Origin of the sequence: Alteromonas sp. MmMcT2-5, assembly GCF_022348315.1 — a bacterium.
GTDB classification, from domain to species: domain Bacteria; phylum Pseudomonadota; class Gammaproteobacteria; order Enterobacterales; family Alteromonadaceae; genus Alteromonas; species Alteromonas macleodii.
Map to the genome: position 1 here is coordinate 1 of NZ_JAKRFB010000001.1, position 57,671 is coordinate 57,671.

Below are 57,671 nucleotides of genomic sequence, written 5' to 3' on the forward strand. Positions count from 1 at the left end.
AACTGTACTAAATAAATCCGGAATCAGTGTTCAAATAATTCCAGAATGAGTGTTCAAGTATTTCCGGAATCGCTGTTCAGATCCGGCCGGAATATGCAGTAATGGTTACATCACAGAAATAATCACCAGTGAAGTGAACACTTATTTACAGGGTTATAAATCCGACATCGATTACCCTGTCGATTTGATCATGCGAGCCCGATTTAATCCAGCGCTAGAAGGTTTTTGGTTTGGTTCTGTGATGGAGCTCATTAATGCGGTAACAATGATCGCCATAATTTTGTCTGGGGCTGCGCTTATTAGAGAAAAAGAGCGAGGCACTATAGAGCACCTGCTGGCTATGCCAGTTTCAGACAGTGAAATTATGCTGTCTAAAATATTAGCCTCGGGAGTAGTGGTTTGGGTTACTACTTTGTTTTCTGTTTATTTTATTATTCAGTGGGTACTATCCGTCCCCATTAATGGCGAAATATGGCTTTTCATGGTGGCTGTTGCTCTACAATTATTTGCCGTTTCGAGTATGGGTATTTTCATGGCTACCATTGCGCGATCTATGCCACAGTTCGGATTGTTACTTATCTTAGTTTTACTGCCCCTACAGTTGCTATCTGGAGGGGTAACACCAAGAGAAAGCATGCCTGGGTTCATTCAAAGCGCAATGCTGCTAATGCCCAATACCCATTTCGTGGAGGCTTCCCAGGGCGTGTTGTATAGAGGAGCAGGCATTAGTGTTGTTTATCCTCAGTTGTTAGCGCTTTTAGCTATTGGCTGTGCGTTTTATCTTATAGCGCTTAAAAGGTTTAAAAGCACCGTCGGCAGCATGACTTGAGTTCTAGTATATATTTCGGGGTTGAATTCGCGGTACCCAATATGTAGATCATTCTATCATTTGTAATCTCTGGTTGAGTCTTCACCTGATTCTGAAGTAGTTGTTGCAGACAAAGGCTACGGCAGTCAAGCTTTTCGAGACTTAGTGAGCAGTCGTAACGCTAACCATGTCATCCCAAGAAAAAGCAACAGTAAAACGGGTAATGATGATATTGATTGGCGATGTATCGCTATCGCCATTTAGTCGAAAATGCCTTTTTGAAAATTAAGAGGTTTCGAGCCGTAGCGACTCGATATGATAAGTTAGCCAGAAACGACCATAGTTTGGTGGCACTGGCTTTTGCGATTATGTGGCTACCAATGTGAATTGACTCGAATATGTACAGCAAAGATCAACACGCTCTAATATCCTTTTGACAATAATTACTCCCAACCACTTCGGGAGCCTCATCGTTACGGGGATGGATTTTAGAAATCAAATGGACAACACGACTCGATTTTCACTATTCGACACCTTAAGTGTTGTACGTTTTATCATTACAACGGCATTGCCATACAAGAGCTTAGTTAATTCCTCTTCAGTGTTGTAAAGATGAGGATACTTGCAACGCTTAAGCCGCAAGAGGACAAACAAAAAGAAATGATAGGTTCTAGGGAAATTAAGGTCACCGCGTAAGCGCCTATTGCTGCCCCTGTTAGATGAAAAAAGCCGGTTAGCGCCGCTAAAAAACCTGCGGATTTATCAGAGTAGCCAAGCATGATAGTTACGCTGCAGGGCATTGCAATGCCAATAAAAAAAAAGGTGATATAGCAATAAGTCAAAATACCCATTAACCCTTTTATTGCGAAGGGGGAAATAAGTAACCAAAAAAGCACAGAAAGCACAGCGATAAACAAGCTTGAATACTTGAATTTAAACAATGGTGAAACAGAGGCTAGTCGAATATTGATTATGCTTCCCATCACAAAAGACAGCGTGGCTAGAAGCGAATATAACGAGAACACAGTTTTGGTGAGTCCGAATTGTTGCATTATCATTGACGGCGAGATGGTAATGAAGTTAAACACAATGCCATAAAGTAGTCCGCTGGCCATACCCACTGAGACGATTTTCACCATTGTGCTTTTAATAAGCGCTAAAGTATCGCTAAAGACGTTCTCTGAGGTTGTCGGCATATACTGTTTGAGGGTGGTGGAAACTGAAAGCAGTAAAAGTAAGGCGAATACTCCCATTACTAGTACAAAATAAAAGATAGATGAAACTCCGAAAGACTCGCCAATTTGTGTACCTACTAGTGGCGCTATTGCTGGCGCGATAGCGAATGCAATGTTGATAAACGAAAGTGAAGCATTCAGCTGCTTTTCGCTAAATATCTGACGCGACAGTCCGCGCGATACTGAAACGCCAACCCCACCGCCTAAGCCTTGAATGACTCTTCCTACAAGAAAGGTATTTTCTTCGGTGGCAAGTGCCACCATAAGCGTACCTGCGATGAATACCAAGACTCCATACAGTAGAAACTTTTGTTTGTTTAGGTAGTCGCAGGCGACACCAGACACTAACTGCGAAAGTGAGAACGCGATAAGAAACACGGCCACGCTTTTTTCAATTATTCCCACATAGCTGTCGTATATAGCAGCCAAATCAAAAAAGAAGGGGCTATAAATGCTGGTAGAGAGTTGGCCAAGAATAGACAAAATGGTGAAGGTTACCGTCAGCGAATAAAACGTATGGCGTGACATGGTGTGCTTCATCTACGGAGAACCAAACTATGGGTAAAGAGACAGTGCAGTTAGGCTACAGATTTGGTGTTACAGTTTTAATAAAGACGCTTTTTTTAAGTTTAAGAAAAGCTGATAACGTCATGATATAAGCGAGTGGTGATTGGTAATTCTAGAAAAAATGGTGGCCCCACCCTGACTTGAACAGGGGACCTGCCGATTATGAGGCCCCGTTGCTAGTTTGTAATCCCTTTATAAGTGCGTGTTTTAACGTGGTCATGACCACCATCTTTCCGATATTGTTACCACCTATGAATTGTATGGTGTAACTCAAATTGACTCTTACCAGTTCTGAACTAAACTTTATTGTGGTAGTATAAAGTAGGATTATATCCTTACGAAATTTCTCTCATTGGAGGTAAATTATGGCAATGGTAAAGAAAAGTATCACAGTAACTGATCAACAAGAACAATGGATGCAAGCTCAACTTGCAACTGGTAATTATGCTAGTGACAGCGAGTTATTACGAGATTTGATCAGAAAAGAGCAAATGCGTACTAGCGAAGTTGAAGTTATTAGGCAAGAACTGATCAAAGCAGAGCAAAGCGGTTTTAGCTCTCGTTCTCCAGAAGATATTGTTAATGCGGTGATTGCTAGAAAACAAACTAATGGCGAAGTATAGATTAAGTAGTGCTGCCGATCAGGATTTCGAGCAGCTATTTGAATATGGCATTGATAACTTTGGGTTAGCTCAGGCTAAATCATACGTTGATGGGGTGATTATTCAGTTTCAAAGCATTGCGGAAAACCCGTTGCATTATCAGGCTGTTGATCACATTCGTAAGGGGTATAGACGAAGCGTGTATGGAAAACATGCTATTTACTATGTCGTTTCTAATGACTGCGTTGATGTCATGCGAATACTAAGAGCAGAAAACCTTAAAACTGCTTTTGAGTAATTAATGTGTCCAGTTCGTTATTGACGTGGCTTCATACTAACACTCAATTTCATTCAAAAACTATGTTTTGAGCTTTCATGAAAGAGGTAAGTGTCTGCTTAGTTGTGAGTTCGCTTGATAGATGCAGCACATTGGAATAATCGTTTAGTTGGAGCTCTCTTTCGTAACTCACCGTACGGAGGACAACTCTGAATGGTATGCAGCTAGTTTAGGGGAGGTTTAAATCAGTAATAAAAGAAAGCTTTCACTAAAAACTAGCGATGTCACCCATGAACCGATGCACAGATCTTAAAAAAGATTGATTCAAAATATCTGGGTTCTTTATCTTATCTTGCGTGCTAAAGTAATAAGTAGCACAGAGGTAGCACCAACCAAAACAGGTTAGTAGTTACTATCGACGAAGAGTAGAAAAATGGTGGCCCCACCCTGACTTGAACAGGGGACCTGCCGATTATGAGTCGGATGCTCTAACCAACTGAGCTATGGGGCCATTTTGAGATGTGCTGTGCAGTTTTTTATTGCAATTTGCTATGCATAACAACCACAAGCGAGCGCAAGTATAAGCAGTTTTATCTGCCTTGTCACGCCTCGCTGGTAGCTTTAAGATCTGTTTGCTTTATTTTTGTTCACTAAGCTGTAGTTTACTGTAACAGTAACGGTGTCGCTGGTGCTGTTAAAAGTAGGGTAGGTGTCGAAAAAGCCAGCTTCTACAGGTGCGGTAGGATCTGAAATGTCTAATACCGTTAAGCCACGCTCATAGTTAGACATATAGTAGCGTCTACCTCTTACGTAGCCGTTGTGATCGATAGTGCCGTTGTCACTGGTCCAAATGCTGGCAAGCATAGGTGTTGTGAGTGATGGAATATCAAAAATCATAACCCGGGTATTTAAGCTGAAGTGTCGCTCGTCCAACTCATCGTGAACAAAGGCATATTACTGCATGGGAAGCCGGCAGCCGTTCCATCTGTGGAAGCTTCATTTGCACTGACTTCGGTACTAAGGACCATGTGCGATGATGCCTGTGCTTGAAGGGAAGAAGCGGCTTTTCCGTCAGTTATACTGTCGAACCCTTTTTCATAAAGGGCTTCTGATAAATAGGTAGGCACATTAACTAGTGTAGTTTTGTGCAAGGCAGGCTTCTGTGCCTGGTAATGATCTTCACGAGAAAAGCCTCCTAATACGGGTAAAAGACTGTCGTTTAGAACTTGTGCATGCTGAGCGTTGTCGAAATAATATTGGCCTTCAGCAACAAAAATTTTGTCGCCTTCATTGGCCTGTCGCACGGCATAGCTTAACGTTTTACAGGGCCTGAAACGGTTGTCACACTTGCCCGCGTCCACGCCGTCTTCGGCAACAAAACGCGCTTTGTCATGGTCGGTGTGTGCTTGTGCACCTTGACTCACAAATGCTAAAAGCACCACTATTAGCGTTAATGGGAATGCATTCATCTTGTCGTCCGCGCAAGTGTGTAATTAGAAAAAGGTAGTTTGTATAAAAACTACCAGATATCCAAAGGAAGTACATACGTAAATGAAAATGCCTTTTCGCATGAGTTTCATGCCTTCGTTACTCTTTGCGGCGCTCGTGTCGTTAACCGGCTGTGATGTCATTAACCTCAAAGGAAGAGAGCCTGGTGAAATCCCGTTTAAGTTGGTGGGAGTCGATACGGGGGCATGTCCAATGATCATGAGTATTGGACAACAGCGATGGAATATAGATTACTTCGGTTTTTACCTTAGCAAGCCAGAAGTGCGCATTGATGGTAAGTGGCAGCGAGTTAAGTTTAAACAAACCCAATGGCAGACGCCGAATATAGCATTGCTAAAGTTTCACAATAAGTGCAACAACCCTGATGATGCCAATAGCAAAATTGTATTAGATGTATCGGAAGAGCTTTTAAAGCTGTCCACAAACTTGCGCTTCACTATGGGTCTTCCCTTCGACGATAATCACGCTAACCCGCTTACACAGCCTTCGCCATTGAATGACAGTACAATGTTTTGGAGTTGGCAAAACGGTCATAAGTTTTTGCGACTGGATGTGTCTAAAGGCTCAGAGGAAACACGCAAATGGTCTTATCATTTAGGTAGCGTGGGTTGCGATTCTGAATCAGCAGTCAGGCCACCTGAAAAATCGTGTGCTTTCACAAACCGGGTGGAGTTTATTCTGCCGATGACCCAGCTCGATACTGATTTAGATTTGGAAGTATCGGTGTCTAACATTGTCGCGCAAGTTGATATAAACGAAGCGCCAAGCTGTATGTTCGAGTCTCCTGAAACTGAGCCTTGTAAAAAGCTTATTAAGAATTTAGTGCACAGGCCTTGGATTAAGTGGCAGTAGCGGCACTCTTAATTGGCACTAGAAGGCGAGCTTTGCTCCCTTCCAAGGCGGCAATTATCGCTCTTGTTGCAATGATTTTAGGAGCGTGCAGTAAATCGCCCACGCCCTACACTTGGAATTTGCCTCATAATATTCCACCGCCTCCCGTTCCCGCAGACAATCCTGTGACCGAAGAAAGCGTAATTTTGGGAGAGAAGCTTTTCTTTGATAAGGGCTTAAGTGCTAACAACACGGTTTCATGCAGCAGCTGCCATGAACCAGAGCATGCTTTCTCTGAACCTAAGACGGTTTCAGTGGGCGCGAACGGAGACGCGCTAAACCGTAACGCATTAGCGCTAGTAAACGTGGCTTATAATGCATCCTTCACTTGGGCGCATAACAATTTAGAAAGTATAGAAAAGCAGCTGATGATCCCGCTTTTTAATGAACATCCTGTGGAAATGGGCGTTACGGGAAATGAAAAGCGTATATTAAAGCGCCTTGAGGGCAGCGAATATCGAGCGCTTTTTGAAGCGGCTTATGGTGATGACACACCCAATTTAAACAATATTGTAAAGGCGCTTGCTAGCTACGTAAGAAGTTTAGTGTCGTTTAACAGTGCTTTTGATAACTACGCTTACGCTCAAGAAGACGATGCACTAACCGCCCAGCAGCTTGAAGGTTTGAATCTGTTTTTTTCAGAGCGCACTGAGTGCTTTCACTGCCACGGAGGTCTGAACTTTACTCAATCGTCTAAGCATAGTTTTCAACCTTTTGCGGCTCAGCCTTTCCACAACACAGGCCTGTATAACGAAGATGGGAAGGGCAGTTATCCAGAATCGGACATGGGACTTTACAGCGTTACCCACAATAAACAAGACATGGGGAGGTTTAGAGCACCTACTTTGCGCAATATTGCCCTTACTGCGCCCTACATGCATGATGGCAGCATTGCCACCCTTGATGAAGTCATTGAGTTTTATGCTCGTGGGGGAAATCTGGCTGAAAGCCCCAACCCTTATCGCAGTCCGTTCATAAAAGGCTTTACGATTTCTGAAGATGAACAGGCGGCGTTGGTTGCATTTTTGCGCAGTTTAACCGACGAGCAATTTGTAAAAACACACACTACACGCAAAAATTAGCGATTTATTGCTCATTTTGTGTAATTTATGTTTATACTTTGCACACATATATCAACCAAATGCTTATGTGCTGATTGTTAACATCGTGATAAACTCAATCACTTACATTCTTTGTTAATAACTATAAAGCAGGTGAGCGGTCGCGGAGATGAGAATGACTGAAAAACCCTTCATTACAAGTGGTCGAAATACCATCATTCATAAAATAAGAAAATTAGATCTATTGGTGATCAATGGTGATGAACATCCGCCAATTCTTGTTACTTATAAAGGTATTAAGCAGTACGAAGGCAAAGTGCCTGAAAACAAGCGCGATGCTAAGATGATGGACATGGAACTAGTAGATGTAACTACTAGCGATGTGTTTGGCGACGAAAAAATATTATTGTTCGTACAAACCCTAAATGGGAAAGAGTATAAAATCGATTACTCTAAAATTGGGACGAGCATGTTTATTAAGATTCACCAAGACAGCATTTTCTAAAACACACTTTACCCCATATTGGGGTAGATGTGTTTTTAATTGATGGGGTTAGGCAATCTGGCCCCAGTTATCTGCCTTAAGTGAATTGAACCCTCCAATTACCCTTCCTTTTCCCTTAAGTTGTACGTAACGCTTTTTGAAAATATTAAACCGGCAGATGTCCACTGGCGTGACTTCCGATGCATTTACGCCACTTACAACACCTGCAGTCTCCAACCCCTCAGCAATAAACTCTGAACAGAACCAGCTATTAAAGTCTTCTTGATTGTAGCTTATGCTGCCGAACAAGGGATGTTCATCAATCACGTCCACTGCTGAGCCGAATAGCTGTACCATTTTTATGAACGGGACTTTCAATTCAATATGCTGGTAAAGGGACTTTGTGCACAATATGGGGTGTCTGAACCTGCGCTTCTAGCTATATTGCGCCAGCATTGAACAAAAGTGTTCAGCCAAATGTTGTAGGGATACGCGCTGAAAACGGGTGGTGTTGCTTAAATCCAGCAGAGATTAAATGGATAGAAGCTGCAGGTGACTACATGTGTGTTCAAACGCTATCAGAAAGCTACGTTGTCCGTACTACCTTGTGTGAATTACTTAAGCGTTTGGGAGAGCAGAATTTTAAACGCTGTAACCGCTCTGTGGCGGTCAACGCAAAACATATCGCGCACCTGGAACAAAGACTTAATCGGCAGCGAGTTGTCATGCAAGGTGGCGAAGCGTTCAAGATTACTCACAAGTATTACTATCAGTTTTGGCTGACAGACTGAACGACAAACCGCATTTCAGTGCAACATTCTACTATACGACCATGGTACTGCTGGTGCTCTAACTCGCTTATCGTTACACTTACTCACTGAATTTTGGGAATAAGTACTAGGACCTGCAAGGCCTAATAAGGAGCGATAGTGCGAGATGTAAGAAACATGATAGTGGGCGCAGTTTTAGTGTTTGCTGCTTATTATCTTGGGCTTGTTGTCGTTAATGTGAGTGGCCTTCCTATTCCAGGGCCATTAATGGGCTTATTCCTTTTACTCGCGATGCTTTTTCTTTTTCCTCAGCTTGAGGTTCACACGGCGCGCTTTGTTACTTTTCCCTTGAAGCATATGTCCTTACTGTTTATTCCTGCTGTACTTGGCGTATCTATTTATTGGGCTGACATTCAGTCCAACTCACTTGCCATTGCTATCGCGATTATTGTAACGACCTCGATAAGTTTAGGGATAACCGCTTGGTTTTCGCAGCAATTGTTTAACAGCAAAAGCGGCAGCGGCTCAGATGTGGCAAGCAAGGGTGGGGAGCAAGAATGAAAGAGGCTCTACATCAAGCATTTAGCTTAACGGGGTTACTGTGGCTTAGCGTTTCAATAATTGGCTACATTATTGCTCTTTGGGTGAACAAAAAATGCAAAGGTCACCCGCTAGCACATCCTATTGTCGTTACCGCGCTGATTGTGTCAGCTGGCCTTTATTTAACTGAAACAGGGGTTACTGAGTATCAACAGGCGGCTTCTTTGTTGCATTGGTTGCTAGGGCCTATCACTGTGGCATTAGCACTACCCATTTACAGACAATGGCAAAAGCTAAAGCACTACGGCTGGCGGTTAATGGCGAGTATTGCTTTTGGTGGCATACTCGCGCCTTTCACCGCTTGGCTTACTTTGTTTGCACTAGATGCACCGCGTGCAATACAAATTACCATGTTAGCTAAATCAATCACCACGCCCCTTGCTATGGAGTCGAGTGCGCAGGTTGGCGGCATTCCCGCATTGGCTGCCGTTTTTGTCATTGTGACGGGTGTAGTTGGAGCCATTGTGGCTACTGGTGTGTTTGCGGTCCTCAATGTACAAAATCGTCAGGCGCAAGGTATTGCTATGGGCACAGTGGCCCACGCAATTGGTACAGCCAAAGCTATTCAAATGGGGGAAGACGTGGCGGCGATGGCGACTCTGGGCCTTTGTGTAAATGGTATATTTACTGCGTTGGCATTACCTGTCATTTTTGGTTTCTTTGTTTGAGAGCTTTTCTCGTAACTTGGCGTTCTACCTATTCGTTGTGATTTAGTCTGACCAGACCTGCAATCACCTGTCTTGACTAAAAGGTGTACAAGATGCTGTAAGAAGCGCGTAACAAAGAATCAACGCGCCCTAATGTTTGTAAGTAAAAATGTGCTGGCAATATTCCCCAAAAGTGCTATTTCTTAGTGAGGTGTTTCGTATCACTATATGCATGGTATCTATTCAAACAAAAAGTAACCGGGTTACTGCGAAGTGTAAGTTAACTCAAATCGTTACTTCAGTTCACCATAGTTGTGCCGATACAGTTGAAATTGCTAGAAAATACCGGCGGTAGCTGGTTTCAAAAGCTAGGTGGTAAAAGAACTTAATGTTTTCTGTACTCGTATGTGACGACTCGTTAGTTGCGCGCAAGCAAGTGGCTAAATGCCTTCCTCAAGATTGGGAAGTGGCCGTACATTTCGCGAAGAATGGTCAAGATGCTCTATCGGCTATTGCTGAAGGAAAGGGCGATCTTCTATTGCTCGACCTCAATATGCCCGTTTTAGATGGGTACGGCACATTAGAAGCAATTCAGAAACAAGGTCTTAAAACCAAAGTTATTGTTGTATCTGGTGATATTCAGCCTGAAGCTCATGAAAGAGTGACATCGCTTGGCGCTTTGGACTTTATTCGAAAGCCGGTGGATCCAAAGAAGCTGGCCGAGGTACTAGATAAATTCAACATTCTTCATGTTGAAGAGGAAGAGCCGGAAGAAGTTTCACCGCTAGACCCTGAAATTCGCGATTGTTACCAAGAAATCACCAACATAGCTATGGGGCAAGCGGGGGATCATTTAGCCCGCACCATGAACGTGTTTGTTGAACTGCCTATTCCCAACGTTAATTTAATTGAAGTGTCTGAACTTCATATGATGCTTTCTGATATTGAGAGCCATGAGCAAGTTACCGCCGTATGCCAAGGCTTCTTAGGGCCAGGTGTTAGTGGTGAGGCGTTGTGTATTTTGAGCGACTCAAGCTTTGACGACGTGGCTAAAATACTCAATGTAGAAGGCGAAGTTGATGATCAGCTTCAGTTAGAGCTGCTTATGGATGCTGCGAGTATTTTGATTGGAACCTGTTTAACAGGGCTGGCCCATCAAATGGACATTAACTTCAGCCAAGGTCACCCCATTGTACTTGGTCAACATCGTGCCATCACTGAAATTATCAGCATGAACCAAATAAAGTGGAAGCGAACGTTGGCGATTGAGCTTAGCTATGGCTTGGAAGGCTACAATGTTCAGTGTGATTTGATTTTGTTGTTCACGGAAGAGTCTATGAAAATGATGAATTCTAAACTCGCCCACTTGTTGGAGGATTTTTAATGAGCCAGCATTTAGATGAGTTACAAGAATTTCACTGGATGATGGACATGCTGCAAACGGTAGACGTTGGCATTGTCGTACTAGACCGCAACTTCACAGTGCAAGTGTGGAACGGTTTTATGGAAAGTCACAGTGGGCTTTTGCCGAGTGAAGTAAGAGACAAAACGTTATTTTCGTTATTTCCCGCAATCAAACAAGACTGGTTTATTAAGAAAGCTAAGCCCGTTTTCGACCTAAAAACCCGTGCCTTTATGACATGGGAACAACGCCCTTATTTGTTCAAGTTTCCAAACTACCGGCCGATTACAGGTAGTGAGTCATTCATGTACCAAAACATCACACTTTCTCCTCTTACTTCTGCGACGGGTAAGGTGGATTTTATCAGTATGATGATTTACGACATGACTGATGTAGCGGTAGGTAAAAAGCAGCTAGAAGCGCTACAAGTAACAGTGTCTGAAGCGCAAGAAGCAAGCTCACAATCAGATAGAGCAAAGAAAACCTTCTTATAACCGCTACGTGTAACCCGTGAGAGTATATTGTTTATCTTGCGGTTCTATCTACATCAAGTTTTTACTCGCACTGAGCATAGAACAGCAGCACAGAGTGCGATGGGAGTACGTATGCAATCAAGTTCGTCTTCATTTTCAAGCTACCTTCCTCGCACCGTAATACGCGGGCTTGCAGTTATTGGTGGTGCTTTCATTCTAGCAGCCTGCGGTGGTGGCGGAGGCGGAGATGGTGACTCTAGTGGTGGGGGATCTGGCAATGGCAACTTAGTTGTTAATGCAGGCGCTAACGCTACCGTAACGGAAGGCGTGACCTATTCACTAAGTGCACAAGTGAGTGGTGGTGATGGCACGTATACGTACAACTGGAGCGCGTCTCCATCGCTGACCATTACACACGAAGACACCAGCGCTTCTGCAGCGAGCTTCGTTGCGCCGTTAGTTAATAGCGCCACTGAATACACGCTTACCGTCTCGGTAAACGATCAAAGCGGTAATACGGCTAGTGACTTCACGGTAATTACTGTTGCGCCGGTAAACATAGCGCCGGAAGCAAGTATTGATGTGCCTGCGTGGGAAGGTCTGCCAGCGAATACTTTCCCAGGCGGCGTTGAAATTATTTTTGATGGCACGGGAAGCAGCGATACTGACTCATCTACGTCCGATGGCGAAATTGCCGATTATGTTTGGTCTCAAACCAGCGGCACTAACGTTATTACGGGGGTGGAAACGAACCTTTCTACCTTAACAATTACTACGCCTATCGCTAACGAGTCTCAGGAACTCACTTTTCAACTTGAAGTAACTGATAGCGAAGGTGCAACCGACGTAGACACAGTGACAATCTCAGTGCAGTCTGAAACCGAGACACTGCCTGTGGTTGATGCAGGCTTCTCGCAAGGCGTTTTCAGTGGTGAGGTGGTTATTTTGGATGGTGAAGCAAGCACCAGTATTCCCAGTGCTTTACCGCTTACTTATTCTTGGGAGCGCAGTAACAACGTTACATCTAACAATGGGGCAACGACGGGAGTGGCAGCTCGCCCGGTAGATGACAACGATGCACTATCTACGTTTGCTATTGCCCCTTCCGTATCCACCGCGACTGTGGTGGCCTATACACTTACTGTAACAGACGCTAACAACAACAGTGTTGAAGACACCATTAACGTTAGAATACGCCCCATGCCGACGCCGCTATTGAACGACACGGGATTTTTGCAGCAAGCCACCAATAATGCGTTAACAGAGGCGCAGCAAAATGATTTTCCTGGCCAAGACGGACAACGCGGAGCTGATATTATTGAACAGAATGGCTTAATTGAAAAAGCTGGGCGTGGTAAAGCCGGCTTCGACTTTACCCGTTTAAATGCCAATGGCGACGAACAAGACGCCAGCGCAGATACGTGGTCGTGCGTTCGTGACAATGTGACAGGATTGGTGTGGGAAGTTAAAACTGACGATGGGGCATTTCAAGATAAAGACTACACCTATTCTTGGTACAGCGAAGAGGTAAATGGCGGTTTTGAGGGCGACCAGACAGGCGCGAATGCAACGTGCTTATTAACCAGCTGTAATACCTCTGCATATGTACAGGCGGTTAACGCACAAGGGCTGTGTGGTTTTTACGACTGGCGGCTACCTACTCACCATGAACTCTTTTCGTTAATGCATTTAGGCATTGCCGACGACGTGGCCATTGATGAAGATTACTTTCCTAACACCGGTGCAGTCTCTACCGAGCCCCTATGGTATTGGACCTCAGTGCCAAGTGCTGATGGGGTAAACAGTGATGATGCACAAAATGCATGGGCATTGGATTTTGATTCAGGTGTCGATAACTTTCTTAATAAGTCATCAGCGGCGCGTGTTCGTCTTGTAAGAGCAGGGAGATAGTCATGAGCAATAAAGTTAATAAATCCGCTCAACGCGTACTGAAAAGCGCAGTGCTAACTACACTCAAAATGGTTGCAGCCTCGACGTTGCTTGCTAGTGCATCGCTTTCAGCTTTCGCCCAAGAGTGTCTGTCTGACGGACTAGAAACCACGCCCAACGATAATTTTGAAGCAGTGACTACCAGTACTTTGTTGGATACCACCACAGATTTAGTATGGAGACGATGTTCCGAAGGGCAAACTTGGGACGGCTCAACATGCAGTGGTGAAGCGGTGAAGTATACGTGGCAGCAGGCGCTACAACTTGCGCAGCAGGCGAGTAACGAAGACCTGCTAGGATGGCGCTTGCCCAACGTTAAAGAGTTGGCCACCTTAACGGAACGCGACTGCGTACGCCCGGCGATTAATAGCTCCCTTTTCCCAGCTACGCCTCCGGATGATTTTTGGACTTCTACCCCCTCGGCAGATGATCCAGACAGAGCCTGGGTTGTTGCGTTCTTTAATGCGAGCCATTCGATTAAAGAGAAAGACCGTTTCATTTACGTTCGACTGGTGCGCACCTACACCAACGAATAGGTGTAGATAAAGATCTACACCGCTTCGTATTAGTCTTTCGTCTAGTATCTGACCCTTAGACTTTTTATCAACAAAGCACGCTCTATAATGCGTGCTTTGTTTTTTTGGTTTGAACGTCAATTTTAAAGAAAATCGACACTCTTGCTTAGAGCCTGTTGACCTTTGGTGAATAACAAAAGTCTACAGTCTCTAGTATCAAGCTGCGTTTTGAGTAGATTGATAATATCGACATGTTCAACCTGATTTTTAGCACGTTAGACTCATGATGGCTTTTTATTTCCCAGTAAGCTAGCCACAATGTTGGTATGAAAATGATATCGAGCCTTAAGGCTGCCCTTTTTACAATTTGTTTATTCGCTGGACTTAGCACATCGGCGCAGGCTGAATATACCTGTAATATCGATTTTGCTTACGGTATTGCCGTTAATAACGAACAGCTTCGCGTAATGGATAAAACCCGCACCGTAGTTCAGATTAATGACCAAAACCAGCTTTTTGTAGGTGGACGTTGGCAAACCTTGAATGAGCAAGAACGGCAGTGGCTAGAAGAGTATTCTTCAGGGTTACACTATGTAGTACCAAAAATGATTATTTTGGCCACCGAAGGTGTAGATTTAGCTATTGATACCATTGAGCATGTTTACCTAGGCTTAGTAGGCAGTGATCACGACAGCTACGAGCGTTTGAATGCTGCTATGAAGCGTGTTCAAAACCGCGTGAAAGATAAATTCAGGCATGCCAGTAATCATTATTTTATTGGCCCAGGATCACTGGAAAGCGTTGATGAATTCGTGGATAGTGAAATTGAAGCGCAGCTTGAGGAAGCAATTTCTACCTCAGTAGGCGGTATATTATCGGCAATCAGCGGCATTAACACCGGAAGTGGCGAAGTAAATCAAGAGAAAGTAGCGGAAATTACTCGTCAGCTTAATAACGTGGGCGAGCACCTTGATGTGGGTGATAAAGCTACGACATTGCGTAAAAAGGCCGAGTGGTTTTGTGAAAAGCTCAAACGCTTAGACGTAGCGGAAGAGAACCTTCGAGCAAGTGTGCCTGCATTCAAGCCTTACAATATCATTACGCGACATGATAAGAGTGAAAACTAGTTGAAATAAGTATTACGTGTACTAATTCTGGTTAAAGACTGATTAAGACAGAAAAGCCTGCGTGAGCAGGCTTTTTTGATCTAACTTTTTGGTTGACTCAAAAGGGCAAGATTACACGAAACACGACAGTAGAGAGTTAAGATATCTACGTCCTTTAGCGGTTACCTGCCAGTGACTATCTGAAATAGACAGCAGCCCTTGGTGATGAGCATCAGACAGTGCGCGTTTAACGTCATCCGTTAACTCAGTACCTGTGAAGTCACTAAAATCACTCATCGGGCAAGGCTCAACTAAACGAAACCTATTCATAAAAAACTCAAACGGTAGGTCGTCTGCACTAACCAGCGTTTGCGTATCTAAATACGGGCGGCTCATTTCCATATAGCCTCTTGGATGCTTCACTTTAACGGTACGATGAATTGTGCCGTTAGCGGCATCGGTAATCTTCCCGTGCGCACCGCATCCAATGCCTAAGTAATCGCCAAAACGCCAGTAATTCAGGTTATGGCGGCATTGGTGCCCGGCTTTGGCGTAGCCTGAAATTTCGTACTGGTGATAGCCTGCACGCTCTAAGAGGCTGTGACCTTTTTCCTGTATTTCCCACAGAATGTCGTCGTCAGGTAGCTCTGGTGGTTTTGAATAGAAAGGCGTGTTTGGCTCGATAGTAAGCTGGTACCACGACAAGTGGTAAGGCGTGAGCTCAATGCCTTGCTTCAAATCTGCCATAGCATTCTCTACGCTTTGTTCAGGTAGACCATGCATGAGATCTATATTAAACGTAGGTAGCCCTGCGCTGTGTGCTTGTTTTACCGCATTTTCAGCTTGGCTCTCATCGTGGATACGGCCTAGCACTTTTAAATGCTTCGGCTGAAAGCTTTGAATGCCCACCGATATTCGGTTTACGCCTGCCTGATAAAAGCCCGCAAACTTACCTGCCTCGACGGTGCCTGGGTTGGCTTCCATGGTTATTTCAGCAGTGTCGCTTAAGTTAACCCGCTGTTTGACGCCGTTTAAGATGTCAGCCATGGCCTCGCTTGAAAACAAACTGGGCGTGCCACCGCCTATAAAGATTGTCTCGACAGGGCGGTCGCCAATGCGTTTGGCATCAATGGCTAAATCGTCCAGCAGGTGCGCCACATATTCTTTCTCGGGTAAATCAGATTTAAGCCCGTGAGAGTTAAAATCACAGTAAGGACACTTTTGAACACACCAAGGAATGTGGATATAAAGGCTAAGCGGTGGATTACGCAAAAGTCGCTCTCATATTATCAAGCAAAATCGCTAAGGCGTTGCCGCGATGGCTAATACGGTTTTTTTCGGCTTTCTCCAATTCTGCCGCAGTGCAGCCATGAGTTGGCACGTGAAATACCGGGTCGTAACCAAAACCGTCGTTACCAGAGCGAGCAGTTAAAATTTCGCCTTGCCATTTACCTTGGCTAACTAATGGTACTGGGTCGTCAGCATGGCGCATAAACACTAATGTACAGAAGAAATGCGCTTTACGCTGGGTTTCGCCATCTAGGGCAGCTAATAGCTTGTCGATATTGGTGTCATCAGTTGCATCAGCGCCAGCATAGCGGGCTGAATAGATACCGGGTGCACCGCCAAGGGCGTCAACCACTAAGCCTGAGTCGTCAGCAATAGCAGGAAGGCCTGTTACTTGTGCCGCATGACGCGCTTTAATAATGGCATTTTCAACAAATGTTGTACCTGTTTCAGGCACATCAGATACACCTAATTCTTTTTGCGCCACAACGTCTACGCCGTAATCTGCAAATAAGGATGCAAACTCTCGCACCTTGCCTTGATTACCTGTGGCTAAAACAATTTTTTCTGGGAATTTCATTGTGCCAGACTCCTCGTTTTTTCTTTGCTCCTGAAATAAGCTCGAGCACATTCATCGGGTTACTTTAGGTTATTCAGGACGAAGGTTGGGAGTGGTTTGAGCAAACCCTCTGCCGCAGGGATGCGGCAGCGGAGCGCACATGGATGTGTTTACCGCGTGTTTGCGAAAGCCACTCCCAACCTTCGGCCATCGCATCGCTCACCCTCTACGTGCTCGAGTTTTACTTTTTCTTTTTAGGCTTAGCTTTTGCCTTGGCTTTGTCTTTGGCCTTTACTTTTTTCTTTTTCGGGCCAATTTTAGGCGTTTTGTTTTTGGGGCGTAGCTCGTCAATAACGCGAGCTTTAAGTGGTTCGCCCATGTAACGTGCGGTTTTGGCTACCATGTCAAAATCGTGGGCCTCAACCAAAGATATTGCAGTACCTTTGGCGCCAGCGCGGCCGGTTCTGCCAATGCGGTGAACATAAACGTCGGCTTTGCGCGGCATGTCGAAGTTAATAACATGGCTCACGTTAGGTACATCAATACCGCGGGCAGCAACATCCGTTGCCAGCAAGATAGGTACTTCACCACTTTTGAAACGGGCTAGCGCTGCAATACGTTTGTCTTGTGGCATTTCACCCTGTAGCCAGCACACTGGAATATCTTTCGAGGCTAAGAAGTCCTTAAGCATTTGCAGGCGTTCGCGGGTTTTCACAAACACAACCGCTGACGTCGTTGTTTCTTGCTTCAAAATATTCACCAGCAATGCTTGCTTGTGATTCATGTCGTCAGCAAGGTGATACCACTGATGAATTTTGTTCTTCTCTTTGCGCGATGGGTTCGCTTCAATCACTTCAGGATTGTTAAGAATGTCATGAGCGAAAGTCTTAACGCCTTTGCCTTCAAGCGTGGCAGAGAACAATAGGTTTTGCTTGCGCCAGCGCGCTTCGGCAGCAATTTGGTTAACTACCGTTGAGAAACCCATATCCAACATGCGGTCAGCTTCATCAAGGATCAAACACTCGATATCACGGCAATCTGCGGCTTCTTTTTCGATATGCTCAAGCAAACGACCTGGCGTGGCCACAAGAATATCGAGATTCTTGCTTAAGGTTTCTTTATCGGTACCGTAGTTAATACCACCGGTTATTACCCCGCACACAATTTGTGTATGCTTTGTTATGGCTAGGGCTTGTTCGTAAACCTGTAGCGCTAACTCGCGGGTAGGCGTTAGGATCAAAATACGTGTAGCACCAGGCTGTCTGCGCGGATAATCAAGTAAAAACTGGCATGCAGGCAATAAGAAAGCGGCTGTTTTACCAGTACCTGTAGGAGCAGAGGCCAAGATATCTCGTCCATCCAACGCATGCGGGATAACCAGTTCTTGAATGCTAGTTGGAGTTTCAAACCCCATATCGGCAGCTGCGTGACACAGTGCTTCGTCTAATTCGAGTTCTTCGAAAGTCATAGTATAAAAAACGCTCTAAATGAATGGAGCGTATTGTAGCATTGCTATACCAAAACATTGAGAAAAACTGGCGTTAAATTCGCACACCGTAGGTAAATACACATTCTGATGCTAACGGGTTGGTACTGTTGGCGTTAAGTAAGTGCAAGTGCGTCAAATCGAGCTTACTCACTTTATCCTCACTTTCAACCCGTGAAATTTCGAAGTAGTAGTTGGCGTACGGTGAATTTGGTTCTTGAAGCTCTAGGTAAGGAAACTGGCGATACTTCCATTTACCCTTTACGTCTTCTGAAGATGTGGGCGTTTGAAGTGTGAGGGTATACGTACCGTCTTTATACAGCGTGAGGCGCTCGCCGTTACCACATCCATTGGCGATATAGCTATGGATAAGATCTTGGGCAAGGAGGGTTCCGTGGGGGCGATTGCCGTCAGGAAACACGAACAGCGCCAAAGAGTTTTTAGTATACCAATGATTGCCTTGAGTGAGCGATTGGACACGGTTTATAGAGTAACCCGCATGCTCTGCGATGCTAGTGGTATTGTCGATTGCTTCTGGTGATTGTAGCAGCAATGAATAGAGCAACGTATTTGTAGACACGGATGTAGGAAAATCAAAGTCGTTTACTTCAACATTCAAGCCTTGGTCCGTTAACTGTTCAGATAAGGCTTGAACTTTGGACGGCTCAAGATATTTGCCATAAAGGTAGACGGTTGGGGGGCTTGCACATCCACTAACTATAAGGGGAAAAGCTAAAGTTATAAGGTACGTTATTATTGTTTTTTTCACTTAAGAATCTCCAAGCCGATGCCAGATTTTTTCATTTAAAAGGGCGAATCGTTTGTTTAAAGCGAAGCGCGCTTTGAAGCTGTTATTTAACGAGCTGCGAACAAGCAACGAATAACTAGCGAGCAACTGTTGCACAAGAACGCACAAATATAGTTAAGGATTACATTTGTAATCTAAGTTAGATAATAGCGACATGCTTAAGTTGTGTAAACGAAAACTTGTTAGCAAGAAGGTGGGGCAAAGGCTGTGAGGGACGGTATAAGCATAAGGTATATCACAGTGATGTAACCAGTGCGCGGTAATCCCAGCTTTGAAGCACGCCATCAGAGGAGAGGGTAACAACATCACCATCCTTGTTAAGTGTAATAGCGTGAGTGGTGGCTTCGCTTGAGTAGCGTTTAATTTCCCATGAGGCTATCTCTTCGCCAGAGTTAGCATGCCATAGCGTCACCACTGATTTGGGTGATGTTGTCATAAGGTAGTCACCGTTTTCTAAAAATAACCCTTTTCGGAAAAAGCGGAAACGTTCCATAAATTGTAGTTCAGACATCACTTCATGGGTGGCGAGATCAATAATTTCGTGGCTGTTCAGCGCATCGGATATAAAAGCTCGCTGAGCTCTATTGTCTAGCACTGAAGCGGTAACTCGACTGCGATATTGCCTTTCCAGCAACACATCGTTTTTGTCTAAATCCCATAGAAACCAGCGCTTATCTATCCCTCCAGAAAACGCATAGTCATTAGAAAAATAGCCTACATGAAGCACTTTCATTGTATTGTGCTGGTATTGCAATGCAGTACCGTTATCAAAATTTAGTAGCAATACGGTACCGTCGGTCATACCAACTAGTGCGCTGTCACCATGGTGAGATAGGGAAGTTGATGACGCTGTGGCGCCGGGATCTTTACCACTAAAATGCCAACTACCTACCACATCACCTGATTGCAAGTTAATCAGTGTAGTGCTCCAATAGCCTGTGAGCGCTAACCATGCCTTGTCTTTGGAAAACGTAATGAGGTGCAGTGACTCTTCATCAAGCACGTCACTATGCCACTTGTAGCGCTCTCGTTTTTCATCAACATCCCAAACAGAAACAGAGGAATCGTCAAAAATGAATGCCGCAAGACGGGCATCGTCTGAAAGCGCAGCATTCCTCACTGGCTCTTGGGTAAAGCGAAACTCGTGAACAGGTAATACGCGCGTCTCTTCAGTGCAACCAGAAAGCGCAAGGAGAACGGTGCAAAGTAAATAAAAAAGTGGTGACGCTAAAGGTGAGAGAAAGCATCCGTTCGTTTTTCTTTCGATCATTGCTTTACCACTATTGATTATTAATCGAGGCAATAGCAGATAACTTTGCTTGGTTAAGCGCGTCTTTTATTTCGGGGCCTTTAACGCCGGTGGCAATGATGTCTTGCACGTTCACTTGTTTGGCGGCAGCTAATGCATTTTCGATGCGCTTTTGTTGTTCTTGCCAATCTACGCCTTTGCTATGAGCATAAGGCGCAAAAGCGCTAAGCAATAATGTAAAACGCTCCTCTCTTCTCCATGCATCACAGCCATTGAATAAGGCGAGGAGGTCGGCGGGAGAGTTCTGCATAGTCAATAGAAAATCTTTGAATTTGCAGGCAAGGATGACAATCTCACTAACTTGGTTCTGCACTTTCAGTCGGCTACATAAGTGCTTCGCATCCTCCTCACCAAGGTGAGAGAGCAGAGCAGTAAATCTTGTTATCAGCCTAGCGGTTTCTGAATTGCTGCTGTCAGGTAATGGGGTTTCTGAACCCGTGTCTTTAACAAAGCTCTCATTTTTAGCCTTTTCTAGATCTACCGCCGTTTTTAATGTTGCCAAAGCAGTATCTAAGTTACTTTCAAGCTCAGTAAACCAGTCATTAAGACCGTGGGCTTGGTTTAATACAGTGAAAAAAACATGCGGTGTTTTCTCTAAAAGACTACGCTTTGTTTCTTGCCATACCCGCTCAGCACTTAGCGTGCTTAACTCGCCGCTTTGCGCCATAGACTGCATAAGTGCCATGGTTTCAGTGGCGATAGTAAACCCTAAATAAGCATAGCGGGTTGCAAACCGAGCAACGCGAAATACGCGTAGAGGGTCTTCACTAAAGGCTTCAGATACGTGGCGAAGTACGCGGTTTTCTAAATCTTTTTTACCACCATAGGGGTCGATGAGTTTTCCATAGTTGTCTTGCGCTATCGCATTAACGGTAAGGTCCCGGCGTAACAAATCTTCTTCTAACGTCACCGAGCTTGACGCGTCGCATACAAAACCGGTGTAACCTTTTCCTGACTTACGTTCTGTACGTGCAAGTGCGTATTCTTCCTGTGTTTTAGGGTGTAAAAAAACAGGGAAGTCTTTGCCTACTTGGGTAAAACCCTGGCTGAGCATTTCTTCTGGCGTGGCGCCCACCACGACATAGTCGCGTTCAACAACCTTTCTGTTTAACAGTGCGTCACGCACTGCGCCACCAACGAGATATATTTGCATGCTCTTCCAACGATTTTTTAGTCAGTAATACTTTTTAGATTGGGAATACATCGACTTTTGACGTGTAACGAAAATCAACCTTCCCAAGGTAACAGAGGCGCAGTATAGCAATGTTACAAATAAAATTCGTAGCCACATCGTTATGCGCTTTCACTTCAAGGTTGCGTCTGGTAGTTTAATCGTCGTTAAAAATTAAAACAGATAGGCGCTTCAGCAACCATGTATTTGAACTACTTCGGGTTAAATGACAATCCTTTTTCGATTGCGCCTAACCCCGATTATTTGTATATGAGCCCAAGGCACAAAGAGGCTTTGGCCCATTTGACCTTTGGCCTTAGAGAAAGCGGTGGTTTTGTAATGCTCACCGGAGAAGTGGGCACGGGAAAAACAACGGTATCGAGAAAACTGTTGCAGCAGCTACCCGATAATACGCAGGTAGCCATGATTTTGAATCCAACCTTATCCGCCCTTGAGCTATTAGCAACGGTTTGTGATGAGCTAGGCTTGGCTTATACACCTGAAAAAGCAAGCCTTAAGTATTTCACCGATTTGATTTTGTCTAAGTTAGCAGAGAATCATCAGTCAGACATGAATACGGTACTAATGGTTGATGAAGCGCAGCATCTGTTGCCCGAAGTACTAGAACAACTTCGTTTATTGACCAACCTAGAAACGAATCGTGAAAAACTGTTAAAGGTGGTATTGATAGGTCAGCCTGAATTACAGCAGTTGTTAAAGCGTAATGAATTACGTCAGCTGGCTCAACGCATTACCGCTCGTTATCATCTGCTACCCTTAACTGCGCCAGAAGTCAGTGCTTACATAGCACACCGCTTAAGCGTGGCTGAAGGTGATATCAGTATTTTCAGTAAGTCTACATTGCGCGCGGTGCATCAAATTACTGGTGGGATTCCAAGGGTAATTAATTTGCTGTGCGATCGGGCGTTAACCTTATCTTTTACTAAGCAGCATGCGGTTGTGCAAAAGCCTATATTCTTGGCCGCGGCAGAGCAAATTCTAGGTGAAGATGTTGTTAGTCAGCGCGTGCAAAGCCAGCGTAAATGGTATCTCGCATCGGCGTTTGTTTTGGCCATCATATTCGGCTACGGGTTAGGGAGTTTGTATGTCTAATATCGTCGCCATTGAAAATTTAGTGCCCGGTATGGTGATTGTTCAAATTACCAAGCAAAATGGGCCAGTTAAAATTAGAAAGTCGGGTTTAGTGACAAGCGATGCTATGGTGCAGGGCTTGTCTGAAATGGGCGTGCAAGAGGTAGAAATAGATCCTGAGCAAACCGTGGAAATAGCGCCGACAGTTCATCATAGAACTCAGACCCAAGCTTTGCTTCGGGGCGAGCACGACACTACCGCCAAATTTGATAAATCCCTAAACGAGCAGTTTAATCGAAGCTTGTTTTTACCCACAGTAGAAGGGCTTCCGTCAGCATGGAAGCTTTACACCAAGCAAGTTGCGCTTTTTGCCGTCGTTATTCTTGGTGGTTTATGCATTGGCTTTTCCGCCGCTACGGCAAAACGCTGGTGGCCAATGCTAACTGCACCCGCTTCTGTACCGGTGGCAGACTCTGAAAGCTCAGTTTCACAGGTTGAAGCAAGCGGAGGCGCTTCAGCGCTTACGGCCACGCAAAGTAGTAATGAAGCACCAGGCACTTCAAGCCACAAAAGTGAACAGGTATCTTCTAACATTCAGGGAAGTGGGCAAAGCGCAGGTTTAAATGAAACTGCTAACACAGCGGTAAATGCCAACGTTAGTAACGGCGTTGCAGCTCAGCAAGGCACGCAAGCGAACGCTATGGTAAATAACCAGTCTGTTGGCAACTTAGCTGCAACGCAAAATACTGATTTAGGTGCAGTTCCAAATACAAACCCAATCACAAATACAAACCCAAACACAACAGGTACTCAGAATCGCTACAATAACGACGTCTCCCAACGTTCTAGCGCCGAGCCAAGTAGTGGATATGAGCGTAGCTCTTCAATGGATACAAGACAAACTGAGACTTCAGGGAATTATGAAGGGAGAGTATTAAATGAAGCTACGTCTCAATCTGACGTATCCGTGTCACCAGAACTCATGGCTCGTTTTAATGCTGCCGTTGAAGCGCTAGACTCAAAGGCACAAGATAATACACCCGCTGAAGAGCAAGCAAGGGTGACGGTTAAAGACGAACTACCCCGTGTAGATCAGTTACCCGTTCGCTTGTTAACACGACTTCCTACCATGAACTTTAGCGCGCATATGTATGCGTCTCGTCCTGCCGATAGATGGGTGAGAGTCAATGGCCGTCAAATAGGTGAGGGCGACTGGATTGCCGATAGAGTGCAAATCGTCAATATTGAAGCGCAACGTGTGGTGCTTGCTTTCGAAGATGAGATTTTTACTATGGCAGCATTAACCGATTGGTAATTACTATCTGTTAGTTCCAAAAAACACTAACAATAAATACAAAAAAGGCCCTTTAAAAAAAGGGCCTCTCGCTGGTTAAACTGTGTTTTCTACAGCGGCATCTGATTGATGAAAACGTCTTTAAAGAATTTTGGTAAGTTCAAACTAAACTCTTCGGGGCGAACGCCTGACACAATCTCATCGTCGTACTGACTTAAATCAACGCGTTTCACTTCATTGAAATGCTGCGACGTCACGCTGTAAAAGGTCATAACGTGAGGGCTTACGGGGTCTTTAGGGTTGATTTTGCTAACAATACCTAATTTACCGCTCTTTAACCTCACTAAGGAGCCAACAGGGTGCACGCCAATACACTGGATAAATTGTTTTACCAATTCTTGGTCTAAGTTCTCTGTCGCAGTTAGTCGCTTTAGCGCCTGAGTAGGCGTGATACTGTTTTTGTGCGTACGATTAGATGTCATGGCATCGTATGCATCCACAATGGCAGCAATACGCGCGAACTCTGAGATTTCGTCACCAACCAATCCTCTCGGGTAGCCGCTTCCATCAACGCGCTCGTGGTGCTCTTCAATAATGCGTAGTGATAGGTCAGAAATATCGCCACACTGTTCAACTAGGTCTGCACCAATTTCAACGTGGGTTTTCATCACTTCCCAATCATCACTGGAAAATTCGCCTGTGTTATTGCGAATTTCATCTGGCAGGGAAGACATGCCGATATCCATCAATAGGGCGCCTAAACTCACTTGCTCTGTGGTATCTCTGTCATAGCCAAGAAACTCACAGAAAATGCCGCTTAGTACACTGCAATTAATACTGTGCTCAAGAAGGTACTGGTCGGTATCCTTGATCATAGTCAGGCAGCTCAGCGCATCTTTATTATCAAATACACTTTCGATCAGGCTTTGCGACAGCGACTCCATGGGAGACAAATCTTTTACCGCCCCATTTTTAAGCGACTTTAAAAAGCTGCTTTGAATGGCAATTGCGCTGCTGTAAAGCTCGTTGGCTTCGTTAATTGAATCACGACCCACTGGCTTAACAACCGGTTTAGTCACTTCAGGCTCTTTTTCTTTAGCTGGCTCGGGCAGCTTAGATTTCGCAAGATCTACTTCGACGCTTAAAATACCTTTCGATTTTAGACTATCAATAATGGCTTGGGTTTTCACAATGCCTTTAGAGCGCATTTTAAGTGAACCTGTTTGTTCAAGTACTTGATTGACGTACATTCCTGGCTGCAAATCATCAATGGGTACCTGTTCTAGCATTATCTCTCCTGTGAGGCACAACGTTGCCATAGCCTTCAATTACAATAGAAACGAATAGTACGATATTCCAGTGAAAAAAGTGAGGAGTTTATTAGTCTTTAGTATAGCTAGAGTCGGCGAATGTAGGATTACCGAATTCGTGAGAAAACGCGTGACGTGTAAATGTGCCGAGAAGTTGCTTATGGCTCAAATCAGGTGAACTGATATTTTTATTGCGGATTGGTATTAGGCGTCTTGATGCGAAGTTAAGGTAGAGGCATAGATGAGAGAAATAAACAGGGTGCCATCTCTCGACAGCACCCATGTGTCATGCTAGGGCGTTGTTAAGCGCTAAAGCCCCACGCTTTTACAACCACGCGGGCTGTTTATCTTCGAAGGCTTCTATAGCACTTGTGAGTTCAAGCGTTTGACCGATAGCATCTAAGCCTTTAATAAGGTTGTTTTTGTGATGCTCAGCAATATCGAAGCTGAAGCTTGTATCGTTAAAACTTACTGTTTGCGCTGGAAGATCAACGGTGATCTTAGTTGCTGGGTCTGCCTTCACTGCAGCAAACAAAGCGTCCATTTGCTCGCTTGATAATGCCACAGGCACTAGCTGATTATTAATGCAGTTGCCGTAAAAAATATCAGCAAAGCTGGTGGCAATAACCGTTTTAAATCCAAAGTCGGCAAGTGCCCACGGCGCGTGTTCTCGGCTTGATCCACAACCAAAGTTTTCGCGAGCTAGCAACAGACTCGCACCTTTGTGCTCAGGCTTATTCAGCGCGAACGCTGGGTTTGGCTCTTTCTCTTCTAAATCCAAATAACGCCAGTCGTGAAACAAATGTTTGCCGTAGCCAGCACGCGTTACGCCAGTTAGAAACTGTTTTGGAATAATTTGGTCGGTATCGACATTGGCCTGATCAAGCGGCGCAGCAATGCCTGTGTGTTGTGTAAAACCTTGTTCAGACATAAGTTACTCCTGATAATCTCTAACGTCAGCAAAGCGACCGGTAATTGCAGCAGCGGCAGCCATTGCTGGGCTTACCAAGTGAGTGCGCGCACCACGGCCTTGACGGCCTTCAAAGTTACGGTTACTGGTAGAGGCACATCTATCGCCTGCCACTAGCTTGTCGTCATTCATACCAAGGCACATAGAGCAACCTGGCAACCGCCACTCAAAGCCAGCATCGATAAAGATTTTATCTAAGCCTTCTGCTTCAGCTTGGCGTTTAACGTTACCCGACCCTGGAACGACAATCGCAGTCACTGAATCGGCGACTTTACCGCGCTTGGCGATTTGTGCCGCTGCGCGCATATCTTCAATACGACCGTTGGTACATGAGCCGATAAATACGTGGTTTACTGCAACGTCAGCAAGCTTTTCACCGGGTTTTAACCCCATATACTCAAGCGCTTTTACTGCGCTCTCTTTTTCAATCGGGTCACTGAAGTCTTCAGGGGCAGGTACCGGTGTATTTACGCCAATAACCTGGCCTGGGTTAGTGCCCCACGTAACCTGAGGAGCGATATCTGCCGCTTCAAGTTCAACCACAGTGTCAAAGGTTGCGCCCTCTTCGGTATAAAGGGTTTTCCAATAAGCGACAGCGTCTTCCCAGTCTTGACCCTTAGGTGCGTATTCGCGGCCTTCAAGGTAGGCGAAGGTTTTCTCGTCTGGTGCAACAAGGCCAGCTTTCGCGCCAGCTTCAATACTCATGTTGCACACCGTCATGCGCTCTTCCATGCTCAAACCGCGGATAGCTTCACCTGCGTATTCGATAACATGGCCAGTAGCGCCAGCGTGGCCAATTTTGCCGATAATGGCAAGAATAATGTCTTTTGCGGTAATACCGACAGGAAGCTTGCCATTTACGTTGATAAGCATGCTTTTCGCGCGGCTTTGTTTCAACGTTTGCGTGGCCAATACATGCTCTACCTGAGAGGTACCAATACCAAATGCCAGCGCACCAAATGCACCGTGGGTTGCAGTGTGTGAGTCACCACACACCACCGTCATACCAGGCTGAATTAAACCTAATTCAGGGCCCATAACGTGCACGATACCTTGCTTTTGGTGGCCCACTGGAAATAGCTGAATGCCGTGTTCTTCACAGTTTTTTGCCAAGGTTTGTAGCTGAAGCGCATTTGCCGGACCACAGGCATCAATTGCCAGTGAACGGGTTGAAATGCTGTGATCCATGGTGCCAACCGTGCGATCAGGGCGTCGTACTTTACGGCCTTTTTCATTAAGGCCAGCGAATGCCTGAGGTGACGTCACTTCGTGAATTAGGTGACGGTCGATATAAATTAAGCTGTCTTCACCGATTTGGTCAATAATGTGGGCTTGCCACACTTTGTCATATAAGGTCTTGGCCATGAGGTTGTTTTACTCCTGCGCCATTAATTGTTTAACGATTTCATCGCCTACTTGCGACGTGCTTGCCGCTTGGCTGCGTTTATCTGCAGGTAATAACTCGCCCGTAAGTACTCCTGCTTCTAGCGTTGCCACTACTGCTTTTTCAATTGCGTCGGCAGCATCATTCAAGTTCATGCTGAAACGCAGCATCATGGCGGCCGATAAAATTTGTGCGATAGGGTTAGCAATGCCTTGGCCTGCAATATCTGGGGCCGAACCGCCTGCTGGCTCATAAAGGCCAAAGCCTTCCTCGTTCATGCTTGCCGATGGCAACAAGCCCATAGAGCCCGTCATCATAGCGCATTCATCAGAAACGATATCGCCAAAAAGGTTTGAACACAGCATCACATCGAACTGCGCTGGGTTCTTCATTATTTGCATAGTGGCATTGTCGATGTAGATATGGTCAAGTTCTACATTTGGATAGTCTTTTGCGACTTCTTCAGCAATTTCACGCCATAAACGACTGGTTACCAGTACGTTAGCTTTGTCCACTGAAGTCACTTTGCCGCGACGCTTCTGTGCTGCTTCAAACGCTGCAATAGCAATACGGCGAATTTCACGTTTACTGTAACGCATAGTGTCATACGCGAATTCTTCTTCGCCTTCACCTTCTCGGCCCTTCGGCTGACCAAAGTAGATACCGCTGGTTAACTCGCGCACTACCAAAACATCTACGCCTGATTTAGCAATGTCTTCACGAAGGGGAGACAGGCTTTCAAGGCCCGGATAAATGCGAGCTGGGCGCAAGTTGCTGAACAGGTCAAAATGACTGCGAAGGGTAAGTAGTGCGGCACGCTCAGGACGTTGCTCTAACGGCAAGGTGTCCCACTTAGGGCCACCGATACTGCCAAACAAGATCGCATCGGCTTGCTCACAGCCCAAAAGCGTTTTTGAGGGTAGCGCTTCGCCTTCAGTATCAATGGCGTAGCCACCTACAGGATATGCAGTACGGTTGAGGGTGACGTTAAACTTCTTTTCAACAGCATCTAAAACCTTATTGGCTTCCTGCATAACTTCTGGGCCGATACCGTCTCCGGCTAATACGGCAATTGAATACTGGCTCATTTATACTCCTGCAACGCGTTCTTGTTGATTTTTTTGCTGATCAATTTGATCGGCTAAATATGTGTTGTTTAATACAAAGATAAGGGCTTTAACGCCGGCTTCCACAATATCTGTAGCCAAGCCGATTCCATGGAAACGACGGCCTTTATATGTAGCGATAACGCTCACTTGCGCCAAAGCGTCGGCACCTTCACCTTTTGAATCTAATTTAAAGTCGACAACTTCTAAATCTTCGTGACCTAGTATAGACATGATGGCCTTATAAGCCGCATCTACCGGGCCGTTTCCAATGCTAGACTGGGTAATTTCTTCAGTGCCCACTTTCATTTTAACGGTGGCGCTTGGAATAATTTCACGCCCTGAATTCGCTTGAAGATAAAGCAACTGGAAGTGTGCTTGGTCGTGCTTTTGCTTATCGAAGAACAACAAGGCTTCAAGGTCGTAATCGTATACTTGGCCTTTTTTATCCGCTAACTTTAAGAATGCGTCATACACCGCTTCTAAGTCATAGTCTTCGGTTTTATAGCCAAGTTCGGTTAAGCGATGCTTAATCACATGACGGCCAGAACGTGACGTTAAGTTTAGGTTGTTCTTATTAATACCCACACTTTCTGGAGTCATAATTTCATAGGTATTTTGCGCTTTTAAGACACCGTCTTGGTGAATACCAGATGAATGGCTAAACGCATTCGCGCCAACAATGGCCTTGTTTGATTGAACTGGCATGTTACAAAGCTGGCTGACTAGCTTAGATGTGCGCGATATTTCGGTAGAATTAATGTTAGTTTCAAAGCCCAACATGTTCTTACGGGTTTGCAAGATCATAGCAATTTCTTCAAGTGATGCATTACCAGCACGCTCGCCAATACCGTTTATCGTACATTCAACCTGTCTGGCACCTTGCTCAACAGCTGCTAATGAATTTGCTACCGCTAAGCCCAAGTCGTTGTGACAATGCACTGAAATGGTTGCTTTATCGATATTTGGAACGCGATTAAACAATTGCTGAATAATACCGCCAAACTCTGTAGGTGTTGTGTAGCCTACGGTGTCCGGAATATTCACCGTCGTCGCGCCAGCGCTAATAGCGGCTTCAACCATTCGGCATAGGTAATCAATATGGGTACGCCCCGCATCTTCACAGGAAAACTCTACATCGTCAGTATACTTACGTGCATGTTTCACCGCGGCTACGGCCATATCTACAATTTCATCTTGTGACTTGCGAAGCTTGGCACCTACGTGAATCTCTGACGTTGCGATGAAGGTGTGAATTCTGAATTGCTCAGCAACGCTTAATGCTTGTCCGCATGCATCAATATCACCCGGCAATGCGCGAGATAGGCCACAAACGATGGAGTTCTTAACTTCTTTGGCAATCATTTGTACAGAGCGAAAATCGCCCGGTGACGATACAGGAAAGCCTGCCTCAATGATGTCAACGCCTAACCGTTCGAGCGCCAGCGCGATCTGCAATTTCTCTTTGGCACTTAGGCTTGCAGGTAAGGCCTGCTCACCGTCTCGCAATGTGGTATCAAAGATCTTCACTTGATTTGTCATGACGCTCTCTCAGTTGAATAGTTAAAAAAAAACCCGTGCTTGGCACGGGTTTTTGTGAAATTAAATCGCTGGTCGCAATCTACCCGTGCAGTCTGGCTGCCATAAGGAGTAGAGATAGAAGAAGGAAACGAATACGCATGAGCTGTTGTTTCTTTGCTGACCAAGTTGATAGCGACAATGTACCCATGTGGCATGAAGAGGTCAACCATTGTTTACGATAATGAGTATATTTTTCGTGTATAAATGCTTTCTTTTAATTATTTAGGATACTTGTCCTAACGATCTTGGCCTGAGAGCAACGTGACCAGTAACTACAGCCATTTATGAGGGGATTAATTTACTATATATGATGTTGGTTAGGATGTTTGTACTAAATTTGGCTGTGGAGATGCAAAAGAGATTGTGGTTTTTTATGCTAATATGCTGGGTTTTTATTCTTTTTGGGGCTTTGTTACCTATTAAGCAGCGTAAAGTTCTTCCAGTTGATTTGAGTCGATAAGCGCATTTCGCGAAGGGATAAGGCACGTGGTGAACGCTTGGATTTAAAGCTCCATGCGTGGCCACAGCATGCAGCGGTCATTATCGACTTTGAAGGCCGCAGCAGTATTTTGTTTTGAACTGAAAGTGCCGTAGCCGCTTCCAATTCATCGCGTAGTGTTGTTGAGTGAATGCATTCACCCGAGTTAGCAAACCATCCATTTTTGTTCAGATGGAGCTGGGTATTGTCTTGGTTTACCATATCAATGGAATCAAGCTCAATGTGAGAGCCTTCCATATTTAAAATTAAAACAGGTACAACAAGACCATACCTAGCGTTTTTCGTATACCACGCTTCTCGCTTTTCTACATCGTCTAAATGATTAATGCCGGGGCACTTTGCAGATTGCTTGGCATACCAACTTCCATTATGGGTATCTGTTTTTAGCGGGGATGGATTGTTTGCGATGCCATTACTAATCATATATCGAGCAATAGCTTTCACGTGATAAGGAAGCCCGCCCATTCGACGCTTTAGCAGCGATAGGTTTTTTATCCCGCTATGAGCTAGAGAGACGATTTCTCTTTCATACAGAGCAGTACATATTTCATTGAATTGAGGGTGGCTTCCGCCGAGTTCACCAGCTTCACTGAAAAAGCCAACTTGGGAGTTGGGCAAAGAGTGGGAAAGTTTGTCGCCTGAAGCCATCGGGATTATCAAATACCTGTCTAAAGTTATTTAACCCTAGCAAGATTAAGCGCTTGTTGCTACACGGTTTCATTAAACAATGCGAAAAATAGACACAAAAAAAGCCGCTATAGAAAGCGGCTTTTCATCATAATCTCAGGCGTCAATTATTGACCTTTGATTTCGCTACGGCCTTTGTAAGTAGCAGCGTCACCTAGTGCTTCTTCAATACGAAGTAACTGGTTGTACTTAGCAACACGGTCAGAACGGCATAGTGAACCCGTTTTGATTTGGCCCGCCGCTGTACCTACTGCTAGGTCGGCAATAGTGGCGTCTTCAGTTTCACCAGAACGGTGAGAGATAACTGCCGTAAAGCCCGCATCTTTTGCCATTTTAATAGCGTTAAGGGTTTCAGTTAGTGAACCGATTTGGTTGAACTTGATAAGGATTGAGTTACCAATACCGTTATCAATACCGCGCTTAAGAATTTTAGTGTTAGTTACAAACAAGTCGTCACCAACTAGCTGTACTTTGTCGCCAATCTTCTTAGTTAGGCTTGCCCAGCCGTCCCAGTCGCTTTCGTCCAGGCCGTCTTCAATAGATACAATTGGGTATTGTGAAGAAAGGTCAGCAAGGTAATCGCCAAACGCTTCTGAATCGAAGCTCTTGTCTTCACCAGATAGTACGTATTTGCCTTCTTTATAGAATTCAGACGCCGCGCAGTCTAGTGCAAGGGTGATGTCTTCATTCATTTTATAGCCAGCGTTTTCAACGGCTTCTACGATTACTGCAAGCGCTTCAGCGTTTGAGCTAAGATTAGGGGCAAAACCACCTTCGTCACCAACTGCTGTATTAAGACCTTTAGCAGACAGTACTTTCTTAAGAGCGTGGAAGATTTCTGCACCCATACGTAGTGCTTCTTTGAAGCTCTTCGCGCCAACTGGCTGTACCATGAACTCTTGAATGTCTACGTTGTTGTCAGCGTGCTCACCACCGTTGATGATGTTCATCATAGGTACTGGCATAGAGTATTGGCCAGATGTACCGTTTAGGTCTGCAATGTGCTCGTAAAGCGCTACGCCTTTTTCCGCCGCAGCCGCTTTAGCTACAGCAAGAGAAACTGCAAGAATTGCGTTCGCACCAAGGGTTTCTTTGTTTTCTGTGCCATCAAGGTCAATCATGATGCCGTCGATATCAGCTTGCGCTAGTGCGTCTTTACCGATAAGCGCTGGCGCGATGGTATCGTTAACTGCTGCAACTGCCTTTGTTACACCTTTACCTAGGTAACGAGACTTGTCGCCGTCGCGTAGCTCTAGTGCTTCGCGGCTACCAGTAGAGGCACCAGATGGTGCTGCAGCACGGCCCATTACGCCTGATTCTAAGTATACATCTGCTTCTACGGTAGGGTTTCCGCGTGAATCTAAGATTTCGCGTCCGATAATGCGACTAATTTTCGCCATGTTTTTTCCTCAACAATTGAATGGGGTGCAACGGGAGAGAGCACCCCTTTTATTAGAAATTAGTGATTTTCTTTCTGGTATTTTCCTGCCGCAGCAACGAAACCAGTGAATAATGGGTGTCCATCCCGAGGAGTTGATGTGAACTCAGGGTGGAATTGGCCCGCAATGAACCAAGGATGATCAGGGATTTCCACCACTTCTACAAGTCGCTTGTCAGTGGACAAACCACTTACCTTTAATCCAGCGGCTTCGATTTGGTCACGCAGGTTGTTGTTCACTTCGTAACGGTGACGGTGACGCTCATAAATTTCGGCATTACCATACATCTCATGAACTTTTGTACCTTCAATAAGGTGACATAGCTGACTACCTAAGCGCATAGTACCACCAAGATCTGAGTTTTCAGTGCGAGTTTCAGTTGTACCAGCTGCGTCTAACCACTCAGTGATTAGGCCCACAACAGGATAAGGCGTTTCAGGGTCGAACTCTGTGCTGTTCGCATTTTCCATACCTGCAACATTGCGCGCGTACTCGATAAGTGCTACCTGCATACCTAAGCAAATGCCAAGGTAAGGGACTTTGTTTTCACGAGCATAACGCGCAGCAGCAATTTTGCCTTCTATACCGCGCTCACCAAAGCCACCAGGTACTAAGATAGCATCAAGTTGTTCTAGAATTTGGGTACCTTTGCTTTCCACGTCTTGTGAGTCAATGTGGTGGATGTTCACAGTTAGACGGTTTTTAAGGCCAGCATGCTTAAGCGCTTCGTTAACAGACTTATAAGCGTCAGGTAATTCAACATACTTGCCTACCATGCCAATGTTAACTTCTGCAGTAGGGTTTGACTCTGCGTAAAGTACTTGTTCCCACTCAGATAAGTCGGCTTCTTCACACTCAAGACCGAAGCGGTCTACAACTAGCTGATCCATGCCTTGTGCTTTAAGTGCAGCAGGGATGCGGTAAATGCTGTCTACGTCTTTCAAAGAAATAACGGCTTTGTCAGCAACGTTTGTGAATAGGGCGATTTTCGAGCGCTCACTGGCCGGCAATGCACCTACTGAACGACAAACGAGAATATCTGGCTGAATACCAATAGAGCGAAGCTCTTTTACCGAGTGCTGCGTAGGCTTAGTTTTTACTTCACCTGATGCTGGCATATAAGGTACTAGCGTTAAGTGCATGAACATAGCGCGTTCACGACCTACTTCGGTACCTAGCTGACGAATTGCTTCCAAGAAAGGTTGTGACTCGATGTCACCTACGGTTCCGCCCACTTCAACAATAGCTACATCATGACCTTCAGCACCTTCAATTACGCGGCGCTTAATTTCATTGGTGATATGAGGGATAACCTGAATTGTTGCACCAAGGTAATCACCGCGACGCTCGCGCTTTAATACTTCTTCATATACACGGCCGGTAGTGAAGTTGTTGCGCTTGGTCATGCGGGTGCGAATAAAACGCTCATAGTGACCAAGATCAAGGTCGGTCTCAGCGCCGTCATCGGTAACAAATACTTCACCATGCTGGATAGGGCTCATAGTGCCTGGGTCGACATTGATGTAAGGGTCGAGTTTTAACATGGTTACGGTGAGACCGCGAGCTTCCAGAATTGCGGCCAACGATGCTGCAGCAATACCTTTACCTAGCGATGAAACTACACCACCGGTGACGAAAATATAATTTGTCATGCGAAACCTAGAACGTTTGGGTTGTATGGTAAATATAGGCTGAGTTTAGAACAAAACCAGCTACACTTTGGACGGGGCGATAGTATACGCAAATTCATGTGGGCAGACAATCAATTTGCCCACATGATGCGCAATTTATACGCGCTTAAGCTTGCTTTAAGACTGGCTCAGGCGCTTAAGTGTGTAGATAAGGTCTAGCGCTTGGCGCGGTGATAGCTCATCGGGTGACAAGTTTTCAAGGGCTTCTACTACCGGGTGCGGCTTATCAGGGAACAGCATTTCAGCTTGGCCTTTGGTATTTGATGTAGCTTTACCTGATGCGCTTGTTTTATTTGCACCTTTTACCGAGCTCTTCGCTACAAAAGCCTCGTCGTTGGCGTTCTCTGGTTCATCTTCCGTGCTGGTCATAAGGTGTGATGATTCCAACACCGCAAGCTTCTGTTGCGCCGCTTTTATTACCGCCTTAGGTACGCCTGCAAGTTGGGCAACTTGTAAACCAAAGCTTTTGCTCGCCGCGCCTTCTGATACGGTATGCATGAAGCGTATGGTATCTTCAAACTCCATCGCGTCTAAGTGCACATTCACTACGCCACTTTGGGTTTCTGGAAGTTCAGTTAGTTCAAAGTAATGCGTGGCAAAAAGCGTATAAGCATTCAGCTGCTTTGCTAAATAACTTGCGCATGCCCACGCCAGTGACAATCCGTCATAGGTACTGGTACCACGACCAATTTCATCCATTAATACCAGTGAGTTTTCTGTGGCATTGTTGAGAATGTTCGCCGTTTCTGTCATCTCAACCATAAAGGTAGAGCGACCTGAGGCTAAGTCATCTGATGCACCAATACGGGTAAATATACGGTCAAGTTTTCCTATGTGGGCGTTTTCAGCAGGTACAAAGCTACCAATACAGGCTAGTAACGCAATCAGCGCTGTTTGGCGCATGTAAGTTGATTTACCGCCCATGTTCGGGCCAGTAATAATCAGCATGCGGCGCTCGGTATCTAGCTGAAGCGGGTTGGCAATGAAGGGGTCTTTCATCACGTTCTCAACCACAGGGTGGCGACCGGCATCATAAGTAAGCGCACATTCTTGACTCAAATGAGGTCGATACCAATCAAGGGAGACTGCGCGTTCGGCAAGACAGCACAGCACGTCTAATTTGGCTAGCGCCGCGGCGGTTTCAATTAAGTTGTTTAAGTGCGGCGCAAAGTTGTCAAACAAGGCTTCATAAAGCTGCTTTTCAAGAGCAAGCGCAGCGCCCTGACTGCTTAGCACTTTATCTTCGTGCTCTTTAAGTTCTGGCGTTATATAACGTTCAGTGTTTTTAAGGGTTTGTCTTCGAATATATTCAGCGGGCGCCAATGCACTGTTCGCCCGGCTAATTTCAATAAAGAACCCGTGAACTTTGTTATAGCCCACTTTTAGCGTAGAAATGCCGGTGCGCTCGCGTTCACGCTGTTCCATAGCGTCTAAGTAGTCGGTAGCTCCTTGTGATAGCTTGCGCAATTCATCAAGTTCGGCGTTGTAGCCCTCGGCAATCACGCCGCCATCCCGTATTACCACTGGCGGGTTATCGATAATGGCATCATTTAACAGAGCTTGAAGCTCAGGGTAAGTGCCAATGGTTTCGCTGATACTTCTGATTTGGCCTGTGTCGAATCGCGCTAGGGCATCTTGTAAATCAGGCAGCGCATTAAACGCATTTTTTAGGCGAGCAAAGTCCCGTGGCCTGGCTGAACGAAGGGCTAAGCGCGCCATAATACGTTCTATATCACCAATGTGCTTTAACGCGGTGCGAATATCTTCAGGGTCATCATTAATAAACGTTTCAACAGCATCTAAACGGCTGTGCAGCTCATGCTGGTCGGTTAAAGGCGAGTGAATAACCCGCTGTAGCATACGACTACCCATGGCCGTAGTGGTGGTATCCATCACGCTAAACAGCGTATTTTCCTGTCCGCCCGACAAATTATGGGTAAGTTCTAGGTTTCTGCGGGTGGCAGCATCAAGCTGAACGCGGCTGTCTTGCTGTTCGGTCTGAATGCGGCGAATGTGAGGCAGAGCAGTGCGCTGGGTATCTTTTACATATTGTAAAACGCAGCCCGCTGCGCCTAAGCCTTTTGTGACGCCTTTTATTCCAAAGCCATCTAATGTTTTGGTTTCAAACTGTGCGTTTAATTGCTCTGTGGCGGTATCAATGTCGAATTCCCATTCAGGACGGCGTCTAAGTCCTTTGCGGTTTTCAACCAATGCTAAGCTTTCAAATCCTTCAGGATAGAGCAGTTCAGCTGGGTTAATGCGCTGAATTTCAGCAAGTAGGCTTTCATCGCTGTCACATTCAAACACAACAAAACGACCACTTGTAACATCTAGGGTTGCCAGCCCATAGTGCATACTGTGACCACAAACGGCGGCCAGAATATTGTCGCGACGTTCTTCTAACAGCGCTTCGTCGGTGACTGTACCGGGCGTAACAATGCGTTGTACTGCGCGTTCAACAGGGCCTTTACTGGTGGCTGGGTCGCCTACCTGTTCACAAATGGCTACTGACTCGCCCATTTTCACTAAGCGTGACAGATAGCTTTCTACCGCATGATAAGGCACACCAGCCATAGGAATAGGTTCACCACCAGATTTTCCTCTGGCTGTTAATGAGATATCCAGTAATTCAGCAGCTTTTTTGGCATCGTCGTAAAACAACTCATAAAAGTCGCCCATGCGATAAAACAGTAAAATATTCGGATGCTGCGCCTTAATAGTCAGGTATTGGCGCATCATAGGAGTATGTGATTCCAAAAAATGCCTCTGCGAATTTGTTGCTGGGTTTAATGCCTGTTGAGGGGAATAAATGATAAACTCACGCCCACTAAGATCAAGCGAAGATCTGATAAAGCACAACAGGTGTAATTAGGTATATCCAAATGAGCACAACATTTTCAACTGATTCGACAGCAAACGCCACCCCTTTAACGCTTGATAGCGCATTATCTGCGCAAGTTCAGGTGTTAGGCGACGCACTAAGGGAAAAAGGTTGGACTGTATCAAGCGCTGAGTCGTGTACAGGCGGAGGAGTCGCTTTTGCTTTTACCAGTGTGGCTGGCAGTTCTGATTGGTTTAACCAATCCTGGGTGACGTACTCAAACGACGCAAAGCAAAGCATACTGGGCGTAACAGAGCAGACGCTAAAAGAGTACGGCGCGGTGTCGAAGCAAACGGTAATTGAAATGGCAGAGGGCGTGCGCCGTAATAGCGGAGCGCAACTTGTTGTAACGGTGAGTGGCATTGCCGGTCCTGGCGGTGGTAGCAAAGAAAAACCAGTGGGCACGGTATGGTTTGGCTTTTTATGTGGAGAACACGAAGCGCAAATTAAACAGGTGTTTAGCGGCAATCGCGACGAAGTACGTCAACACGCTATTAGCTTTGCGGTTACTCACTTAGTTAAAATGTTGAGTGAAAATTAAAAACACTGGTTGAAACTGTATGCTTGTACAGTATAGAATGTGATCATTATTTGGTAATTTCATACAAGATATGGAAAACACCAATACAGAATTTAACCGCAAATCCTAGAGGATACATACGTGGACGATAACAAATCAAAAGCTTTAACCGCCGCAGTTGGCCAAATTGAAAAGCAATTTGGTAAAGGCGCTATCATGCGTTTAGGCGATAACCAAGCCATGGATATTGAAGCGATTTCTACTGGCTCACTTACCATTGATATCGCTCTAGGTATAGGCGGTTTGCCATGTGGACGAGTTGTCGAAATCTACGGTCCTGAATCATCAGGTAAAACCACGCTAACGCTTCAAGTTATTGCTGAAGCGCAGCGCAAGGGTAAAACCTGTGCCTTCGTTGATGCGGAACACGCCCTTGACCCGGTATATGCTGAAAAACTAGGCGTAAACATCGACGAACTATTGGTATCTCAGCCTGATACTGGTGAGCAAGCGCTAGAAATTTGCGACATGCTTGTACGTTCAGGTGCGGTAGATGTTGTTATTGTTGACTCGGTAGCGGCGCTTACACCTAAAGCTGAAATTGAAGGTGACATGGGTGATTCTCACGTTGGTCTTCAGGCGCGCCTAATGTCGCAAGCGTTGCGTAAGTTAACTGCAAACATCAAGCGTTCAAATACACTGTGTATCTTCATTAACCAAATTCGTATGAAGATTGGTGTTATGTTTGGTAACCCAGAAACTACAACCGGTGGTAACGCGCTTAAGTTCTACTCTTCTGTTCGTCTAGACATTCGCCGTATTGGTGCAGTGAAAGAAGGCGACGAGGTAGTTGGTAACGAAACTCGCGTTAAGGTAGTGAAGAACAAAGTTGCACCTCCGTTTAAGCAAGCTGAATTTATGATCCGCTACGGCGAAGGTATCAGCAAAGAAGCTGAGCTTATCGACCTTGGTGTTAAGCAAAAGCTAGTTGATAAAGCGGGTGCTTGGTATAGCTACAAGGGCGACCGCATTGGTCAAGGTAAAGCGAACGTAATGAAGTTCTTGAAAGAGAACCCTGAGATCGCAAACGAGATTGAAACCAAGATCCGCCAAGAACTTTTGCTTTCTAAAACAATGAAAGCAGAGGAAGCGGTACCTCAGCAAGAAGACGATGTGCTTCCTGAGTAAAATTAGCGCTTAACCGCATATTAAGAACCCACCGCTTGGTGGGTTTTTTTATGGCTTCATCAAAGGGTATATTAAGAAATATTTACTAACACTTAATGCAAGGCTGAAACTTGTACAACAAATAAAAACAAGGAATGCTGTAATAAATATTTGTAAGTACAGACTACTAGGATGCAATGGCCATTACTGCCAAAGCTGGTTAGTACGCTAAAACAATTTTAAACAAATAGAACGGCATAATTTGCGGCTACAGCAAAGCAAGCCTACAACAATAATGAACGGTGCTACTGTTCACACGTGAGAAGAGGGAAGGGAAATGATTGAAATATCAGGCCTTGCTAAGCGTTTTGAGGTGGAGAACCCGAAAAAGCTTAGCGAACAGGAAAAAAAGGACCCGCGATTAAAAGGGCGCTATTTCCAGTCGGTAAGGGATGTGTCGTTTACTTGCGAAAAAGGACAGGTACTTGGGCTCTTAGGGCCAAATGGAGCTGGCAAAACAACCACACTTCGCATGCTTTCAACAGCACTAAAGCCTGATAGCGGAAAAGTTATCATTGGTGGTGAGGATGTGCTTTCTAACCCTAATATTGCCCGTAAAAAAATTGGCTTTTTATCTAGCTCAACGGGCCTTTATGGTCGTTTGAGTGGCCGAGAGAATATTAGCTACTTCGGTGAATTGCACGGTATTCCAAAAAATGTGATTAACGCGCGTATTGAAGAGTTAGCTGATTTACTCGATATGCAAACCTTCCTTGATAGACGTGCCGAGAATTTCTCATCAGGGATGAAGCAAAAAGTTTCTATTGCTCGCGCTGTTATACACGAGCCTGAACTAGTGGTGCTTGATGAACCTACTACCGGCCTTGATATTATGGCAACGAGTACCGTGATGGAATTTATTCAGCGCCTTAAAGATAAAGGTACCCCGGTTATTTTCTCTACTCACCACCTTGATGAGGTGCAAACCCTTTGCGACAAGGTGACCGTGATTAACCAAGGTGAAACGGTATTTAACGATTCGCTAGCTGCCTTTAGCGCTTTGTCTGGTAATGACGGGGCTGGCGGGCAAATGCATAAGAGCTTCCTAAAAACACTATCAATGGATTCTGAGGAGATGGGTAATGTGGTTAATCTTTAAAAAGGAATTCAAAGAACTATTACGGGATAAGAAAACCATCATATTCATGATTGGTCTACCGCTTTTATTATTCCCAGCTATTTTCGGTGTCGCGTTCTTTTTCATGAGTTCAGCGGCGGATAAAGCGGAAAATAAAATACTGAAATACGCGATAGTTGGTGAAGCTTACGCGCCAGCAATTGTTCAGTCTTTTAACGACGCATCAGATAAATTCGAATCGGTTGCGATTGGCGATGAGACTGACTACGCTAAACTCATCAAAAACGAAACATTAGATTTTGTTTTGGTTATTCCCGAAACCTTTGATAGCGATGTTTTGCGTTCAGGTCAGCATAAAATTGAGCTTTATCTCAACGATGCTGGTCTAAATAAGGTGATGGGGCGCGTATCCGACATCATTGATGAATACACCGATGCATTCCAACAAACCGCTTTTGCGCAGCTTAATCTAGATGAAACTCAGCAAGAGGCCTTGCTAAAGCCAATCAAGATAGAAAAGCAAAATGTCGCCGACGATCGCGAAGTGTGGGGTGAACGCTTAGGCGGTATGCTGCCATATTTCATCTTCATCTTGTGCCTTCAAGGCGCTATGGCCCCAGCGGCTGACTTAGGTGCCGGTGAGAAAGAGCGGGGTACATTAGAAACACTACTTATATCGCCGATGGACCGTCATAAGCTGGTACTGGGTAAATTCTTTACTATCGCTACTGCGGGGATAATTACTGCGCTTATTACCGTTTCTTCCATGGCTATATGGGGACTGGTGTTATCGCAAGGCATGGCCGTTGAGTTTGTGGTTAAGATCATGTCGATGATTGGTCTTGTGGACTTCCTGCTGATCTTTCTAATGTTGGTGCCAGTGGTGGCAGTTTTCGCCGCTATTCTACTATCACTTTCAATTTATGCTCGCTCGTTTAAAGAGGCGCAAAGCTACATGGGGTCACTTATTATGGTGGTTATTTTCCCTGTAATTATAGCCATGATGCCTGGTGTAGAGCTTAAAGGCGGCTGGGTTTGGGTACCGCTGACTAACGTTGCCCTAGCGATGAAAGAGCTGTTCAAAGGTACCATGGACTACTTTGCACTCTTTGGCATATTTACGTCTACCGCAGTGATTGCAACCGGATTAATTTTCTTCTGTATCCATTGGTTTAATAAAGAAAAGGTTCTGTTTAGATAACAAAACTACTTATCTAGCATTCTTGTAACAAGCCCGCTAAACGCGGGCTTATTCTTTATTGAAGCAAGGCTTTTTTATGTGGTGGACAAAATTGATACTCGAAGTGAAGGTTCAATACACTTTAGTTTTGTGTTTACTACACTTCAAAGTCGATACGCTTGATAATTCCCTCCCAACCAGGAGGGATTTTTCCTTGAAGGACATAAGAATAGGCCAGCAACTCGGCAATTACATAATACAGCGATTCAGGGATATCTTGCCCCACATCAAGGGTAGCAAGGACTTCGCTTAAGTAAGGGTCTTCATGAATTAATATCCCGGTTTCTTCAGCCATGGCTATAATGGCTTCCGCCAAATCTCCGTAGCCTTTTGCTACCACTTTAGGTGCGTTTTTCTTATCGCCGCCGTCATATTTTAGTCCGATGGCGCGTTTTGTCTTTTGCGAATCAGTCATAAACGCTTTACCTAAACCCTAGTTTCAAAGATTTGATGAGGACGCGAATTTAATGTGTCCGGAATGTGGCCTCGCTGGTAGCTGGTGTTTTCAACAACCAGGCCGAGCGAAGTAAGACGTTTTTGCAAATAGGGTAGGGTATCGCCAATGCGCCTAAGTACTTCATCGTTGGATGCATATAAGTCTAACGTAATGGTGCTTTTATCAATTTTTGATTTTGCCAAAACTTGTCCGCTGTCACCAATGTCCAGCTTCATCGTGATATTCCAAAGAGAACGCTGGCCTGCTTGTGCGTGCTTATTGTCTTGGCCACCCAGCTCTCGTTTTATCAAGAGTTCTGGTAGACTTTGATGTTGTGAAAGTGATGGCAATACATAATAGAAACTATCTTGCCCTTGAATACGGCTATCTACATTAGCAATTTTGTTTTGCTGGTGGCTACTTAGCAGCGTTTTAAGTTGAGAAAGCAGCTGTTGTCTGCCGTCTAACTGGTTCATGTCTTGGCTAACGCGACTTGGTTGAGTCGTTACCCCCATATTCGCTAACGTTTTTGAAACGATAGAGTCAGGCGCATCTATTTGCGTTTTTAAGCCAGGCTGACGCTGCATGGCACGCCCCGCTAGTGCTAATTGAACTAAGGCGACCAGCCCTTGAACGAAGCTGGAAGTGTTTACGGGCGAGGTTAAGTTTATTGGTGTGGTAACCAGCACCTGTGAGGATATAAGCTGCTGCAAGCGTTGCGAAAATCCTTGCTCGTGCATATCGAGCGCTAGTTTTTTCGCGCCGTTTTTTACATCGCCGACAGCGCCTACGTTCTCACCAGCTACACTTTCGTTTGTTTTTGAGCCGGTTAGGCTGGTGGGGCTATCTGAAACCACAGATGATATCTCTGCGCCTTTACCTTGTGTAGCCGCAAGTTGAGCAGCGATGTTGCTCAGTAAGCTATTTGATAAGCCTTTTGCCTGTGAGCTTAACGCTTGTGCGATAGAGGCAAGTGATACAAGAGAAGATTTACTCCCACCGTCTTTTCCTTGCATGCCATTATTCTCTGCTGAAGCGGTTTCTTTCCCTTCCGTCAATATAGCTTTTGCTGTTGCTAGCAGTTGTTCGCTGGAAGGCTTAGGCGGTCCGATAAACTCTCCATTAGATATTTTGACTTGCGAAGGCTTCGCGTTGAGTGCATCAAGGCCTTTTAGGTGCTGCAAAATTTTATCGAAATGCTGGGCTTCATGTGCTTGAGGAGCGCCGCTGCCTGGCGGTGACTTTCCATTCTCAACAATAGCAACGAGTTGGCTTAATGCTTGGCTGGTACTGCCTGTTTGGCTCAATAATACCCGAGAAAGTGTACTAATTGCGTTGTGTACATCCGTTCCTTTAAGCGATGTGGGAGCCGCTGCTTTTAGGTTTGTAATGGATGAAGAGGCTTCGAGCGAGCTATTTCCCGTGACGGCATCGAGCCCTTTCGCCGTCATTTTTGGTAATTGTGTAAGGTCAAGTTTATTTACCTGCTCCAGATTCAAAGTTGGAGCTGAAAGGGAAGGGGCCTTGCTCTGCGGCAAACTTATTTGTAATAACGCGCTTTGTTGCGCAGTGCGAATTGAGAGTTTGCTACCCGTTAAGGTTAACGCTGAGAGCACTTTTAACGCGCTGGTGTCTGCACCTGAACTTTGTAACAGCGCGTTAAGTTGTGGCGGGTTACTCAAGTTATGCTCAACAGCAACGCCGCCTTGCTTAAGAGCGCTGGAAATTAGCTGTTGCTGTAAGTTGGTACTTACATCTTTATGGGTGATAGTGGCGAAATTGTTGTGGTTGGCTCTTGGGGCAGCGCTTCCATTGGAAAAACCTTGAGAGATTTGCAGCGCGATTCCACCGTTGCTAGCTCGGCTTAGTCCTATAACGCCCTGCTGGCCGACCAGCTTTTGAAGCGCTGCTTTCGCCGTGCTATCCAGCTTTTCAGTGTTTATGTCTGTAAGGGGAACACCCTCGTTTTTAGCCGTGATGAGAATGAGTTGCCCAAAGTTTTCGCTCTTTGTAGAAATAGACAGCTGACCCTTAAGCGTAACGGCGGCGTTATTTGCAGCAAGCGCTTGTGCCACGGCTTTCAGTAATTCAGCTTTATCAGGCGCAGACAATGACGCGCCTTGTTGAGACAAACTTGTAGAAAAGAGTATTGCAGACTGAGCGCTTAACTGACTCTGCGGAGCATTTTGAACACTTTTCGTTTCTGGGTTTGAGACCTGGTCTGAAGTTCGGGGCAGAAGAGCAATTTGCGCATTATGAATAGCGTGTTTGGAGAGTTTAGCGTTAACTTCTGCGGGTAAGACAACGTGCAATACTTGGGCGACCGACGGCGCTAAATTTGACGATGCATTACTCGATGTCATCGTTATCGATAGCACTCGTTCAGGCAAGCGTTCAACTATCACTTTCGCTGCATTGTCTAAAGCGGTAGCCTGCGAAAGCGCAGCGTTGGCAATCACAGGCGTTGCTCCTCGACTCGATCCTTGAGTAGCGGCATCTGTAGACGATAAAGCGGCCGAGACAGGCGACGTCGGGCCAGTTGTTTGATTTAGAGCGGCTGCCAATAGAGATGATAGTGGTGTTGTCATAATTGAGATATCGGCAATGTCGCGCTTTTCCTTACTTATTTGAGTATAGCAAAGCTCTGTTTGGCAGTTTCGTTATTAACCAGTTGATAAGATGAAGCAAAAGAATTCATCCTTTAGGCGGAGGGATAACACTTACTCACGACGGATGGCTCTCAGGAAAAATACCTTTGTCATTGAAGTAAATCATATTTAATTGGAATTCGCGACTGCGAAAAAGCGTTCATGTGGTAGACTAGCGCCATTTTTTAGAACCTCTTTTTAAGGTTGGAGTAGCCAGGTAGTGTTAGAGGCGCGCGAATTAACCTGCAGCAAACGAGACAGAACCCTTTTTGAAGGGCTTTCACTGGTTGTCGAACCCGGTGAGTTGCTGTATTTACGCGGTCCTAACGGTGCAGGGAAAACCAGCTTGCTGCGCATTTTAACAGGACTGAGTTCACCTGATTCAGGTGCAGTATTGTACAACGGCATGGACATTTCAGCGGACAAGACAGGTTATTACCAAGACCTTTTTTATCTTGGCCATAAAAGCGGAACTAACGGCAGTCTCTCTGCTCTAGATAATCTATCGTTCTGGCTAGCTCAACATAATGTATCGGTGCCTGTTAACACGCTTTTTGATGTATTAGAGAAAGTGGGATTAGTTGGACTTGAAGATGTGCCCGTAAGGTATTTATCGGCCGGTCAACAGCGTCGTGTGGCGCTATCGAGACTGTGGCTAAAGCCAGCAAAGGTGTGGATACTGGACGAACCGTTTACAGCGCTTGATGTAAAAGGGGTTCACATGCTTGAAAAAAGTATGAAAGAGCACGTTGGTCGCGGCGGTCTTATCATTACTACTTCGCATCAACACCTATCAGAAACTGCAGGGGAACACCGTGTATTCGATTTGGAGTACCGCTTTTAATGTCACTTTACCAAGGAATTTTTAAGCGCGACATGCAGGTTGCGTTCAAGCAAAAAGCAGAATTAGTGCAGCCTCTGATGTTTTTGCTGATGGTGGTGACCTTATTTCCCTTAGGCGTTAGTCCGTCTCCCGACACCCTTCAACGCATTGGACCAGGGGTAATATGGATTGCGGCAATTTTGTCATCGCTCATGGCGATGGAAAGGCTGTTTCGCGATGACTTTCAAGACGGATCGCTAGAGCAGTACATGTTATCTGGTATGCCATTACCAGCGGTGAGTGCGGTAAAAGTGGCTGCCCATTGGCTGGTTAGCTTTGTACCATTATTGCTGTTGTCTCCGCTACTCGCCATGTTTTTGAATTTAACGATCGATATGTATATCGCCCTTGTCTTAACCTTGATATTGGGGACGCCGTTACTTTCCTTAATTGGTGCCATTGCAGTAGGGCTTACCGTTGGATTGCAAAAAGGTGGAGTGCTGTTGGCACTGCTACTTATCCCTGTCTTTATTCCGTTACTGATATTTGCCACGTCGGCTGTGGATTCTGCCGCACTGCAATTACCTTATCATGCGCAACTTGCTATTATTGCCGCCATGCTTTTATTGGCTGCGGCATTGGCACCGTTTGCCATCGCATATTCTTTAAAAGTGAGTCAAAACTAATGTGGAAGTGGTTACATCCCTACGCAAAAACAGAGCGAGCCTATCAGCTTTGTTTAACTTTACAGCCTTGGTTTTGGGTTGGCGCTCTAGCGTGTTTAAGCGTAGGCACCGTGTGGGGGCTGGCCTTTGCGCCTCAAGATTATCAGCAGGGCGATTCATTTAGAATCATCTATATACATGTACCTAGCGCCATTTTGTCTATGGGCACCTATGTTGCCATGGCGATTGCGGCCTTGGTGGGTATGGTTTGGCAGTGGCGCACCGCTTATATGAGCATGATTGCTATGGCGCCTATCGGCGCAGTAATGACGTTTATTGCTCTGTTCACCGGCGCCGCTTGGGGCAAGCCAATGTGGGGCGCTTGGTGGGTGTGGGATGCACGCCTAACTTCAGAGCTTATTCTGCTTTTCTTGTACATGGGCGTGATTGCGCTTTACGGTGCTTTTGAAGATAAACAGCAGGCGGGTAAAGCCGCAGGCGTAATGGCGCTTGTAGGCGTAGTAAATATCCCCATTATTCACTACTCGGTAGAGTGGTGGAATACGTTGCATCAAGGGGCGACTATCAGTAAATTCGACAACCCTTCAATTGCCCCTGAAATGCTGTGGCCGTTGTTAATTAACCTGCTGGGCTTCGCTTTTTTTATTGGAGCTGTTACCACTGTACGATTACGTAATGAGATTGTGCTTAGAGAAATGCACCGACCTTGGGTACAAGCGCTAGCAATGAATAAAGCATTAAATCAACAACCTGGTGATGCGGCTACTGCTAGTTTAAAAGAGGGCAGTTAAGATGCAGTTTGAATCCTTTGCCGATTTTTTAAATATGGGAGGCTATGCATTTTATGTATGGCTTTCGTTTGGCGTTACGTTCTTAGCAATGGGCATTATCGCTATTCAGAGTTTTAGTAAACATCGCGACCTGTTAAAGCAGGTAGTGGTGGAAAAAGAACGCAAAGCGCGTATTAAAAAAGCACGACAGCAACAGCAAGTAAACACCTAGTGTTAATGTGAAAAGTGAACTTAGCATTCATTTGCGTTTTTATTGTTTATTAGTTTTTTCGAAGTGAGAGTTGCATGAACCCGAGACGAAAGCAGCGACTAGCCGTAGTGGGAATTATCGGTTTTTTAATAGTAAGTGCAATTGGATTGATGCTTTACGCCCTAAACGACAGTATTGACCTTTTCTATACGCCAAGCGAAATCATTGAAGGTAAAAACGGCCAGAAACCGCAGGTTGGCCAGCGTCTTCGTATAGGCGGTATGGTGGTACCTGGCAGTGTGAAAAGGGATCAAGAAAGCTTAGCTGTGAGCTTTGACCTTATCGATACTGGCCCAACGGTGACTGTGACTTACACCGGCATCCTTCCTGATTTATTCCGCGAAGGCCAAGGCATTGTAGCAACGGGTGTACTTACTGGTGCAAACAGCATTAAAGCGCAGGAAGTGCTGGCTAAGCACGATGAAGAATACATGCCGCCTGAGCTAGCTGAAAAAATGAAGGGCATTAAGCACGTTAAACCTGAAAATATGCCTTCCTACGAGTCGTCTACCGGCAGCGGAGGCAAGTAAATAATGGTGCCAGAGATTGGAAATATTGCGCTGACGCTTGCGCTAGTGCTCTCTATATTATTGGCCGTTTATCCGCTATGGGGCGCTCACCGTCAGCACGAAGCGTTAATGGCAACGGCCAAACCGCTGGCGATAGGCTTATTTACCTTCACGCTTATTGCCTATGTATGCTTAACCTATGCCTTTGTGACTGACGATTTCAGTGTGGCGTATGTTGCCCAGCACTCAAATAGTCGACTTCCTATTTATTATAAAATTACCGCCGTGTGGGGCGGCCACGAAGGCTCATTTCTGCTGTGGGTGTTGATGCTTTCCATATGGACAGTAGCAGTGGCGATATTCAGCAAAGGTATTCCTCTTGCAATGGTTGCAAGAGTGCTGTCGGTGTTGGGAATGGTGGGCATCGGTTTTTACTTATTCATGCTGCTTACCTCAAACCCGTTCAACAGCATGCTGCCGTTTTTCCCGGTAGATGGACGAGATCTTAATCCGCTGCTGCAAGATTTTGGCATGATCATTCACCCGCCTATGCTGTACATGGGTTATGTTGGCTTTTCTGTCGCGTTTGCTTTTGCAATTTCAGCATTAATTTCAGGCCAGCTAGACTCAACCTGGGCACGCTGGTCAAGGCCCTGGGTTATTTCTGCTTGGGCGTTTCTCACCGTGGGCATTGCGCTAGGTAGCTGGTGGGCGTATTACGAACTTGGCTGGGGTGGCTGGTGGTTCTGGGATCCAGTAGAAAACGCCTCTTTCATGCCTTGGTTGGTCGGTACTGCGCTAATGCACTCGCTAGCCGTAACCGAAAAGCGAAAGGCGTTTAAGTCGTGGACCGTACTGCTTGCTATTGCCGCATTTAGTTTGAGTTTACTTGGCACCTTCTTAGTACGTTCAGGGGTAATTGTTTCGGTGCACTCGTTTGCAAGCGATCCTACCCGAGGCTTATTTATACTAGGAATATTGATTGTACTTAGTGGCTTTGGTTTACTGCTCTATGCTATGCGTGCTGCTTCACTTAAAAGCCCAGGCCGCTATCAAGCGTTTTCCCGTGAAGTGTTGTTAATGGGTAACAATGTATTTTTGTGCGCAGCAACACTGGTTGTATTGTTGGGTACACTACTGCCTCTTGTACATAAAGAGTTAGGTCTAGGCAGTATTTCGGTAGGCGCTCCGTTCTTCAATCAAATGTTCACGTTATTGATTGTGCCATTCGTACTAATGCTCGGTCTTGGCCCGCTTACGCGCTGGAAACAGCAAAAAGCCAGTGAATTACAAAAACAGCTATTAATCGCTGGCGGTATTGCGCTATGTGCCGGTGTACTAGTTAACTTTGCCTATGATGAACCAACCTATATGGGCGTTTTAGGCATGATATTAGTGTTTTGGATCCTCGTTACTACGGTGCAAGAGGTGATGCAGCGCTTATCGGCTATGCCATCAGGTAACAGTGATAATGCATCGGTGCTAGTTAAACTTCGCAAGCTTACGCCAAGTCACTGGGGAATGGTGCTGGGCCATGTGGGTTTTGCTATCTGCATTATCGGTATTACCCTTGTTTCAAACTACGAAATGGAGCGGGATGTTCGCATGGACATCGGCGATACCGTTTCTCTTGGCGGTTATGACTTTAGCTTTAGAGATGTCGTCAAAGTTCAAGGTCCGAACTTTGAGGCGGACAAAGGCGTATTCGATGTTTATCAAGACGGTGAATTGATCGCGCATCTAGAGCCAGAAAAGCGTTTGTATATCGTACAGCGTATGCCGATGACTGAAGCCGCTATTCACTCAAATCCTATAAGAGATTTATTTATCGCTATGGGCGAGCCTTTAGACAATGGCGCATGGGCCATCCGTATTTATATTAAGCCATTTGTGATCTGGCTATGGGCGGGCGCAGTGGTTATGGCTATAGGCGGTATCTTCTCTATTAGCGACAAACGTTACCGTATGGCTAAAGTAAAAAAGATAAAACGTGTATTTGGTGGGAAAGGTGAAAGCGACGCTGAGCAATCTCATGGTCAAGTATCCACTCCATCAAATGCGTCAGTGAAAGGGGGCGCATAATGAAAAAAGCACCACTCGTTGCTATTCCGTTAGTGTTGTTTTCTTTGCTGGTCATTTTTCTGTTTAAAGGGCTTTTTTCTGACCCCAGAGAGTTAGATTCTCAGGTTCAGGATAAGACGTTACCTGCATTCTCACTGCCAGACCTGATGAAGCCAGAGGTGACCTATACACCTGAAGATTTAAAGGGCAAGGTCACCATATTAAATGTATGGGGTGTATGGTGCGTGACCTGCGCTGTTGAGATGCCCTACCTTACTCAGCTAAAGAACGAACAAAACGTTCACTTTGTGGGTTTGTATTTTGATCAGGACTTAGACCCAGACTTTGGCACAAAAACACTGAGCCGTGTTCAGCAAGAAGTTACCGACATGCTCAGCCGTTACGGTAACCCTTACGCGTATAATATTTTTGATGTCTATCGCGATACGTCGCTCGACCTTGGAGTCACAGGAGCGCCAGAACACTTTGTTATCGACGCTGAAGGCATTATTCGTATGCACCACATAGGCGATATTAACGAGCGGGTGTGGAACTCCAAAGTTGGCCCGTTATATACCAAGCTGGTGGCACAAGCGTCTGGCAAAACAGGTAATGACAAAAAGGTAGATGTAGATGCAGTGATGGCCTCAGAGCCTACATTGTCGAACACGCTTAATGAAAAGAATAATCAAAGTACCGCAATTACACAGGGAGGGGATTAATTATGTTATCGGACACTTCCTCCCACAGTCTAGCGTCCTTTAAAGCTATTGCCCTAAACGTTTTAGCACTGCTGTTTGTGCTCAGCGCTTATTCGGTAATTGCGGCAGAAGATAAGTTCTCTTTCGATACGCCTGCTCAGCGTGAGAGCTTTTTAAAGCTTACCGCCGAATTACGTTGCCCTATGTGTCAAAACCAGAATATTGCTGATAGCGACGCCATGATTGCCCATGACATGCGCCGAAAAGTTTACGCGTTGTTAAAACAAGGCAAAACAGAGCAGGAGGTGATTGATTTTATGAAGTCGCGCTATGGCGATTTTGTGCATTATCAACCGCCGGTTACGGCTGCGACCTTGTGGCTTTGGGCCGGTCCAGTCTTGTTTATTTTCATTGCCTTAATTGTGGTGGTTCGCCGCAAATCGGTAACACCACCAGAAGATATGGCTGCTAAGTTAGCTAAAGCAGATGAAATGTTGGAGCGAGAGAAAGAATGAGTTGGTCTGAGTTTTATATTATTGTTTCAGGCTTAATTACGCTTGTTCTACTAATTGTCGCTTTCCCATGGCTGCGTAATAAAAATCACGCAAAACAAGACAGTTTAAGCAATACGCAAATTGTTAAGCAGCGCCTTGCCGAACTTGATCGTGAAGTGCAAGAAGGGCTCATTAGTGAGCATGACAAACGACAAGCCGTTGACGAACTAAAACTAGCGCTGGTAGATGAAAGCGCATTTCAATCTCATAAAACGGGTAATGCAAAACTTCCGCTTGCGATTGGCGCCGTGCTTGCGATAGCCTGCGGAGTGATTGTATATGCGCAGGTAAACCAAATGGATCGCGTTACCCAGGCAAGCCAAGCCATTGAAGCGTTGCCCGAATTGAGTCAACAGCTTGCCAGCGGTAATGCGAACAACCTGACCCAACAAGACATTGCTAGCCTTGCTCTTGCTATACGCCAGCGTTTGAGAGAAGAGCCCGAAGATGACACGGGATGGATGTATTTTGGCAGATTGATGCTGAGTATTGGTCAAGAAGTGCAGGCCATTGAAGCTATTGATAAAGCGGTAAGTTTGGCGCCGTCTAACTCTGCTAATCGCATTACGCTTGCTCAGGCCTTGATGACCACAGGGGATGTAAACAACTTAGAACGTGCACAATCTATCTTATTGGGCTTGCTAAACGACAATCCAGCAAATGATAATCTTGCGTTGATGATGGCGGTGGTCTCTGCTCAACTTGGCGACCTTGAAAATACTCAGCGTTTTTATAAGCAAGTTGAAGGTAAGTTGCCAGCAGATAGCGACATGGCGCAGCGTTTAGTTGCGCGTATAAAAGAGCTACAAGGGAATACCAGTGAAATGGCAGCACTACAAAATACAGCTGCTGAAATTACTGATACACCAACAGCGCAAAATGCCAGTAGCGAAGCGAAAAATACTAGTAGCGAAGCTCAAAGTGATAGCAGCGAAGCGCAAACCGGCTTTAATATTACGGTGAATTTATCTGACGACGCTAGCACAGAAGCGCCTAAAGACGGTTTCTTGATAGTGTTCGCTCAAGATGCGAACTCTGACAACAAAATGCCTGCTGCTGTGGTTAAACTGCCGATAGAAGACTTCCCTGTTTCCGTTACTCTAACCACAGAGAACGCAATGATGCCACAATTCACGCTAGCCACACTTTCTGATGTGGTGGTTACCGCAAGGCTATCCAAAGATGGTAATGTGGCAGTTTCAAAAGGCGAATGGCAAGGCAGTGTGAGCGCAAGCGTTACTGCCAACGAAATATCTTCACTAAGCGTTATTATTGATAAGGAATTATAAGTATGGAACTGTCTAAATCACTCGCAACCGGGTTGATTATTGCCGCAAGTCTTTTAGGTGGCTGTGCGAGTAACCATACGCAAGATCAAGCTAAAGCGTATTCTCAAGACACTGGGTCGAACGCACCAGTAGTGGATACTTCAGACCCCCGTGACCCGTTCGAGCCGGTTAACCGTGAAATCTGGGACTTTAACTGGGATGTGTTGGATGCCTACATCTTACGCCCAATAACAGTTACCTACGTGACTGTGATGCCTCAGCCTGCGCGAACTGGTTTGGTGAACATCACGGACAACCTACAAGAGCCTGCGAACTTTTTGAATAATATGTTTCAAGGCAAGGTTGATGATGGCTTAGATAGCTTGGCTCGTTTTTTAATTAACACCACAGTAGGGTTAGTTGGCACGTTTGATGTTGCGTCTAAAATTGGTATTGAGCGTAAACGCGAGCAGTTTGGTGAAACTCTGGCTGTGTGGGGATTGGATACTGGGCCTTTCTTAATGTTGCCCTTTTTAGGCCCAAGCGATCCGCGAAGCTTTACCGGTGATTATGTTGACGGCTTTGCGTTTCCGATGTCGTTACTCGAAGGGTCTGTAAACTTAGCGCGTATTGGTATTTCGGTGCTTGAAACAAGAGCCCAATTACTTGACCAAGAAGCGCAGCTTGAGCAGTCTGTTGATGACTATGCTTTTGTGAAAAATGCTTACTTTGAAAACTTGGAGTTTCGCGTTACCGACGGTAAAAGCGGCGATAAAGCCATTGATGATGAGCAGCTAGATGACTTTGCTGATTTTGAAGCAATGTTGGAAGGCAATGATTTTGATAGCTATGAAGAAACGTCGGAAGAAGGTGTTGATGAGTCGACAGATTCAGAAGATACATCAGTTGATGACAGTGAGAAAGCTAAGCTAAAAGAAAAAGACGCCAAGTCGAAAGACGGCAAATAGAGCAAGAGTAATAATTAAAACGATGTTGGATAAAGTTCGGGGGCAGGGTTTAGTTATTGTTATCTAACCTCAACTTCAACGTCACTTTAGCTATAAATGCCCGCACAAAAAAAGCCATGCTCAACAGCATGGCTTTTTAGTTCTAGGTATGTGAACAAGCCTATTGGCAGCGTTCGAACGACAAGCTAATCCTTTGGATAGCCCATCGGGTTTTGTGACTGCCAGTTCCATGTGTCGGCACACATGTCTTCCAAGCCTTTTTCTGCATGCCAGTTAAGCTCTGTAGCAGCTTTTGTTGGGTCGGCATAACAGGCTGCCACATCGCCGCTTCTACGCGGTGCAATCTTATAGGATACGGTTTTACCCGAGCCTTTTTCGAAAGCTTTGATCATTTCGATGACTGAATAGCCCTGACCTGTACCCAGATTGTATTTGTCTAAGCCCATGTTAAGGTTTAAACGATCAAGTGCTTTCAAGTGACCATTGGCAAGGTCAACAACATGGATATAGTCGCGAACGCCTGTGCCATCAACGGTATCGTAGTCGTCACCGAACACGCTTAGCTGCTCTAGCTTACCGGTAGCAACCTGAGAGATATAAGGCATTAAGTTGTTCGGAATACCGTTCGGATCTTCACCGATCTGGCCAGATTCGTGTGCGCCAACGGGATTGAAGTAGCGAAGCAATACAATGTTCCACTCGTTGTCCGATACGTAAAGATCGCTAAGCATATGCTCAACCATAAGCTTCGACATACCATAAGGGTTTGTCGGGTGGCCTGTGGCCATATCTTCACGTAGCGGTAGCGATGCTGGATCGCCGTAAACCGTTGCAGATGAGCTAAACACAATATTCTTTACATTGTGCTTCTGCATAGCTTTACATAGCGTTAGCGTGCCGTACACGTTGTTTTCATAGTATGAAAGCGGCTTTTGCACAGACTCGCCGACGGCTTTTAAACCGGCAAAGTGAATAACGGCATAAATGTTATGCTCGCTGAATATGTCATCTAACACGGCGGTATCGCGAATGTCACCTTGAACAAACGTAACCGACTTGCCTGTTAATGCTTCTACGCGACGAAGTGATTCAGCACTTGCGTTTGCAAGATTATCCAGCACTACAACACCGTAGTTTTGTTCAAGTAACTGTAAAACTGTGTGACTACCTATATAGCCTGCACCACCAGTGACTAAGATGGTCTTCATGCATTCTCCTTGCTAGACGGTTGCGCAATGTATTTAGCGCAGATGGAATATTGAATAGGTTTAACAACCAATGGATAAACTAAAAATACCACAAAAGCCCACAGTAACGAGGTCCAATTTGACGCGGTTTGAAGAATAAATGCGAATACGGGGACAATGACGAGTAACTTTAGCACATTCAGTAAAGTCTTCTCAGGGACAGATAGCCGCTTTGCGGCCTGATCAAGCAACTTAACGCGCTCTGTCAGTGGAAGGCCTTTTAAGGCAGGAATGTCTCTGGTAGAAAAATAAAACTTCATAGGTTTATGCAAATGCCCTTAATAAAAAACCGCCGGAACGTTACGTTGCGGCGGTTATTGTAGGGTAATTGGTCAGCACTTAAAACATGCTAACAATAAATTACGCTTTTTGTTCAATACCTGCTTTTTCCCAGAAACGAGATTTAAAGCTCACTAAACCAATCACGATGGCAATGGCGATGCTAAATAGGGCAATCTGAAGATACAGGTCTGGCATTTGCTCTACGTTTTCTGGGTCGAAGTTACCTGAAAGTAAGCCAGCAATGATGTTACCAATAGAGTAAGTCAGTACGAATACCCCCATCATTTGCCCTGCGAAACGCTTAGGCGATAGCTTACTTACTGCACTTAGTGCAACTGGGCTTAGGCACAGCTCACCAACAGTGTGTAAGAAGTAGGTAGTAACCAACCACATAGGCGCAACTTTAAGGCCTTGTGCAGCATATTGAGACGCCATAAACATTACCAAGAAGCCCGACGCCATAATAACGATACCTACGGCACACTTAATCGTGTACGACGGGTCAATCATTCTCTTAGCAAGGTTAATCCAAAGGGCAGCGAAGAAAGGCGACAGAATGATTATAAATAGCGAGTTTGAAAGCTGGAACCATACTGTTGGGATAGCGTCCATCCCAAACCAAGAGGTAAGTAGCGAGCCGCTTTCAAGTACGCGGTCGGTGTAGTTCTGAGCGAATAAGTTGAGTGAAGAGCCAGCTTGTTCGAAACCAGACCAGAAACACGCTGAAGCAACACACACTAAGAACAACGCCCACATACGCTTCTTCTCGTTGTCGCTTAGCTGACCTTTGAAATAAATAAAACCAAAGTAAGCGAAGAAAATAATGGTAAATACAACGGCAACTTGTTGAGCAAGAGCTACAGGCTCAATAACGATAGTGCCCATGTGCGCAAGCACAATTACCACAACAGCAAGTGCAATCACTGCCCATACGCCCATCCATGCGCGCTGTTTAGCCGCACCTTGATATGGATTTGCAGGAGCAACAGAATCAGCCGATAACGAACGGTTGCTGAAGTAATATTGAATTAGGCCGATTGCCATACCGATGGCAGCTGCACCAAATGCATAGTGCCAGCCCCAGTTTTCCTGTAAATAACCGGTAACTAGGTAGGCGATGAGTGAACCGATGTTAATGCCCATGTAATACAGCGCATAACCACTGTCGCGACGGCCATCGTCGTCGCCATATTGCTGGCCAACCATCGCAGAAATATTAGGTTTTAGTAAGCCAGTACCCGAAGCAACAAGGATAAGGCCGACGAAGAAAAGGTTTTGCAAGTCTATGGCAAGTACCACGTGGCCTGCGAAGATGATAATACCGCCATACCATACGGCGTTTTTACCACCGATTAAGCGGTCCGCTAACCACCCGCCCGGTAAACCTAGGAAATATACCGCACCTGTGTATAGGCCGTAGATTGCGCCAGCGGTTGCAACGGTAAAACCTAAGCCTTGTGTCTGTAAGCTCGCGGTCATGAAAAGAACAAGTAGCGCGCGCATACCGTAATAACTCATGCGCTCCCACATTTCTGTAAAGAATAGCGTTCTTAGGCCCCCTGGATGGCCGAAAAAGCTAGTATCGTTAGATGGTTTCATAATTATATTTTAATTCCATATTGCTTATGGTTGTTATTGTAGAGCACTTATAGGATAGGCTCTTTGATAGTCGTCCGTAAGGCGGATAGCTTCTTATACTAGAGCTTGCTTAAAGACACAAGATTTGGGCGACAAACTTCATCAAAGCGGTGTCAATCGGCTAAGTCTTGTACGACTTAGCCGATTGAAGAGTTGGCTTGCTAAATAGATGGAGGCACTAAAGCTCGCGGATAGTAGCTACTACAATTCGTACTATTCCATAAATAAGCAGCAATGACACACCAAAAAGAACAAGGTTATAGATAACCGTGGGGTAAGCATTATCATCTGGAAGGGTAGGTGATTCTACGGTTACCAAATGTTGCAGTTTTTGGTATGCCTCTACGCGCGCGTTTTCTAGTGTAATAAGCGATGAAGAGTACGCTTGAATAGCCAATTGAAGCTGCACCTGAAGGTTACTGTATTGCGCCATTAATTCACTGACTGACAGGGCTTCACTTTCTCCTTCAGCGGTACTGATACGCTCTTTTTGTTTTTCTACTTCTTTTTGTAGTGCAGCTATTTCACGCTTAATGTTTATCACTTCTGGTGCGACGTTAGACATCATGGTCGACATAGTGCTCAGCTCAGCTTTTTTCTGGGCAAGGGTCGCTTCCAATGAAAAAGCGATTTGCTGAAACGCTGCACCTTCAGCAGTAGGGTCGAGCACGTTGTACTTGGATTGGAAGCCTAAAATTTCAGTTTTTGCTTGTTGAAGTTTTTGTTCAACAATCTCGTGTTCACCCTTGGCAAACGTAAGCTTTGATTTAGCTAAGTTGTTATTGATGTTATTGATAAACTCTTCCGCTTTATCAACTATAGCTTGGTTTATTATTTGGGCATATTCAGCGTCAAAAGCGCGGGTTCGCAAACTAATTACAGAAGATGCCGAGTCCACGCTAACTTCAATATGGTTCAGATAAAACTGATAAAAGTCCTCTTGCTTGTGTGAAGATGACAGGCCGCTAAACAAATCGGCTTTGTCTGACATGTAATGATCTCGAAGGCCAATAGTCTCATCGAGATACTTAATCATATCGGCAGATTGAATATACGCTTCTACAAGCTGACTTTCCGTGCCGCCGGATGCACCAGAAACACCAGCTGCCATCAAGAGAGATGAGGGGTCGAAGCTACTGCCGCCGTCACTTGATTTTACAATAAGTTGGCTTTTACTTTCATATTGAGGTGCAGCCCATAAAACAAGATATAGGGCGTAAAGCACCCATGGAAGAACAAGCAACAGCATTTTGTGTTTGCTGAGAAGGGCATTGAGCTGTGTAAGAGATTTTT

The 57,671-nt window shown here is 45.3% G+C and carries 55 protein-coding genes, 1 tRNA gene and 1 pseudogene (1 of these 57 running past the window's edge); 31 read left to right on the top strand and 26 right to left on the bottom strand.

Going from position 1 to position 57,671, the window contains the following annotated elements:
* Nucleotides 1–133 precede the first annotated feature (133 nt).
* Together MHN09_RS00005 and MHN09_RS00010 are read left to right on the top strand one after the other, a co-directional pair.
* On the top strand, nucleotides 134–829 hold the full coding sequence (locus tag MHN09_RS00005; protein WP_239238454.1) for an ABC transporter permease: 696 nt from the start codon (nucleotides 134–136) through the stop codon (nucleotides 827–829).
* Between the two features lie 84 nt (nucleotides 830–913).
* Nucleotides 914–1,194 (top strand): annotated as a pseudogene (locus tag MHN09_RS00010) (transposase); the annotation flags it as partial.
* A 201-nt stretch (nucleotides 1,195–1,395) separates the two neighbouring features.
* Here MHN09_RS00010 and MHN09_RS00015 read toward each other — a convergent pair.
* Nucleotides 1,396–2,571: an MFS transporter gene (locus tag MHN09_RS00015; RefSeq protein ID WP_239238457.1), complete on the bottom strand. Its 1,176-nt coding sequence runs from the start codon at nucleotides 2,569–2,571 to the stop codon at nucleotides 1,396–1,398.
* Between the two features lie 404 nt (nucleotides 2,572–2,975).
* On the opposite strand from MHN09_RS00015, the gene MHN09_RS00020 reads away from it, so the two are divergent.
* Nucleotides 2,976–3,233 carry a type II toxin-antitoxin system ParD family antitoxin gene (locus MHN09_RS00020; RefSeq protein ID WP_239238460.1) on the top strand — a complete coding sequence of 86 codons (258 nt, stop codon included), beginning with the start codon at nucleotides 2,976–2,978 and terminating at the stop codon, nucleotides 3,231–3,233.
* Nucleotides 3,220–3,510: a type II toxin-antitoxin system RelE/ParE family toxin gene (locus MHN09_RS00025; protein WP_239238463.1), complete on the top strand. Its 291-nt coding sequence runs from the start codon at nucleotides 3,220–3,222 to the stop codon at nucleotides 3,508–3,510. Before MHN09_RS00020 ends, MHN09_RS00025 begins: the two co-directional genes overlap by 14 nt.
* 413 nt (nucleotides 3,511–3,923) lie before the next feature.
* Here the strand turns inward: MHN09_RS00025 and MHN09_RS00030 are convergent.
* The 3 genes from MHN09_RS00030 to MHN09_RS00040 form a co-directional block, all read right to left on the bottom strand.
* Nucleotides 3,924–4,000: transfer RNA gene (locus MHN09_RS00030), tRNA-Ile, on the bottom strand.
* Nucleotides 4,001–4,110: 110 nt separating this feature from the next.
* Nucleotides 4,111–4,386, bottom strand: coding sequence for a hypothetical protein (locus MHN09_RS00035; RefSeq protein ID WP_239220358.1), 276 nt, complete (start codon nucleotides 4,384–4,386; stop codon nucleotides 4,111–4,113).
* 11 nt (nucleotides 4,387–4,397) lie between these two features.
* Nucleotides 4,398–4,958 carry a hypothetical protein gene (locus MHN09_RS00040; RefSeq protein WP_239238466.1) on the bottom strand — a complete coding sequence of 187 codons (561 nt, stop codon included), beginning with the start codon at nucleotides 4,956–4,958 and terminating at the stop codon, nucleotides 4,398–4,400.
* Between the two features lie 82 nt (nucleotides 4,959–5,040).
* Here MHN09_RS00040 and MHN09_RS00045 point away from each other — a divergent pair, with 82 nt between their 5' ends.
* The 3 genes from MHN09_RS00045 (at nucleotide 5,041) to MHN09_RS00055 (ending at nucleotide 7,455) form a co-directional block, all read left to right on the top strand.
* Nucleotides 5,041–5,850, top strand: a complete 810-nt coding sequence (locus MHN09_RS00045) for an MbnP family copper-binding protein (RefSeq protein WP_239238469.1) — start codon at nucleotides 5,041–5,043, stop codon at nucleotides 5,848–5,850.
* Nucleotides 5,851–5,882: 32 nt separating this feature from the next.
* Entirely contained in the window at nucleotides 5,883–6,971 is a 1,089-nt protein-coding gene (locus tag MHN09_RS00050) for an MbnH family di-heme enzyme (protein WP_239238471.1), read from the top strand.
* 154 nt (nucleotides 6,972–7,125) lie between these two features.
* Nucleotides 7,126–7,455, top strand: coding sequence for a hypothetical protein (locus tag MHN09_RS00055; protein ID WP_202941078.1), 330 nt, complete (start codon nucleotides 7,126–7,128; stop codon nucleotides 7,453–7,455).
* A 48-nt stretch (nucleotides 7,456–7,503) separates the two neighbouring features.
* Here MHN09_RS00055 and MHN09_RS00060 read toward each other — a convergent pair whose 3' ends face one another.
* Complete coding sequence (locus MHN09_RS00060; RefSeq protein ID WP_239238474.1) at nucleotides 7,504–7,791, bottom strand: hypothetical protein; 288 nt, start codon at nucleotides 7,789–7,791, stop codon at nucleotides 7,504–7,506.
* Nucleotides 7,792–7,889: 98 nt separating this feature from the next.
* On the opposite strand from MHN09_RS00060, the gene MHN09_RS00065 reads away from it, so the two are divergent.
* The 8 genes from MHN09_RS00065 to MHN09_RS00100 all read left to right on the top strand — a co-directional run bounded on the left by MHN09_RS00065 (nucleotide 7,890) and on the right by MHN09_RS00100 (nucleotide 14,918).
* Nucleotides 7,890–8,225 (top strand): LytTR family DNA-binding domain-containing protein, encoded by a 336-nt coding sequence (locus MHN09_RS00065; protein ID WP_239238477.1) that lies wholly within the window; start codon nucleotides 7,890–7,892, stop codon nucleotides 8,223–8,225.
* Nucleotides 8,226–8,363: 138 nt separating this feature from the next.
* Nucleotides 8,364–8,765 carry a CidA/LrgA family protein gene (locus MHN09_RS00070; protein ID WP_239238479.1) on the top strand — a complete coding sequence of 134 codons (402 nt, stop codon included), beginning with the start codon at nucleotides 8,364–8,366 and terminating at the stop codon, nucleotides 8,763–8,765.
* Nucleotides 8,762–9,472, top strand: coding sequence for an LrgB family protein (locus MHN09_RS00075; protein ID WP_014978487.1), 711 nt, complete (start codon nucleotides 8,762–8,764; stop codon nucleotides 9,470–9,472). The genes MHN09_RS00070 and MHN09_RS00075 overlap by 4 nt, the downstream gene beginning before the upstream one ends.
* Nucleotides 9,473–9,839: 367 nt before the next feature.
* Nucleotides 9,840–10,835, top strand: coding sequence for a response regulator (locus MHN09_RS00080; RefSeq protein ID WP_239238480.1), 996 nt, complete (start codon nucleotides 9,840–9,842; stop codon nucleotides 10,833–10,835).
* The gene (locus tag MHN09_RS00085) at nucleotides 10,835–11,347 is read left to right on the top strand and encodes a PAS domain-containing protein (RefSeq protein ID WP_014948470.1); all 513 of its coding nucleotides are present in this window, start codon (nucleotides 10,835–10,837) and stop codon (nucleotides 11,345–11,347) included. Before MHN09_RS00080 ends, MHN09_RS00085 begins: the two co-directional genes overlap by 1 nt.
* A gap of 111 nt (nucleotides 11,348–11,458) precedes the next feature.
* Nucleotides 11,459–13,237, top strand: a complete 1,779-nt coding sequence (locus tag MHN09_RS00090; RefSeq protein ID WP_239238482.1) for a DUF1566 domain-containing protein — start codon at nucleotides 11,459–11,461, stop codon at nucleotides 13,235–13,237.
* A gap of 2 nt (nucleotides 13,238–13,239) precedes the next feature.
* Nucleotides 13,240–13,812, top strand: a complete 573-nt coding sequence (locus tag MHN09_RS00095; RefSeq protein WP_014948472.1) for a DUF1566 domain-containing protein — start codon at nucleotides 13,240–13,242, stop codon at nucleotides 13,810–13,812.
* Nucleotides 13,813–14,123: 311 nt separating this feature from the next.
* Nucleotides 14,124–14,918 (top strand): YggN family protein, encoded by a 795-nt coding sequence (locus MHN09_RS00100; protein ID WP_014975812.1) that lies wholly within the window; start codon nucleotides 14,124–14,126, stop codon nucleotides 14,916–14,918.
* 111 nt (nucleotides 14,919–15,029) lie between these two features.
* Here MHN09_RS00100 and hemW read toward each other — a convergent pair whose 3' ends face one another.
* The 6 genes from hemW to MHN09_RS00130 form a co-directional block, all read right to left on the bottom strand.
* A complete protein-coding gene (hemW, locus tag MHN09_RS00105) occupies nucleotides 15,030–16,169 on the bottom strand; it encodes a radical SAM family heme chaperone HemW (RefSeq protein WP_239238484.1) in 1,140 nt (379 codons plus the stop codon).
* Entirely contained in the window at nucleotides 16,162–16,764 is a 603-nt protein-coding gene (locus MHN09_RS00110) for an XTP/dITP diphosphatase (RefSeq protein WP_014948475.1), read from the bottom strand. Before MHN09_RS00110 ends, hemW begins: the two co-directional genes overlap by 8 nt.
* Before the next feature lie 220 nt (nucleotides 16,765–16,984).
* On the bottom strand, nucleotides 16,985–18,211 hold the full coding sequence (gene srmB / locus MHN09_RS00115; RefSeq protein WP_014948476.1) for an ATP-dependent RNA helicase SrmB: 1,227 nt from the start codon (nucleotides 18,209–18,211) through the stop codon (nucleotides 16,985–16,987).
* Nucleotides 18,212–18,284: 73 nt separating this feature from the next.
* The gene (locus MHN09_RS00120; RefSeq protein WP_239238486.1) at nucleotides 18,285–18,998 is read right to left on the bottom strand and encodes a hypothetical protein; all 714 of its coding nucleotides are present in this window, start codon (nucleotides 18,996–18,998) and stop codon (nucleotides 18,285–18,287) included.
* 274 nt (nucleotides 18,999–19,272) lie between these two features.
* A complete protein-coding gene (locus tag MHN09_RS00125) occupies nucleotides 19,273–20,307 on the bottom strand; it encodes a WD40 repeat domain-containing protein (RefSeq protein ID WP_239238488.1) in 1,035 nt (344 codons plus the stop codon).
* A 10-nt stretch (nucleotides 20,308–20,317) separates the two neighbouring features.
* A complete protein-coding gene (locus MHN09_RS00130; protein WP_239238490.1) occupies nucleotides 20,318–21,499 on the bottom strand; it encodes a CCA tRNA nucleotidyltransferase in 1,182 nt (393 codons plus the stop codon).
* Nucleotides 21,500–21,718: 219 nt separating this feature from the next.
* Here MHN09_RS00130 and MHN09_RS00135 point away from each other — a divergent pair, with 219 nt between their 5' ends.
* A complete protein-coding gene (locus tag MHN09_RS00135; RefSeq protein WP_239238492.1) occupies nucleotides 21,719–22,630 on the top strand; it encodes an AAA family ATPase in 912 nt (303 codons plus the stop codon).
* The gene (locus MHN09_RS00140; protein ID WP_239238494.1) at nucleotides 22,623–23,924 is read left to right on the top strand and encodes a general secretion pathway protein GspB; all 1,302 of its coding nucleotides are present in this window, start codon (nucleotides 22,623–22,625) and stop codon (nucleotides 23,922–23,924) included. The genes MHN09_RS00135 and MHN09_RS00140 overlap by 8 nt, the downstream gene beginning before the upstream one ends.
* A gap of 89 nt (nucleotides 23,925–24,013) precedes the next feature.
* On the opposite strand, the gene MHN09_RS00145 is transcribed toward MHN09_RS00140, so the two are convergent.
* From MHN09_RS00145 to mutS, 9 genes are all read right to left on the bottom strand, one after another.
* Nucleotides 24,014–25,192 (bottom strand): HD-GYP domain-containing protein, encoded by a 1,179-nt coding sequence (locus MHN09_RS00145; RefSeq protein ID WP_239238496.1) that lies wholly within the window; start codon nucleotides 25,190–25,192, stop codon nucleotides 24,014–24,016.
* A 346-nt stretch (nucleotides 25,193–25,538) separates the two neighbouring features.
* The gene (gene leuD, locus MHN09_RS00150) at nucleotides 25,539–26,144 is read right to left on the bottom strand and encodes a 3-isopropylmalate dehydratase small subunit (RefSeq protein ID WP_014948483.1); all 606 of its coding nucleotides are present in this window, start codon (nucleotides 26,142–26,144) and stop codon (nucleotides 25,539–25,541) included.
* A 3-nt stretch (nucleotides 26,145–26,147) separates the two neighbouring features.
* Nucleotides 26,148–27,548, bottom strand: coding sequence for a 3-isopropylmalate dehydratase large subunit (leuC, locus tag MHN09_RS00155; protein WP_061094370.1), 1,401 nt, complete (start codon nucleotides 27,546–27,548; stop codon nucleotides 26,148–26,150).
* 9 nt (nucleotides 27,549–27,557) lie between these two features.
* Complete coding sequence (gene leuB, locus MHN09_RS00160; protein WP_131135945.1) at nucleotides 27,558–28,655, bottom strand: 3-isopropylmalate dehydrogenase; 1,098 nt, start codon at nucleotides 28,653–28,655, stop codon at nucleotides 27,558–27,560.
* Nucleotides 28,656–30,215, bottom strand: a complete 1,560-nt coding sequence (gene leuA / locus MHN09_RS00165; protein WP_014948485.1) for a 2-isopropylmalate synthase — start codon at nucleotides 30,213–30,215, stop codon at nucleotides 28,656–28,658. It abuts the gene before it with no gap.
* Nucleotides 30,216–30,666: 451 nt separating this feature from the next.
* Nucleotides 30,667–31,401 carry a hypothetical protein gene (locus MHN09_RS00170; protein WP_239238498.1) on the bottom strand — a complete coding sequence of 245 codons (735 nt, stop codon included), beginning with the start codon at nucleotides 31,399–31,401 and terminating at the stop codon, nucleotides 30,667–30,669.
* Nucleotides 31,402–31,547: 146 nt separating this feature from the next.
* The gene (gene eno / locus MHN09_RS00175; protein ID WP_014975823.1) at nucleotides 31,548–32,840 is read right to left on the bottom strand and encodes a phosphopyruvate hydratase; all 1,293 of its coding nucleotides are present in this window, start codon (nucleotides 32,838–32,840) and stop codon (nucleotides 31,548–31,550) included.
* A 59-nt stretch (nucleotides 32,841–32,899) separates the two neighbouring features.
* On the bottom strand, nucleotides 32,900–34,531 hold the full coding sequence (locus MHN09_RS00180) for a CTP synthase (RefSeq protein WP_239219969.1): 1,632 nt from the start codon (nucleotides 34,529–34,531) through the stop codon (nucleotides 32,900–32,902).
* A 156-nt stretch (nucleotides 34,532–34,687) separates the two neighbouring features.
* Complete coding sequence (gene mutS, locus MHN09_RS00185) at nucleotides 34,688–37,309, bottom strand: DNA mismatch repair protein MutS (RefSeq protein ID WP_239238820.1); 2,622 nt, start codon at nucleotides 37,307–37,309, stop codon at nucleotides 34,688–34,690.
* 143 nt (nucleotides 37,310–37,452) lie between these two features.
* Between mutS and MHN09_RS00190 the strand changes: the two genes are divergently transcribed.
* The 4 genes from MHN09_RS00190 (at nucleotide 37,453) to MHN09_RS00205 (ending at nucleotide 41,477) form a co-directional block, all read left to right on the top strand.
* Nucleotides 37,453–37,992 (top strand): CinA family protein, encoded by a 540-nt coding sequence (locus MHN09_RS00190; RefSeq protein WP_239238500.1) that lies wholly within the window; start codon nucleotides 37,453–37,455, stop codon nucleotides 37,990–37,992.
* Between the two features lie 120 nt (nucleotides 37,993–38,112).
* Nucleotides 38,113–39,159 carry a recombinase RecA gene (gene recA / locus MHN09_RS00195; protein WP_014948506.1) on the top strand — a complete coding sequence of 349 codons (1,047 nt, stop codon included), beginning with the start codon at nucleotides 38,113–38,115 and terminating at the stop codon, nucleotides 39,157–39,159.
* Nucleotides 39,160–39,475: 316 nt separating this feature from the next.
* Nucleotides 39,476–40,297 carry an ATP-binding cassette domain-containing protein gene (locus MHN09_RS00200; protein WP_014978519.1) on the top strand — a complete coding sequence of 274 codons (822 nt, stop codon included), beginning with the start codon at nucleotides 39,476–39,478 and terminating at the stop codon, nucleotides 40,295–40,297.
* Entirely contained in the window at nucleotides 40,281–41,477 is a 1,197-nt protein-coding gene (locus tag MHN09_RS00205) for an ABC transporter permease (RefSeq protein ID WP_039224732.1), read from the top strand. The genes MHN09_RS00200 and MHN09_RS00205 overlap by 17 nt, the downstream gene beginning before the upstream one ends.
* A gap of 136 nt (nucleotides 41,478–41,613) precedes the next feature.
* Here the strand turns inward: MHN09_RS00205 and MHN09_RS00210 are convergent, their stop codons facing one another.
* Together MHN09_RS00210 and MHN09_RS00215 are read right to left on the bottom strand one after the other, a co-directional pair.
* Nucleotides 41,614–41,931, bottom strand: coding sequence for an EscU/YscU/HrcU family type III secretion system export apparatus switch protein (locus tag MHN09_RS00210; protein WP_014948509.1), 318 nt, complete (start codon nucleotides 41,929–41,931; stop codon nucleotides 41,614–41,616).
* Between the two features lie 11 nt (nucleotides 41,932–41,942).
* Complete coding sequence (locus MHN09_RS00215; protein ID WP_239238502.1) at nucleotides 41,943–44,540, bottom strand: flagellar hook-length control protein FliK; 2,598 nt, start codon at nucleotides 44,538–44,540, stop codon at nucleotides 41,943–41,945.
* A gap of 280 nt (nucleotides 44,541–44,820) precedes the next feature.
* On the opposite strand from MHN09_RS00215, the gene ccmA reads away from it, so the two are divergent.
* The 10 genes from ccmA (at nucleotide 44,821) to MHN09_RS00265 (ending at nucleotide 53,211) form a co-directional block, all read left to right on the top strand.
* Nucleotides 44,821–45,444, top strand: a complete 624-nt coding sequence (ccmA, locus tag MHN09_RS00220) for a cytochrome c biogenesis heme-transporting ATPase CcmA (RefSeq protein WP_014948511.1) — start codon at nucleotides 44,821–44,823, stop codon at nucleotides 45,442–45,444.
* Entirely contained in the window at nucleotides 45,444–46,109 is a 666-nt protein-coding gene (ccmB, locus tag MHN09_RS00225; RefSeq protein ID WP_239238504.1) for a heme exporter protein CcmB, read from the top strand. Before ccmA ends, ccmB begins: the two co-directional genes overlap by 1 nt.
* On the top strand, nucleotides 46,109–46,900 hold the full coding sequence (locus MHN09_RS00230; RefSeq protein WP_014948513.1) for a heme ABC transporter permease: 792 nt from the start codon (nucleotides 46,109–46,111) through the stop codon (nucleotides 46,898–46,900). Before ccmB ends, MHN09_RS00230 begins: the two co-directional genes overlap by 1 nt.
* A 1-nt stretch (nucleotide 46,901) precedes the next feature.
* A complete protein-coding gene (gene ccmD / locus MHN09_RS00235; RefSeq protein ID WP_014948514.1) occupies nucleotides 46,902–47,111 on the top strand; it encodes a heme exporter protein CcmD in 210 nt (69 codons plus the stop codon).
* Between the two features lie 74 nt (nucleotides 47,112–47,185).
* Nucleotides 47,186–47,680 carry a cytochrome c maturation protein CcmE gene (gene ccmE / locus MHN09_RS00240; RefSeq protein ID WP_239238506.1) on the top strand — a complete coding sequence of 165 codons (495 nt, stop codon included), beginning with the start codon at nucleotides 47,186–47,188 and terminating at the stop codon, nucleotides 47,678–47,680.
* A gap of 3 nt (nucleotides 47,681–47,683) precedes the next feature.
* Complete coding sequence (locus MHN09_RS00245) at nucleotides 47,684–49,741, top strand: heme lyase CcmF/NrfE family subunit (protein WP_014948516.1); 2,058 nt, start codon at nucleotides 47,684–47,686, stop codon at nucleotides 49,739–49,741.
* Nucleotides 49,741–50,442: a redoxin family protein gene (locus tag MHN09_RS00250; RefSeq protein WP_239238508.1), complete on the top strand. Its 702-nt coding sequence runs from the start codon at nucleotides 49,741–49,743 to the stop codon at nucleotides 50,440–50,442. The genes MHN09_RS00245 and MHN09_RS00250 overlap by 1 nt, the downstream gene beginning before the upstream one ends.
* A 2-nt stretch (nucleotides 50,443–50,444) precedes the next feature.
* The gene (locus tag MHN09_RS00255) at nucleotides 50,445–50,936 is read left to right on the top strand and encodes a cytochrome c-type biogenesis protein (RefSeq protein WP_069943851.1); all 492 of its coding nucleotides are present in this window, start codon (nucleotides 50,445–50,447) and stop codon (nucleotides 50,934–50,936) included.
* On the top strand, nucleotides 50,933–52,264 hold the full coding sequence (gene ccmI, locus MHN09_RS00260) for a c-type cytochrome biogenesis protein CcmI (RefSeq protein WP_239238510.1): 1,332 nt from the start codon (nucleotides 50,933–50,935) through the stop codon (nucleotides 52,262–52,264). Before MHN09_RS00255 ends, ccmI begins: the two co-directional genes overlap by 4 nt.
* Nucleotides 52,265–52,266: 2 nt before the next feature.
* A complete protein-coding gene (locus MHN09_RS00265; RefSeq protein WP_014975836.1) occupies nucleotides 52,267–53,211 on the top strand; it encodes a phospholipid-binding lipoprotein MlaA in 945 nt (314 codons plus the stop codon).
* 185 nt (nucleotides 53,212–53,396) lie between these two features.
* On the opposite strand, the gene galE is transcribed toward MHN09_RS00265, so the two are convergent.
* The 4 genes from galE to MHN09_RS00285 form a co-directional block, all read right to left on the bottom strand.
* The gene (gene galE, locus MHN09_RS00270; RefSeq protein WP_014978530.1) at nucleotides 53,397–54,419 is read right to left on the bottom strand and encodes a UDP-glucose 4-epimerase GalE; all 1,023 of its coding nucleotides are present in this window, start codon (nucleotides 54,417–54,419) and stop codon (nucleotides 53,397–53,399) included.
* A complete protein-coding gene (locus MHN09_RS00275; RefSeq protein ID WP_014978531.1) occupies nucleotides 54,416–54,718 on the bottom strand; it encodes a DUF6170 family protein in 303 nt (100 codons plus the stop codon). The genes galE and MHN09_RS00275 overlap by 4 nt, the downstream gene beginning before the upstream one ends.
* Nucleotides 54,719–54,818: 100 nt before the next feature.
* Nucleotides 54,819–56,339, bottom strand: a complete 1,521-nt coding sequence (locus tag MHN09_RS00280; protein WP_202941055.1) for a peptide MFS transporter — start codon at nucleotides 56,337–56,339, stop codon at nucleotides 54,819–54,821.
* Nucleotides 56,340–56,556: 217 nt separating this feature from the next.
* Nucleotides 56,557–57,671: the 3' portion of a capsule biosynthesis protein gene (locus MHN09_RS00285; RefSeq protein ID WP_069943856.1), read on the bottom strand. It continues 4 nt past the right edge of the window; the window shows 1,115 of its 1,119 coding nt (coding positions 5–1,119); its start codon lies beyond the right edge, outside the window; its stop codon occupies nucleotides 56,557–56,559.

Coding starts and splice junctions, on each gene's coding strand:
- MHN09_RS00015 (WP_239238457.1), bottom strand. CDS start 2,571: ATGTCACGCCATACGTTTTATTCGCTGACGGTAACCTTCACCATTTTG.
- MHN09_RS00020 (WP_239238460.1), top strand. CDS start 2,976: ATGGCAATGGTAAAGAAAAGTATCACAGTAACTGATCAACAAGAACAA.
- MHN09_RS00025 (WP_239238463.1), top strand. CDS start 3,220: ATGGCGAAGTATAGATTAAGTAGTGCTGCCGATCAGGATTTCGAGCAG.
- MHN09_RS00035 (WP_239220358.1), bottom strand. CDS start 4,386: ATGATTTTTGATATTCCATCACTCACAACACCTATGCTTGCCAGCATT.
- MHN09_RS00040 (WP_239238466.1), bottom strand. CDS start 4,958: ATGAATGCATTCCCATTAACGCTAATAGTGGTGCTTTTAGCATTTGTG.
- MHN09_RS00045 (WP_239238469.1), top strand. CDS start 5,041: ATGAAAATGCCTTTTCGCATGAGTTTCATGCCTTCGTTACTCTTTGCG.
- MHN09_RS00055 (WP_202941078.1), top strand. CDS start 7,126: ATGACTGAAAAACCCTTCATTACAAGTGGTCGAAATACCATCATTCAT.
- MHN09_RS00060 (WP_239238474.1), bottom strand. CDS start 7,791: ATGGTACAGCTATTCGGCTCAGCAGTGGACGTGATTGATGAACATCCC.
- MHN09_RS00075 (WP_014978487.1), top strand. CDS start 8,762: ATGAAAGAGGCTCTACATCAAGCATTTAGCTTAACGGGGTTACTGTGG.
- MHN09_RS00080 (WP_239238480.1), top strand. CDS start 9,840: ATGTTTTCTGTACTCGTATGTGACGACTCGTTAGTTGCGCGCAAGCAA.
- MHN09_RS00085 (WP_014948470.1), top strand. CDS start 10,835: ATGAGCCAGCATTTAGATGAGTTACAAGAATTTCACTGGATGATGGAC.
- MHN09_RS00090 (WP_239238482.1), top strand. CDS start 11,459: ATGCAATCAAGTTCGTCTTCATTTTCAAGCTACCTTCCTCGCACCGTA.
- MHN09_RS00095 (WP_014948472.1), top strand. CDS start 13,240: ATGAGCAATAAAGTTAATAAATCCGCTCAACGCGTACTGAAAAGCGCA.
- MHN09_RS00100 (WP_014975812.1), top strand. CDS start 14,124: ATGATATCGAGCCTTAAGGCTGCCCTTTTTACAATTTGTTTATTCGCT.
- MHN09_RS00110 (WP_014948475.1), bottom strand. CDS start 16,764: ATGAAATTCCCAGAAAAAATTGTTTTAGCCACAGGTAATCAAGGCAAG.
- srmB (WP_014948476.1), bottom strand. CDS start 18,211: ATGACTTTCGAAGAACTCGAATTAGACGAAGCACTGTGTCACGCAGCT.
- MHN09_RS00125 (WP_239238488.1), bottom strand. CDS start 20,307: ATGATCGAAAGAAAAACGAACGGATGCTTTCTCTCACCTTTAGCGTCA.
- MHN09_RS00130 (WP_239238490.1), bottom strand. CDS start 21,499: ATGCAAATATATCTCGTTGGTGGCGCAGTGCGTGACGCACTGTTAAAC.
- MHN09_RS00135 (WP_239238492.1), top strand. CDS start 21,719: ATGTATTTGAACTACTTCGGGTTAAATGACAATCCTTTTTCGATTGCG.
- MHN09_RS00140 (WP_239238494.1), top strand. CDS start 22,623: ATGTCTAATATCGTCGCCATTGAAAATTTAGTGCCCGGTATGGTGATT.
- MHN09_RS00145 (WP_239238496.1), bottom strand. CDS start 25,192: ATGCTAGAACAGGTACCCATTGATGATTTGCAGCCAGGAATGTACGTC.
- leuD (WP_014948483.1), bottom strand. CDS start 26,144: ATGTCTGAACAAGGTTTTACACAACACACAGGCATTGCTGCGCCGCTT.
- leuC (WP_061094370.1), bottom strand. CDS start 27,548: ATGGCCAAGACCTTATATGACAAAGTGTGGCAAGCCCACATTATTGAC.
- leuB (WP_131135945.1), bottom strand. CDS start 28,655: ATGAGCCAGTATTCAATTGCCGTATTAGCCGGAGACGGTATCGGCCCA.
- leuA (WP_014948485.1), bottom strand. CDS start 30,215: ATGACAAATCAAGTGAAGATCTTTGATACCACATTGCGAGACGGTGAG.
- MHN09_RS00170 (WP_239238498.1), bottom strand. CDS start 31,401: ATGGCTTCAGGCGACAAACTTTCCCACTCTTTGCCCAACTCCCAAGTT.
- eno (WP_014975823.1), bottom strand. CDS start 32,840: ATGGCGAAAATTAGTCGCATTATCGGACGCGAAATCTTAGATTCACGC.
- MHN09_RS00180 (WP_239219969.1), bottom strand. CDS start 34,531: ATGACAAATTATATTTTCGTCACCGGTGGTGTAGTTTCATCGCTAGGT.
- mutS (WP_239238820.1), bottom strand. CDS start 37,309: ATGATGCGCCAATACCTGACTATTAAGGCGCAGCATCCGAATATTTTA.
- MHN09_RS00190 (WP_239238500.1), top strand. CDS start 37,453: ATGAGCACAACATTTTCAACTGATTCGACAGCAAACGCCACCCCTTTA.
- MHN09_RS00200 (WP_014978519.1), top strand. CDS start 39,476: ATGATTGAAATATCAGGCCTTGCTAAGCGTTTTGAGGTGGAGAACCCG.
- MHN09_RS00205 (WP_039224732.1), top strand. CDS start 40,281: ATGTGGTTAATCTTTAAAAAGGAATTCAAAGAACTATTACGGGATAAG.
- MHN09_RS00210 (WP_014948509.1), bottom strand. CDS start 41,931: ATGACTGATTCGCAAAAGACAAAACGCGCCATCGGACTAAAATATGAC.
- MHN09_RS00215 (WP_239238502.1), bottom strand. CDS start 44,540: ATGACAACACCACTATCATCTCTATTGGCAGCCGCTCTAAATCAAACA.
- ccmB (WP_239238504.1), top strand. CDS start 45,444: ATGTCACTTTACCAAGGAATTTTTAAGCGCGACATGCAGGTTGCGTTC.
- MHN09_RS00230 (WP_014948513.1), top strand. CDS start 46,109: ATGTGGAAGTGGTTACATCCCTACGCAAAAACAGAGCGAGCCTATCAG.
- ccmD (WP_014948514.1), top strand. CDS start 46,902: ATGCAGTTTGAATCCTTTGCCGATTTTTTAAATATGGGAGGCTATGCA.
- ccmE (WP_239238506.1), top strand. CDS start 47,186: ATGAACCCGAGACGAAAGCAGCGACTAGCCGTAGTGGGAATTATCGGT.
- MHN09_RS00245 (WP_014948516.1), top strand. CDS start 47,684: ATGGTGCCAGAGATTGGAAATATTGCGCTGACGCTTGCGCTAGTGCTC.
- MHN09_RS00250 (WP_239238508.1), top strand. CDS start 49,741: ATGAAAAAAGCACCACTCGTTGCTATTCCGTTAGTGTTGTTTTCTTTG.
- MHN09_RS00255 (WP_069943851.1), top strand. CDS start 50,445: ATGTTATCGGACACTTCCTCCCACAGTCTAGCGTCCTTTAAAGCTATT.
- ccmI (WP_239238510.1), top strand. CDS start 50,933: ATGAGTTGGTCTGAGTTTTATATTATTGTTTCAGGCTTAATTACGCTT.
- MHN09_RS00265 (WP_014975836.1), top strand. CDS start 52,267: ATGGAACTGTCTAAATCACTCGCAACCGGGTTGATTATTGCCGCAAGT.
- galE (WP_014978530.1), bottom strand. CDS start 54,419: ATGAAGACCATCTTAGTCACTGGTGGTGCAGGCTATATAGGTAGTCAC.
- MHN09_RS00275 (WP_014978531.1), bottom strand. CDS start 54,718: ATGAAGTTTTATTTTTCTACCAGAGACATTCCTGCCTTAAAAGGCCTT.
- MHN09_RS00280 (WP_202941055.1), bottom strand. CDS start 56,339: ATGAAACCATCTAACGATACTAGCTTTTTCGGCCATCCAGGGGGCCTA.